Origin of the sequence: Streptomyces lydicamycinicus, from assembly GCF_000829715.2 — a bacterium.
In the GTDB taxonomy this organism is placed as follows: Bacteria; Actinomycetota; Actinomycetes; order Streptomycetales; family Streptomycetaceae; genus Streptomyces; species Streptomyces lydicamycinicus.
In genome coordinates, this window is the sequence record NZ_BBNO01000001.1 from 75,686 (window position 1) to 131,103 (window position 55,418).

At 72.5% G+C, this 55,418-nt stretch carries 52 protein-coding genes and 1 riboswitch (1 of these 53 cut by a window edge); of the genes, 27 read left to right on the forward strand and 25 right to left on the reverse strand.

The annotated features are described in order from the left end of the window. Positions 1 to 1,048 carry the 3' portion of a SpoIIE family protein phosphatase gene (locus TU31_RS00335; protein WP_042147090.1) on the forward strand. Its footprint begins 1,028 nt before the window's first position, so only the last 1,048 of its 2,076 coding nucleotides appear in the window; the start codon falls outside the window, past its left edge; the stop codon is at positions 1,046 to 1,048. Positions 1,049 to 1,238: 190 nt separating this feature from the next. On the opposite strand, the gene TU31_RS00340 is transcribed toward TU31_RS00335, so the two are convergent. After that, positions 1,239 to 2,672 carry a sensor histidine kinase gene (locus TU31_RS00340; protein WP_042147093.1) on the reverse strand — a complete coding sequence of 478 codons (1,434 nt, stop codon included), beginning with the start codon at positions 2,670 to 2,672 and terminating at the stop codon, positions 1,239 to 1,241. 1 nt (position 2,673) lies between these two features. Further along, entirely contained in the window at positions 2,674 to 3,402 is a 729-nt protein-coding gene (locus TU31_RS00345) for a response regulator transcription factor (RefSeq protein WP_042147099.1), read from the reverse strand. A gap of 207 nt (positions 3,403 to 3,609) precedes the next feature. Here TU31_RS00345 and TU31_RS35735 point away from each other — a divergent pair, with 207 nt between their 5' ends. The 5 genes from TU31_RS35735 to TU31_RS00370 all read left to right on the forward strand — a co-directional run bounded on the left by TU31_RS35735 (position 3,610) and on the right by TU31_RS00370 (position 8,318). After that, on the forward strand, positions 3,610 to 4,293 hold the full coding sequence (locus TU31_RS35735) for a DUF3159 domain-containing protein (RefSeq protein ID WP_052718789.1): 684 nt from the start codon (positions 3,610 to 3,612) through the stop codon (positions 4,291 to 4,293). A gap of 77 nt (positions 4,294 to 4,370) precedes the next feature. Then, on the forward strand, positions 4,371 to 5,561 hold the full coding sequence (locus tag TU31_RS00355; protein ID WP_052718814.1) for a cytochrome P450: 1,191 nt from the start codon (positions 4,371 to 4,373) through the stop codon (positions 5,559 to 5,561). A gap of 49 nt (positions 5,562 to 5,610) precedes the next feature. After that, complete coding sequence (locus TU31_RS00360) at positions 5,611 to 5,805, forward strand: ferredoxin (RefSeq protein WP_042147102.1); 195 nt, start codon at positions 5,611 to 5,613, stop codon at positions 5,803 to 5,805. An 8-nt stretch (positions 5,806 to 5,813) separates the two neighbouring features. Beyond that, positions 5,814 to 7,013, forward strand: a complete 1,200-nt coding sequence (locus TU31_RS00365) for an NAD(P)/FAD-dependent oxidoreductase (protein WP_042149660.1) — start codon at positions 5,814 to 5,816, stop codon at positions 7,011 to 7,013. Between the two features lie 201 nt (positions 7,014 to 7,214). After that, entirely contained in the window at positions 7,215 to 8,318 is a 1,104-nt protein-coding gene (locus TU31_RS00370; RefSeq protein WP_078885550.1) for an aminopeptidase P family protein, read from the forward strand. A gap of 107 nt (positions 8,319 to 8,425) precedes the next feature. On the opposite strand, the gene TU31_RS00375 is transcribed toward TU31_RS00370, so the two are convergent. After that, positions 8,426 to 9,439: a zinc-binding dehydrogenase gene (locus tag TU31_RS00375; RefSeq protein ID WP_042147108.1), complete on the reverse strand. Its 1,014-nt coding sequence runs from the start codon at positions 9,437 to 9,439 to the stop codon at positions 8,426 to 8,428. A 335-nt stretch (positions 9,440 to 9,774) separates the two neighbouring features. Here TU31_RS00375 and TU31_RS00380 point away from each other — a divergent pair, with 335 nt between their 5' ends. Then, positions 9,775 to 10,419: a pentapeptide repeat-containing protein gene (locus TU31_RS00380; RefSeq protein WP_042149664.1), complete on the forward strand. Its 645-nt coding sequence runs from the start codon at positions 9,775 to 9,777 to the stop codon at positions 10,417 to 10,419. A 147-nt stretch (positions 10,420 to 10,566) separates the two neighbouring features. On the opposite strand, the gene TU31_RS00385 is transcribed toward TU31_RS00380, so the two are convergent. From TU31_RS00385 to map, 3 genes are all read right to left on the reverse strand, one after another. After that, on the reverse strand, positions 10,567 to 11,064 hold the full coding sequence (locus TU31_RS00385) for a hypothetical protein (protein ID WP_042147111.1): 498 nt from the start codon (positions 11,062 to 11,064) through the stop codon (positions 10,567 to 10,569). A gap of 48 nt (positions 11,065 to 11,112) precedes the next feature. Beyond that, a complete protein-coding gene (locus TU31_RS00390; RefSeq protein WP_042147114.1) occupies positions 11,113 to 11,772 on the reverse strand; it encodes a response regulator in 660 nt (219 codons plus the stop codon). Between the two features lie 473 nt (positions 11,773 to 12,245). Continuing rightward, complete coding sequence (gene map / locus TU31_RS00395) at positions 12,246 to 13,013, reverse strand: type I methionyl aminopeptidase (RefSeq protein ID WP_042149666.1); 768 nt, start codon at positions 13,011 to 13,013, stop codon at positions 12,246 to 12,248. 101 nt (positions 13,014 to 13,114) lie between these two features. Here map and TU31_RS00400 point away from each other — a divergent pair, with 101 nt between their 5' ends. Then, complete coding sequence (locus TU31_RS00400) at positions 13,115 to 13,384, forward strand: helix-turn-helix domain-containing protein (RefSeq protein WP_042147117.1); 270 nt, start codon at positions 13,115 to 13,117, stop codon at positions 13,382 to 13,384. Between the two features lie 288 nt (positions 13,385 to 13,672). Here TU31_RS00400 and TU31_RS00405 read toward each other — a convergent pair whose 3' ends face one another. Beyond that, a complete protein-coding gene (locus TU31_RS00405) occupies positions 13,673 to 14,248 on the reverse strand; it encodes a TerD family protein (RefSeq protein ID WP_042147120.1) in 576 nt (191 codons plus the stop codon). A gap of 202 nt (positions 14,249 to 14,450) precedes the next feature. Here TU31_RS00405 and arfB point away from each other — a divergent pair, with 202 nt between their 5' ends. Continuing rightward, complete coding sequence (gene arfB / locus TU31_RS00410) at positions 14,451 to 14,879, forward strand: alternative ribosome rescue aminoacyl-tRNA hydrolase ArfB (RefSeq protein ID WP_042147123.1); 429 nt, start codon at positions 14,451 to 14,453, stop codon at positions 14,877 to 14,879. A 57-nt stretch (positions 14,880 to 14,936) separates the two neighbouring features. On the opposite strand, the gene TU31_RS00415 is transcribed toward arfB, so the two are convergent. Beyond that, on the reverse strand, positions 14,937 to 15,551 hold the full coding sequence (locus TU31_RS00415; RefSeq protein ID WP_181018501.1) for a flavin reductase family protein: 615 nt from the start codon (positions 15,549 to 15,551) through the stop codon (positions 14,937 to 14,939). 313 nt (positions 15,552 to 15,864) lie between these two features. On the opposite strand from TU31_RS00415, the gene cdgB reads away from it, so the two are divergent. Then, on the forward strand, positions 15,865 to 17,541 hold the full coding sequence (cdgB, locus tag TU31_RS00420) for a diguanylate cyclase CdgB (protein ID WP_042147127.1): 1,677 nt from the start codon (positions 15,865 to 15,867) through the stop codon (positions 17,539 to 17,541). Positions 17,542 to 17,801: 260 nt separating this feature from the next. Continuing rightward, positions 17,802 to 18,707 (forward strand): CBM35 domain-containing protein, encoded by a 906-nt coding sequence (locus TU31_RS00425; RefSeq protein ID WP_042147131.1) that lies wholly within the window; start codon positions 17,802 to 17,804, stop codon positions 18,705 to 18,707. Positions 18,708 to 18,732: 25 nt separating this feature from the next. On the opposite strand, the gene pfkB is transcribed toward TU31_RS00425, so the two are convergent. The 3 genes from pfkB to TU31_RS00440 all read right to left on the reverse strand — a co-directional run bounded on the left by pfkB (position 18,733) and on the right by TU31_RS00440 (position 22,020). Next, the gene (gene pfkB, locus TU31_RS00430; protein WP_042147133.1) at positions 18,733 to 19,659 is read right to left on the reverse strand and encodes a 1-phosphofructokinase; all 927 of its coding nucleotides are present in this window, start codon (positions 19,657 to 19,659) and stop codon (positions 18,733 to 18,735) included. Between the two features lie 193 nt (positions 19,660 to 19,852). Then, positions 19,853 to 21,064 carry an N-acetylglucosamine-6-phosphate deacetylase gene (gene nagA / locus TU31_RS00435; protein WP_042147136.1) on the reverse strand — a complete coding sequence of 404 codons (1,212 nt, stop codon included), beginning with the start codon at positions 21,062 to 21,064 and terminating at the stop codon, positions 19,853 to 19,855. After that, the gene (locus tag TU31_RS00440; protein WP_042147139.1) at positions 21,064 to 22,020 is read right to left on the reverse strand and encodes an ROK family protein; all 957 of its coding nucleotides are present in this window, start codon (positions 22,018 to 22,020) and stop codon (positions 21,064 to 21,066) included. Before TU31_RS00440 ends, nagA begins: the two co-directional genes overlap by 1 nt. A 225-nt stretch (positions 22,021 to 22,245) precedes the next feature. Between TU31_RS00440 and TU31_RS00445 the strand changes: the two genes are divergently transcribed. The 3 genes from TU31_RS00445 to otsB all read left to right on the forward strand — a co-directional run bounded on the left by TU31_RS00445 (position 22,246) and on the right by otsB (position 24,977). Continuing rightward, the gene (locus TU31_RS00445) at positions 22,246 to 23,511 is read left to right on the forward strand and encodes an ABC transporter substrate-binding protein (protein WP_042147142.1); all 1,266 of its coding nucleotides are present in this window, start codon (positions 22,246 to 22,248) and stop codon (positions 23,509 to 23,511) included. A 169-nt stretch (positions 23,512 to 23,680) separates the two neighbouring features. Then, complete coding sequence (locus TU31_RS00450) at positions 23,681 to 23,968, forward strand: DUF3263 domain-containing protein (RefSeq protein WP_042147145.1); 288 nt, start codon at positions 23,681 to 23,683, stop codon at positions 23,966 to 23,968. A gap of 97 nt (positions 23,969 to 24,065) precedes the next feature. Next, on the forward strand, positions 24,066 to 24,977 hold the full coding sequence (gene otsB, locus TU31_RS00455; RefSeq protein ID WP_042147147.1) for a trehalose-phosphatase: 912 nt from the start codon (positions 24,066 to 24,068) through the stop codon (positions 24,975 to 24,977). A 12-nt stretch (positions 24,978 to 24,989) separates the two neighbouring features. Here the strand turns inward: otsB and TU31_RS00460 are convergent, their stop codons facing one another. After that, positions 24,990 to 26,513, reverse strand: a complete 1,524-nt coding sequence (locus TU31_RS00460; protein ID WP_042147148.1) for an alpha,alpha-trehalose-phosphate synthase (UDP-forming) — start codon at positions 26,511 to 26,513, stop codon at positions 24,990 to 24,992. An 88-nt stretch (positions 26,514 to 26,601) separates the two neighbouring features. Continuing rightward, entirely contained in the window at positions 26,602 to 27,564 is a 963-nt protein-coding gene (locus TU31_RS00465) for a glucosyl-3-phosphoglycerate synthase (protein WP_042147150.1), read from the reverse strand. Between the two features lie 171 nt (positions 27,565 to 27,735). Next, a riboswitch (SAM riboswitch) is annotated at positions 27,736 to 27,896 on the forward strand. Between the two features lie 17 nt (positions 27,897 to 27,913). Here TU31_RS00465 and thrC point away from each other — a divergent pair. The 4 genes from thrC to groL all read left to right on the forward strand — a co-directional run bounded on the left by thrC (position 27,914) and on the right by groL (position 32,123). Continuing rightward, complete coding sequence (gene thrC / locus TU31_RS00470; protein ID WP_042147152.1) at positions 27,914 to 29,197, forward strand: threonine synthase; 1,284 nt, start codon at positions 27,914 to 27,916, stop codon at positions 29,195 to 29,197. A gap of 83 nt (positions 29,198 to 29,280) precedes the next feature. Further along, a complete protein-coding gene (locus tag TU31_RS00475; RefSeq protein ID WP_018089727.1) occupies positions 29,281 to 29,559 on the forward strand; it encodes a MoaD/ThiS family protein in 279 nt (92 codons plus the stop codon). Between the two features lie 423 nt (positions 29,560 to 29,982). Then, on the forward strand, positions 29,983 to 30,186 hold the full coding sequence (locus tag TU31_RS00480; RefSeq protein WP_003986833.1) for a cold-shock protein: 204 nt from the start codon (positions 29,983 to 29,985) through the stop codon (positions 30,184 to 30,186). A 311-nt stretch (positions 30,187 to 30,497) separates the two neighbouring features. After that, positions 30,498 to 32,123: a chaperonin GroEL gene (groL, locus tag TU31_RS00485; RefSeq protein ID WP_042147156.1), complete on the forward strand. Its 1,626-nt coding sequence runs from the start codon at positions 30,498 to 30,500 to the stop codon at positions 32,121 to 32,123. A 256-nt stretch (positions 32,124 to 32,379) separates the two neighbouring features. On the opposite strand, the gene TU31_RS00490 is transcribed toward groL, so the two are convergent. Next, positions 32,380 to 32,649, reverse strand: coding sequence for a hypothetical protein (locus TU31_RS00490; RefSeq protein ID WP_042147158.1), 270 nt, complete (start codon positions 32,647 to 32,649; stop codon positions 32,380 to 32,382). Then, positions 32,646 to 33,104, reverse strand: a complete 459-nt coding sequence (locus tag TU31_RS00495) for a hypothetical protein (protein ID WP_042147160.1) — start codon at positions 33,102 to 33,104, stop codon at positions 32,646 to 32,648. The genes TU31_RS00490 and TU31_RS00495 overlap by 4 nt, the downstream gene beginning before the upstream one ends. A 251-nt stretch (positions 33,105 to 33,355) precedes the next feature. Here TU31_RS00495 and TU31_RS00500 point away from each other — a divergent pair, with 251 nt between their 5' ends. Together TU31_RS00500 and TU31_RS00505 are read left to right on the forward strand one after the other, a co-directional pair. Beyond that, on the forward strand, positions 33,356 to 33,865 hold the full coding sequence (locus TU31_RS00500; protein ID WP_042147162.1) for a hypothetical protein: 510 nt from the start codon (positions 33,356 to 33,358) through the stop codon (positions 33,863 to 33,865). After that, on the forward strand, positions 33,862 to 34,053 hold the full coding sequence (locus TU31_RS00505; RefSeq protein WP_042147165.1) for a hypothetical protein: 192 nt from the start codon (positions 33,862 to 33,864) through the stop codon (positions 34,051 to 34,053). Before TU31_RS00500 ends, TU31_RS00505 begins: the two co-directional genes overlap by 4 nt. 25 nt (positions 34,054 to 34,078) lie before the next feature. Here TU31_RS00505 and TU31_RS00510 read toward each other — a convergent pair whose 3' ends face one another. From TU31_RS00510 to TU31_RS00530, 5 genes are all read right to left on the reverse strand, one after another. Then, positions 34,079 to 35,779 carry a sensor histidine kinase gene (locus TU31_RS00510; RefSeq protein ID WP_042147167.1) on the reverse strand — a complete coding sequence of 567 codons (1,701 nt, stop codon included), beginning with the start codon at positions 35,777 to 35,779 and terminating at the stop codon, positions 34,079 to 34,081. Beyond that, positions 35,776 to 36,486 (reverse strand): response regulator transcription factor, encoded by a 711-nt coding sequence (locus TU31_RS00515; protein WP_042147170.1) that lies wholly within the window; start codon positions 36,484 to 36,486, stop codon positions 35,776 to 35,778. Before TU31_RS00515 ends, TU31_RS00510 begins: the two co-directional genes overlap by 4 nt. Positions 36,487 to 36,852: 366 nt before the next feature. Further along, the gene (locus tag TU31_RS00520; protein ID WP_042147173.1) at positions 36,853 to 38,484 is read right to left on the reverse strand and encodes a PTS transporter subunit EIIC; all 1,632 of its coding nucleotides are present in this window, start codon (positions 38,482 to 38,484) and stop codon (positions 36,853 to 36,855) included. A gap of 72 nt (positions 38,485 to 38,556) precedes the next feature. Then, the gene (murQ, locus tag TU31_RS00525; protein ID WP_042147177.1) at positions 38,557 to 39,495 is read right to left on the reverse strand and encodes an N-acetylmuramic acid 6-phosphate etherase; all 939 of its coding nucleotides are present in this window, start codon (positions 39,493 to 39,495) and stop codon (positions 38,557 to 38,559) included. A gap of 130 nt (positions 39,496 to 39,625) precedes the next feature. Next, complete coding sequence (locus TU31_RS00530; protein WP_078885477.1) at positions 39,626 to 40,573, reverse strand: MurR/RpiR family transcriptional regulator; 948 nt, start codon at positions 40,571 to 40,573, stop codon at positions 39,626 to 39,628. 131 nt (positions 40,574 to 40,704) lie between these two features. Between TU31_RS00530 and TU31_RS00535 the strand changes: the two genes are divergently transcribed. From TU31_RS00535 to TU31_RS00545, 3 genes are all read left to right on the forward strand, one after another. Continuing rightward, positions 40,705 to 41,067: a DUF8819 family protein gene (locus TU31_RS00535; RefSeq protein ID WP_026169645.1), complete on the forward strand. Its 363-nt coding sequence runs from the start codon at positions 40,705 to 40,707 to the stop codon at positions 41,065 to 41,067. 51 nt (positions 41,068 to 41,118) lie between these two features. Beyond that, the gene (locus TU31_RS00540) at positions 41,119 to 41,412 is read left to right on the forward strand and encodes a DUF4031 domain-containing protein (protein ID WP_042147180.1); all 294 of its coding nucleotides are present in this window, start codon (positions 41,119 to 41,121) and stop codon (positions 41,410 to 41,412) included. Positions 41,413 to 41,478: 66 nt separating this feature from the next. Beyond that, positions 41,479 to 42,018: a pyridoxamine 5'-phosphate oxidase family protein gene (locus TU31_RS00545; RefSeq protein ID WP_042147183.1), complete on the forward strand. Its 540-nt coding sequence runs from the start codon at positions 41,479 to 41,481 to the stop codon at positions 42,016 to 42,018. A 30-nt stretch (positions 42,019 to 42,048) separates the two neighbouring features. Here the strand turns inward: TU31_RS00545 and TU31_RS00550 are convergent, their stop codons facing one another. Together TU31_RS00550 and TU31_RS00555 are read right to left on the reverse strand one after the other, a co-directional pair. Next, entirely contained in the window at positions 42,049 to 43,335 is a 1,287-nt protein-coding gene (locus TU31_RS00550; RefSeq protein WP_042147186.1) for a Cmx/CmrA family chloramphenicol efflux MFS transporter, read from the reverse strand. A 668-nt stretch (positions 43,336 to 44,003) separates the two neighbouring features. Then, complete coding sequence (locus TU31_RS00555; protein ID WP_042147189.1) at positions 44,004 to 44,687, reverse strand: HD domain-containing protein; 684 nt, start codon at positions 44,685 to 44,687, stop codon at positions 44,004 to 44,006. A gap of 275 nt (positions 44,688 to 44,962) precedes the next feature. On the opposite strand from TU31_RS00555, the gene TU31_RS00560 reads away from it, so the two are divergent. Together TU31_RS00560 and TU31_RS35740 are read left to right on the forward strand one after the other, a co-directional pair. Continuing rightward, positions 44,963 to 45,685: a copper homeostasis protein CutC gene (locus TU31_RS00560; RefSeq protein WP_042147192.1), complete on the forward strand. Its 723-nt coding sequence runs from the start codon at positions 44,963 to 44,965 to the stop codon at positions 45,683 to 45,685. A 214-nt stretch (positions 45,686 to 45,899) separates the two neighbouring features. Further along, complete coding sequence (locus tag TU31_RS35740; protein ID WP_078885478.1) at positions 45,900 to 48,017, forward strand: serine/threonine-protein kinase; 2,118 nt, start codon at positions 45,900 to 45,902, stop codon at positions 48,015 to 48,017. 43 nt (positions 48,018 to 48,060) lie between these two features. Here TU31_RS35740 and TU31_RS00570 read toward each other — a convergent pair whose 3' ends face one another. After that, entirely contained in the window at positions 48,061 to 50,169 is a 2,109-nt protein-coding gene (locus tag TU31_RS00570; protein WP_042147195.1) for a HelD family protein, read from the reverse strand. 357 nt (positions 50,170 to 50,526) lie between these two features. Between TU31_RS00570 and TU31_RS00575 the strand changes: the two genes are divergently transcribed. Together TU31_RS00575 and TU31_RS00580 are read left to right on the forward strand one after the other, a co-directional pair. Then, on the forward strand, positions 50,527 to 50,736 hold the full coding sequence (locus TU31_RS00575; RefSeq protein ID WP_042147198.1) for a hypothetical protein: 210 nt from the start codon (positions 50,527 to 50,529) through the stop codon (positions 50,734 to 50,736). A 263-nt stretch (positions 50,737 to 50,999) separates the two neighbouring features. Then, a complete protein-coding gene (locus TU31_RS00580) occupies positions 51,000 to 52,277 on the forward strand; it encodes a glycosyltransferase 87 family protein (RefSeq protein ID WP_052718791.1) in 1,278 nt (425 codons plus the stop codon). An 18-nt stretch (positions 52,278 to 52,295) separates the two neighbouring features. Here TU31_RS00580 and TU31_RS00585 read toward each other — a convergent pair whose 3' ends face one another. Then, entirely contained in the window at positions 52,296 to 53,948 is a 1,653-nt protein-coding gene (locus tag TU31_RS00585; protein ID WP_042149683.1) for a DNA repair helicase XPB, read from the reverse strand. A 129-nt stretch (positions 53,949 to 54,077) separates the two neighbouring features. Next, positions 54,078 to 55,091: a peptidoglycan-binding protein gene (locus TU31_RS40165; protein WP_052718792.1), complete on the reverse strand. Its 1,014-nt coding sequence runs from the start codon at positions 55,089 to 55,091 to the stop codon at positions 54,078 to 54,080. Between the last annotated feature and the right edge of the window lie 327 nt (positions 55,092 to 55,418).

Consider the following 55,418-nt stretch of genomic DNA (forward strand, 5'->3'; position numbering starts at 1 on the left):
CCGGTATCTGCCGGCGGCCGAGACCTCCCAGGTGGGCGGGGACTGGTACGACGCGATTCCGCTGCCCGGCAACCGGGTCGCGCTGGTGGTGGGCGATGTCATCGGCCACTCCATGACCTCCGCCGCGATGATGGGCCAGCTGCGCACCACGGTGCAGACCCTCGCCCGGCTCGACCTGCCGCCGGAGGAGGTCCTGTACCACCTCGACGAGCAGGCCCAGCGCCTCGGCAGCGAGCACATGGCGACCTGCCTGTACGCCATCTACGACCCGATATCGCAGCGGCTGCTGGTGGCCGACGCGGGGCATCCGCCCCCGGTGCTGCTGCACCCGGACGGCTCGGGCGAGGTGCTTCAGGTCCCGCCCGGCGCGCCGATAGGAGTGGGCGGCGTCCCCTTCGAGACCTGGGAGCTGCCCGCGCCGACCGGAGGGACGCTGCTCCTGTACACCGACGGCCTCGTCGAGTCGCGTCACAGGGATGTCTGGACGGGCGTGGAGCTGCTGCGTGGCCGCCTGGAGGAGGTGGCCGCGCGGGGCGCCCCGCCGCCGCTGGACATGCTCTGCGACGCGGTGCTGACCGTCCTGGATCCGGACGCCCGGGATGACGATGTGGCGCTGCTGGCCGCCCGGTTCGAGGGTTTCGCGCCGCTCAATGTCGCGTACTGGTTCCTCAGCCCGCAGCCGCAAACGGCCGGGCGGGCACGGCAGCTGACCCGCCGGGCGCTGCACCGCTGGGGCCTGAGCTCGATGCTCGACGCGACCGAGCTCATGGTCAGCGAGGTGGTGACGAACGCGGTGCGCTACGCCTCCCGGCCGATCGCCTTGCGACTGCTGCGCACCGATGTGCTCCGGTGCGAGGTGGGCGACGATTCGCCGCAGGTGCCCCGGATGCGGCGCGCTCAGGCGGGTGACGAGGGCGGACGGGGCCTGTTCCTGGTCGACCAGCTCGCCCGGCGCTGGGGAGCGACGCTGCTGAGCACCGGGAAGGTGGTCTGGTTCGAGCAGCAGATACCCGAGGAATACCGTCAACAGGGGCCGGATGCCGCGTAGTTCGCCGTCCGCGGGATGTTCGCCTTGCTTGCCCGTCTGCCCGTCTGCCCGTCTGCCCGTCTGCCCGTCTGCCCGTCTGCCCGTCTGCCCGTCTGCCCGCTTGCCTGCCTGCTTGCCCGCCTGTCGGCCCGCCTGCTTGCCCGTCTGCCCGCCTGTCTGCCCGCCTGCCGCGTCCGGCTCCGGCGCGTGGTCAGCGTGCGGCAGGCAGCGTGATCGTGAAGGTGCTGCCCTTGCCGGGGGCGGTGCGGACGGTGGCGGTGCCGCCGTGGGCCTCGGTGATGGAGCGGACGATGCTCAGGCCGAGGCCGGTGCCGCCGCTGGTCGGGCTGCGGGACTCGTCGCCGCGGTAGAAGCGCTCGAAGATCCGCTCGGCCGTCGCGGGGGGCATCCCGGGGCCCTGATCGGTGACCGTCAGCTGCGCGGTGCCGTCGGGCAGGGCGCGCGCCGTCACGGACACCGGGGTGTCCGGCGGGGTGTGGCGCAGTGCGTTGCTCAGGAGGTTCTGGAGCACCTGGCGCAGCCGGTCCTCGTCGCCGCGGGCGAACACCTCGCCGGGCACCTCGACGGTCAGGGGCCGGCCGGGGTCGACGACCCGGGCATCGGTGACCGCGTCGTCGGCGAGTGCGCCGAGGTTCACCGGTGCGTGCGCGATCGGGCGGCGCTGGTCGAGCCGGGCGAGCAGCAGCAGCTCCTCGACCATGGAGTGCATCCGGGCGGCCTCGCCCTCGATGCGCAGCATCGCGCGCTCGATGAGTGCGGGGTCCTGGGCCAGGCCGTGAAGATGGAGCTGGGCCCAGCCCCTGATGGTGGTCAGCGGAGTGCGCAGCTCATGGGAGGCGCTGGCCACGAACTGCCGGAGCTGCTCCTCGGACCGCTGCCGTTCGCCGAAGGCCCGGTTGAGGGCGGTGCCGACCTCTCCCACCTCGGAGTGGCGCTCGGTGACGTCGATGCGCTGGTCGAGGTCGCCGTCGGCGATCGCGGTCGCGGTGGCGGCCATGTTCCGCAGCGGTCGCAGGCCGACGTTCAGCACCCCGCGGCTGAGCAGCACGATGCCCCCGAGCACGGCCAGCGTGGCGGCGGAGTCGGCGCCGACCAGCCAGTACACGACGTCTTCGGCCGGCTGGAGGCTCTTGGCGACGACCACCCTGCTGAACTGCCGGGGCGGTGAGCCGGGGGTGCGCCGGACCGTGGCGGAGTGGCCGTAGGGGAAGCTCAGAGCGCGGTAGCGGGGGACGGGCGCCCCCTCGGCGGAGAGGGTGACGAGGTGCTCGGCGAAGCCGTCGGGGACCGGGTCGGGCAGCTCGGGGCGGGAGCCGGCCTGCCCGTCGGGGTCCCGGGCGGGGGTCTGGGCGACCACCCGGCCCCGGTCGTCGATCAGCGCGACGTAGGTGCCGTCGGGTATCAGGGAGTTGAGGTTGCCCCCGTCGATCGGGGTGTGCGGCCGGTGCACCCGGTGCTGCACGGTCTTCCGGGCGTTGGTGAGGGTGGCATCGGCGGCATCGACGAGGTTGAGCCGCAGCCCGATCAGCGACACCGCGTTGACGGCCACCATGCCCACGGTCGCCAGCAGGACGACGCCCACCATCAGGCGGGCCCGCAGGGAGCCGCGCCAGGCGCCGGCCATCTCACCCGCCTTCGGGGAGCCGCAGGCTGTAGCCGAAGCCGCGCATGGTGTGGATCAGGGCGGGAGGGTGGGTGTCCACCTTCGCGCGGAGGCGGGAGACCAGCTTCTCGACGACACCGTCGCCGAAGTGGTGCTGCCACACGTGGTCCATGATCTGTTCCTTCGACATCACCTGGTCGGCGTTGATCAGCAAGTAGCGCAGCAGCTTGTACTCGGTCGGCGACAGCGCGATCAGCCGGTCCCCGCGACGGACCCGCCGGCTGCGCTCGTCCACGGTCAGATCGGCGAAGCACAGCAGCGGGCCGGCCTCCGCGGACCGCCCGGCCCGCCGTAGCAACGCATGCACCCGGGCGAGGAGTTCGGGCAGGCTGAACGGCTTGGTGAGGTAGTCGTCCGCGCCCATCGCGAAGCCCGTCACCCGGTCCTCGACGGAGTCCCGCGCGGTCAGGAACAGCACCGGCAGCCGCGCCCCGTTGGCCACCAGCCGCCGGCAGACCGTGAATCCGTCCAGGTCGGGCAGCAGGACATCCAGCACCAGCAGATCCGGGGGCAGGTCCGCGTAGGCGCGCAGGGCCTCACCGCCGCAGCCGGCGGTCGCGACCTCGTACCCGGCGAGGCTCAGCGTGGTCTGGAGCAGCTCCGTCATCCGCGGGTCGTCATCCACGACGAGCAGCCGCTGCCCGCTTCCTCGGGGCAGCGGTGCGTCGCTCGTCGGCGAGGCGGAAAGCATGGCAGTCACCCATCACGTCATGGAGTCTGCGGGGACAACGTGCGCACCCGTCCGCCGGTTCCCCGGCGGTCCGAGCGGCGCGGGCGCACACCGGCTCCGGCTGTCAGGCAATGGTCAGGTTGCCGACCGGGACCGGTCAACGGGGCCCGTTTCTCTGGAGTCACGACACCGGACCGACCACCGTCCGCCGCGACGTCTGGAGACCCCGTGGCCCCTGCCGCAGACCTTGCACCCGGTGGTGCGGACGCCGTCCGTACCGCTGTCCGGAAACGGCTGCGCAGCACCCTGATCGACGTGACGCCCGTCTTCGGGTTCACCCTGACCTTCGCCCTCACCCACCAACTAGGGGTCGCGCTGACGCTCGCCCTCACCACCGGCGCCGGGGTCTTCCTGCTCCGGCTGGTGCGCAGGGAGCCCGTACGGCAGGCGCTCGTCTTCCTCGCGGTCGTCTGTGTCCAGGGCGTGTTGGCCGCGCGCACCGGGGACGCGGTCAACTTCTTCCTTCCGCACCTCGTGCTGCACGGAGTGATGACCGTGGTCACGCCGGTGCTGTTGTGGTTCGGCTGGCCGCCGCTGGGCGTGCTGGTGGGGCTGATCACGGGGGAGGGGACCAGTTGGCGCCGCTGCACGGTGCGCCGCCGGGCCTTCGTCAAAGGCCATCTGGTCGTCTACGCCGGCAATCTCCTGACGCTGTCGGTCCAGCTCCCGTTGTTCCTGTCCGGCCAGGCGGTCGCCCTGGGCACGGTCGATGTCTTCGGCCCGCTCGTCCTCGCGCTCGGCGCCCTCCTGGGGTGGCGCGTCCACCTGCGCGCCGTCGGTACGCACCGCTGCGACACCCCCGTTGACCCGGGCCTCGCTCTCTCGCCCCCTTTGGAAAGGACCGTTCGATGACCACTACGCAGCCCACCACCGGCCACGAGCCCGCCACCGGCCACGAGCCCACGACCGGCCCCGGGCCCCTCGCCGGTATGCAGCCCGCCGCCAGGCCCATGCCCATGGAACGGGCCTGCCCCTTCAGCGCCCCGGAGGAGTTCCGGACGCTGCGGGAGGAGGAGCCGGTCACGCCGGTGACCTTCCCGGACGGTGCGAAGGGCTGGCTGGTCAGCCGGTACGCGGACGTACGGGCGGTGCTCACCGACCCGCGGTTCGGCGCCAACCGCCGACTGCTCCGGGCCGGCGACCCCGCGCAGGACGGCGCTCCGCTGCCGCCGCCCCCGCCGGGCATGTTCATCATGATGGACCCCCCGGAGCACACCCGGTTCCGGCGGCTGCTCACCGGCCAGTTCACGGTGCGCCGGATGCAGAAGCTGGCCCCGGCGATCGAGCGGATCGTCGCCGAGCACCTCGACGCGATGGCGGCCGCCGAGGGGCCCGTCGACCTTCTCCGGGTCTTCGCGCTGCCCATTCCCTCGCTGGTGATCTGCGAGCTCCTCGGGGTGCCGTACGCGGACCGGGAGCAATTCCAGCAGAACGCCGGCCGGCTGCTCCGGATCGACGCGAGCCAGGAGGAAGCCCTTCAGGCCCATACGGCGATGAACCAGCACATCCACCAACTGGCCGTCGCCAAGCGCGCCCACCCCACCGACGACATCCTCAGCGGCCTGGTGCAGTCCGAACAGCTCACCGACGAAGAGGTGGCCGGCGTCGGCGCGTTGCTGCTGCTCGCCGGGCACGAGACCACCGCGAACATGATCGCGCTGGGAACCATGTGCCTGCTGCGCAACCCCGGGCAGCTGGCGGCGCTGCGCGCCGATCCCGCCCTCATGGACGGCGCCATCGAGGAGCTGCTGCGCTACCTGACGATCGTTCAGTACGGCCTGCGCCGGGTCGCTTTGGAGGACGTGGAGCTGGGCGGCCAACTGATTGAGGCAGGCGCCACCGTTGTCGCCTCCCTGACCTCGGGGAACCGGGACGCGACGCACTTCTCCGGCGACCCCGACGCGCTGGACGTCAGCCGGCCCTACAGCCCGCACCTCGCGTTCGGACACGGCGTCCACCAGTGCATCGGGCAGCAGCTGGCCCGGGTGGAGATGAAGGCCGCGCTGTCCGCCCTGATCGAGCGGTTCCCCACCCTGCGGCTGGCGGTACCGGCGGACCAGGTGCCGATGCGCGACGACATGCTCATCTACGGCGTCCACAAGCTGCCCGTGACCTGGTAGCCGGCCCGGCCGCCGAACGTCACCAAGCCACCGGAGAAAGGGAATTCCGATGAAGGTCATCATCGACGAGGACAAGTGCGTCGGCGCGGGGCAGTGCGTACTGTCCGCCGCCGAGGTCTTCGACCAGCGCGACGAGGACGGCATCGTCGTCCTGCTCGACGCCACCCCGCCGGACGCCCGGCGCGCCCCGGTCGAGGAAGCCGCCGCCCGCTGCCCCGCGCTGGCCATCGAGGTGCTGCCGTAGTGGCGGCCATGGACCGGATCGTCCTGGTGGGCGCGTCAGCCGCGGGGCTCACCGCGGCCGACGCCCTCCGGCGCGAGGGCTTCACCGGATCGCTGACGCTGGTCGGGGAGGAACTGTGGGCCCCGTACGACCGGCCCCCGCTGTCCAAACAGGTGCTGGCCGGTGCCTGGGAACCGGAACGGGCCGTGCTGCGCCAGGAGGCCGACATCCGGCGGCTGAACCTGGACCTCCGGCTGGGCTGCCGGGCAACCGGGCTGGACCCGGAGGCGCGCACCGTCACCTTGGCCGACGGCGACCGGCTGCGCTACGACGGCCTGCTGCTCGCCACCGGGCTGCGGCCCCGCCGGCTGCCCTTCGGCCACGATCTGGCCGGGGTGCATGTGCTGCGCACGCTCGACGACGCCCTGACACTGCGGACGCAACTGTGCGCCGGCCCCCGGGTCGTGGTGATCGGCGCCGGCTTCCTCGGCAGCGAGATCGCCGCCACCGCGCGGGGTCTCGGCCTGGACGTCGCCCTCGTCGACACCGAGCCCACTCCGCTGGCCCGGCAGGTCGGCACCTGGGTGGGCGGGCTGGTGGCGGACCTGCACCGGGACCACGGGGTCCGGCTGCACCTGGGGCGCGGGGTCACCGGCGTGACCGGGGCGCACGGCCGGGTCACCGCCGTGACCCTCGACGACGGCACCCGGCTCCCCGCCGATGTGGTGGTGGTCGCGATCGGTTCGGTGCCGGCCGTCGACTGGCTGGCCGGCTCCGGCCTCCCCCTGGGCGACGGGGTGCGCTGCGACAGCCACTGCCGGGCCGCGCCCGGGGTGTACGCGGCGGGCGACGTGGCCAACTGGCCGGACCCGGCCACCGGCGGCCGGGTCCGTCTCGAACAGCGCATGAACGCCACCGAGCAGGCCCACGCCGCCGTCCGGAACCTGCTCGCCGGCCCCGGGGGCTCCGTGCCCTACACGCCGGTCCCGTTCGGCTGGACCGATCAGTACGACGCCAAGATCCAGTTCCATGGCCGCTGCCCCGCCGACGCCCGGGTGGAATGCGTCGACGGCGACCCGCAGGCCCGCCGCTTCGTCGCGCTCTACCATCTCGGCGGCCGGGTGGTGGGCGCGCTCGGCTGGAACAGCGCCCGCGCCCTGCGCCCATACCGCGCCCACATCGGCACGGCCGGTGCGGTGACGGCCGGTCAGGGCGTCGGTTCGGCATGACCCGCCACGGGCGCGTGGGCGGCCGTCAGCCGAGCCGCTCCCCGCGGGGACGAGAGGGAGCCCCGGGCGCGCCCGGCGACAAGAACGGGAGGTGTGCACCGGGGCAGAGGTGAACTGGAGGAGTGAAGAGGCCCATGAGGGTGGGCATTCGGCGGGCCGAAGGGGCCGGAGCGGCGTAAGTTCGCCGCCATGGTGACTTCGATGACGCAGGTGGACTACGGGCGGCGGATGGCGCGTGCGGGCCGGGCCGCCGCCGATGCCGGGCTGGCCGGGCTGATCGTGACGCCGGGACCGGATCTGACGTGGCTGTGCGGCTACCGGCCGACCGCGGTCACCGAACGGCTGACCGCCCTGGTGATCGAGCCGGAGCGGCGCCCGCGGCTGCTGGTGCCCGTATTGGAGTACCCGGATGCGGAGTACTCCCCGGGGGCCTGGGCGATGGAGGTGTCGGGCTGGACCGATGGTTCGGACCCGTATGCCGAGGTCGCCAAGTGGATGGCTCCACAGGGCCGTTACGGGATGTCCGACTCGACCTGGGCGATGCATCTGCTGGGGCTCCAGCGCTCGGTGCCGGGGAGTGGGTACGCCGCGCTGTCCGAGGTGCTGCCGATGCTGCGCGCCGTCAAGGACGCCCACGAGGTGGAGCTGCTGGCCGCGGCCGGGGCCGCCGCCGATGCGGCCTACGAGGAGATCCTGGCCGTCCGCTTCGGCGGGCGGCGGGAGTCCGAGGTGGCGGCGGACCTGGTGCGGCTGCTGACCGAGCACGGCCACAGCCAGGTGGACTTCACGATCGTGGGGTCGGGCCCCAACGGCGCCAATCCGCACCATGAGGCGGGGGAGCGGGTCATCGAGGACGGCGACATGGTCGTGCTCGACTTCGGCGGCCTCAAGGACGGCTACGGGTCGGACACGACGCGCACCGTGCACGTCGGGGAGCCGGGCGCCGAGGAGCGCAAGGTGCACGACATCGTGCGGGAGGCGCAGCAGGCGGCCTTCGAGGCGGTGCGGCCCGGCGTCGCGTGCCAGGACGTCGACCGGGTGGCCAGGAAGGTGATCAAGGCCGCGGGCTACGGCGAGTACTTCATCCACCGGACCGGCCACGGCATCGGGGTGACCACCCATGAGCCGCCGTACCTGGTCGAGGGCGAGCATCTGCCGCTGGTACCCGGGATGTGCTTCTCGATCGAGCCGGGAATCTATCTGCCGGGCCGCTTCGGGGTGCGGATCGAGGACATCGTGACGTGCACGGAGTCCGGCGGGCGCCGGCTGAACCAGACGGCGCGGGAGATGGCGGTGGTGCGGTAGGCGGGGGTGGTCCGGTAGGTGGGGTGGTGCCGCCCCCCCCCGGGGAGCCGGCCCGCCCCGCCCCGGATGGCCGGGCCAACCCCGCCCGCCCCCTGAGGGGTTGACTCCTACGGCACCAGGACGACCTTGCCCATCGTGGCGCGGGACTCCAGCGCCCGGTGGGCGGCCGCGGCCTCCGCCAGGGGGAAGCGCTGGACCGCCGGCACCAGCCGGCCCGCCGCGGCCTCCGCCAGGGCCGCGGTCTCCAGGGTGCGGAGCGGGTCGTCGCCCCCGGCCCTGGCCAGCATCGGCGGGCCGAGGACCTGCTCCGACGTGATTCCGCGGGCCGCCGTCTCGCCCTCCGCGAACTCCAGCGGCCCGCCGGTGAGCAGGCCGCCGGAGGACCAGCCGAAGACCAGATGACGGCCCCCCTTGGCGAGCAGATCCACGGCCGCGCGTCCGGGGGCCCCGCCGACCGAGTCGAAGACGAGGGTGGCACCGGCCGCGCCCCGGCCGTCGAGGAACGCCCGTACCAGGGACGGCCAGTCGTCGCGGGTGTAGTCGACGGCGAGATCGGCGCCCAGTTCGCGGACGCGTGCCACCTTCGCGGCGCCGCCGGCCAGGCCGATGACCGTGGCGCCGGTGTTCCTGGCGTGCTGGACGAGCAGGGAGCCGATGCCGCCGGCGGCCGCGGGGACGAGCGCGATGTCGTCGGCGGTGAGGCCGGCGAAGAGCAGGATGCCCATGGTGGTGCGACCGGTGCCGATCATGGCGACGGCTTGGGCCGCGTCCAGGCCCTCAGGGATCGCGTGCAGCCGCCCGGCGGCGACGACGGCGCGTTCCGCGTAGCCGCCGGGGGCTGTGCCCAGGTGGGCGACGACGCGCCGGCCGAGCCAGTCGGGGTCGGTGCCCTCGCCGAGCGCCTCGACCGTGCCGGCGACTTCCCGTCCGGGTACGGTCGGCAGCTCGGGGAGCGGCACCGGCCCGCCCGGTCTGCCCTCGCGCAGGGCGGTGTCCAGGAGGTGGACACCGGCCGCCGCCACCGCGATCCGGACCTCACCGGGCCCGGGGAGCGGGTCCTCGACCGTCTCGTGGCGGAGGTTCTCGGCGGGGCCGAAGGTGTGCAGCCGTATCGCGTGCATGGCGGTATCTCCTTGAGGAGTGCGGGCCTCGGTGGGTGGGCAACCGCCCGCCACTCTCTTCCCTCAAGCTTGGTTGAGGTCAAGACGGTTCGTACGGCGCGGCCCGGCGGGGTTGTCCCGCGACGGCGGGACGTCCCGCGACGGCGGGGCGGGCGCCTGCCCGGGCGGGCGGGAGCGGGGCACGGCGGGAGCCCCCGCACGACGACCGGCAATCGGGTGTTTCCGCAGTTCAGAGCTCATTGTCAGTGGTGTGGTTCACGATGGGTGGGCAGGTGCGAGGGGGCACGAACGGCAGGGAAGGCGGTGATCGCGTGGCAGAGCGCGGCAAGGAGACGGTGCCGGCGGTGCGGCGGCCGCAGGTGCGGCTTCCGGAGCTGACGGCGTACGACGGCGGCGAGCTGGAGCCCGAAGGGGACTACGACGGGCTGGAGTTCGCGGACGCCGACTGGACCGGCCAGTCGGCGCGCGGCGCCCGCTTCATGGACTGCGCGGTACGACGCTGCGCGCTGGACGAGACCGCGCTCGGCCGGGCCCGGATCATCGACAGCGTGCTGAACGGAGTCCGCGGGGTCGGCACGGATCTGTCCCAGGCGTCCCTGCGCGACGTGGAGGTGTCCGACGCCCGGCTCGGCGGGACCCAGCTGCACGGGGCGGTCCTGGAGCGGGTCGTGGTGCGCGGCGGAAAGATCGACTTCCCGAATCTGCGGCAGGCGAAGCTGCGGGATGTCGCCTTCGAGGGGTGTGTCCTGGTCGAGGCGGACTTCGCGGGCGCGGTGCTGGAGCGGGTGACCTTCGACGACTGCACCCTGACCCGGGTGGACTTCTCCGAGGCACGGATGAAGGACGTCGATCTGCGGGGCGCGGCCGCGCTGGACATCGCCCGGGGGATCGACCGCCTGTCGGGCGCGGTGATCAGCTCGGCCCAACTGCTCGATCTGGCCCCGGTGTTCGCGGCACAGGTAGGGGTGCGGGTGGAGTGAGGGGGCCAGACGGGGCCATGGCGCGGAGCCGGGGCGGCGTATCGAGGGGGCGGCGTGGCGCCCGGCTCGTCGCCGGAGGGGGACGGTGTGACGCCCGGGCCCCGTCGGCGTACGGCCGGCGCGCGGTGCGGGCGTCGGCTCTGACGTTCAGACGCGGGGGAAACGGGCCTGGAGGTCCCAGATGGCGGGGTTGTCGCCGAGGCCGTCGTGCATATCGGTGAGGTCGGCGATCAGATCGTGCAGAAAGTCGCGGGCCTCGCGGCGCAGCGCGGAGTGGTTGAAGGTGAGCGGGGCCTCGTCGGCCGCCATCCAGTCGGCGTCGACGTCCACCCACCCGAAGCGGCGCTCGAAGAAGATCCGGTCGGCGGACTCGGTGAAGTCCAGCTCGGCGTGGACCGGGCGGGCGGAGCGATTGCCCCGGGGGTCGGTGTCGAGCTGCTCGACGATGTCGCACAGTGCCCAGGCGAAGTCGAGGACCGGCACCCAGCCCCAGGCCGTGGACAGCTCGCGGTCCGTCTTCGTGTCGGCGAGATAGACGTCACCGCAGAAGAGGTCATGGCGCAGCGTGCGCACGTCCGCGGTCCGGTAGTCCGTCTGCGGCGGATCCGGGAAGCGGCGGGAGAGGGAGTAGCCGAGGTCGATCACAGCTTGATGGTGTCACGCGGTCCGTGGCCGCCGTCCGGTGCCGTCCGGTCAGGGCAGCAGCCGCTGGTCCCTGGCCACGGAGACCGCGGCGGTCCGGCCGGCCACCCCGAGCTTGTCGTAGATCCGGGCCAGGTCCGCCTTGACCGTGACCTCGCTCGTCGACAGCGCACGGGCGATCTCGCGGATGCTCAGCCCACGGGCCAGCCGGCCGAGGATATGGAGCTCCCGTTCGGTGAGCGTGGGGCGCGGGCTGCGCATCTGGGCCAGGACGTGATGGGCGACCGGCGCGGCGAGCGTGCTCCGGCCCGCGGCCGCGGCCCGGATCGCGGCGAACAGCTCCTCCGGCGGCTCGGCCTTGAGCAGATGTCCGGCGGCCCCGGCCTCAAAGGCCCGGGCGATGTCGGTGTCGGTGTCATAGTCGGTCAGCACGAGGACCCGGGGGGAGCCGGGGGCGTCGGCGCGGGTGATGCGCCGGGTGGCCTCGACGCCGTCGATACCGGAGCCGAGCCGCAGATCCAGCAGGACGACATCGGGGCGGAGCGCGGCGGCCAGGGCCACGGCCTCCTCGCCGTTCCCGGCCTCGCCGATGACCTCGATGCCGGGGGCACTGCTGAGCAGGGCGAGCAACCCTGCGCGTACGACGTCATCGTCGTCGCAGAGCAGCACGCTCACGGTCGGGTGCGCGGATTCGGCGGCGGATCGGCTCATGGGCTGCGCTCCAGGAGGACAGCGACGGACGGGACGGTGCCCCGCGCCCGGCGCCGCTTCCATGGTGCCCTCACCCGGCCATTCCCGCAGACCGGCACCCCTACGACCACCTGGTCCCCGCCCCCTCGCGCGCTGTCTCACCCCGGCTCCTGCCCCCGGCCGCGGGCTCCGCGAAGGCCAGTTCTCGCCGTGATGCCCCGCCCACAGTTGCTCCGCCTCGGGCCCGCGGGCTCCGGAACCCCCCGGTCTCGCCGCGATGTCCCGCCCCCGGCTCCTCCGCCCCCGGCTCCACTGCCCCCGCGGGCTCCGCGAAGGCCAGGTCTCGCCACGATGCCCTGGCCGCGGCCTCCGCGAACGCCTGGCCCCACCACGGCGCCCGCTCACGCCCCCGCAGCCCCTCGCCCCCCGCGGCCTCCGCAAGCGCCCAGCTCGCCACGATCCCCCCGCGGCGCCTCCCCGGCCCCCCACGCCCCCTACGCCGTAGTCAGCACCCGCGGGCCCTCGTCCGTCACCGCCACCGTGTGCTCGAAGTGGGCGGCGCGGGAGCCGTCCGTGGTGCGCAGGGTCCAGCCGTCGCCGGCCGCGTAGTAGTCGTTCTTGCCGCCGGCCAGGAACATAGGCTCGATGGCGAGGACCAGGCCGTGGCGGAGGATCATGCCGCGGCGCGGGCGGCCGTCATTGGGGACCCCCGGGTCCTCGTGCATCTGTCGGCCGATGCCGTGTCCGCCGAAGTCCTCGGGGATGCCGTAGCCGGCGGCGCGTCCGATGCTGCCGATCGCATGGGAGATATCGCCGATCCGGGCGCCGACCACGGCCGCCGCGATGCCCGCCTCCAGGGCCCGCCGGGTGGTGTCCATGAGCCGCTGGTCCTCGGGGCGGGCGGTGCCGACCGTGAAGCTGAGGGCCGCGTCGCCGGCCCAGCCGTCCACCAGGGCGCCGCAGTCGATGCTCACCAGGTCGCCGTCGCGCAGCCGGGTCCCGTCCGGGATGCCGTGCACGATCGCGTCATTGACGGAGACGCAGAGGACGGCGGGGAACGGGGTGGGGGCGAAGCTCGGGCGGTAGCCGAGGAACGGCGAGTCGGCACCGGCCTCGCGCAGGACCGTACGGGCGACCTCGTCCAGGTCCCGCAGCCGCATGCCCGGTGCGGCCGCCGCCCGCACCGCCTCCAGCGCCTTGCCGACGACCTGCCCGGCCACCCGCATGGCGTCCACCGCCGCGTCCGTCTTGATCTCCACCATCTGCCCGACCTCCTGCTCACCGCCGCCCGGGCCGCGCCACGGCAGCGGCACGGGCGGTATTTCTTTACCGGTATTTGTTTACCGGTATTAGTATCACGGGCATGGTGCGAACTCCCCTGACCCCTCAGGAACGTGAACGTGGCGAGCGGCTCGGCGCCCTGCTGCGAGCGGCGCGCGGCGAGCGGAGCATGGTCGAGGTCGCGGCGGCGGCGGGGCTGTCCGCCGAGACGCTGCGGAAGATCGAGACCGGCCGGGCGCCGACCCCGGCGTTCTTCACGATCGCCGCGCTCTCCGGCGCCCTCGGCCTGTCACTGGACGACGTGGCGCAGCTGTCCGCGCCCCCCGAAACGGTCACGGACGCGGTCGCCTGAACGGGCCCCTCCCGGCACCCCACTCACCACCGGGACGGCCCCACCCCCGTACGCGCGCCACACCCCCAGCCGTCCCCCTGAAAGCTCCCCCGCCCCAAACACGCGAAGGGCCGGCCCCCCACTGGGGAACCGGCCCTCCATAACGCCACCCGCTCCAGGCTCAGACCCTGCCTCAGGCTCAGACCTGCCTCAGGCTCATCAGGCTCAGACCTGCATCAGGCTCAGACCTGCGCCGGGCTCGGACTCATCTGGCCCAGGCCTGGATCCGGATCCGGATCTGGATCCGGCTCAGACGTTGACGCCGAAGTCCTGCGCGATGCCGACGAGGCCCGAGGCGTAGCCCTGGCCGACCGCGCGGAACTTCCACTCGGCGCCGTTGCGGTACAGCTCGCCGAAGACCATGGCGGTCTCGGTGGCGGCGTCCTCGCTGAGGTCGTAGCGGGCGATCTCGGTGCCGCCGGCCTGGTTGACGATGCGGATGAAGGCGTTCCGCACCTGGCCGAAGTTCTGGCTGCGGTTCTCGGCGTCGTAGATCGAGACCGGGAAGACGATCTTGTCGATGTCGGCCGGCAGCGCCGCGAGGTTGACGTTGATCTGCTCGTCGTCGCCCTCGCCCTGGCCGGTCACGTTGTCACCGGTGTGCACGATCGACTGGTCGGGCGTCGCCTTGTTGTTGAAGAAGACGAAGTGCTGGTCGGAGAAGACCTTGCCGCTCGGGTTGACCGCGATCGCGCTGGCGTCGAGGTCGAAGTCCGTGCCGGTGGTGGTGCGGACGTCCCAGCCGAGGCCCACCGTGACGGCGGTCAGGCCCGGTGCCTCCTTGGTGAGGGAGACGTTGCCGCCCTTGGACAGGCTTACAGCCATGGGAAGTCCCTTTCCTTGTCGACTCGTCGAAGCGTCGGGCTCCGCACTGCGCACGAAGCTACCGTTACCCACCACAACGCCATGAGGGGACCGCCAGGTTCCAGGAGTCTTTACTCTCTTTGCCGAATTCTGATGTGAACGCTCTGCACGGGCCCCGAAAAGCGGGTGACGGGGCCGTGCGCGGCGCGGGATCATAGGACTCATGTCCGGGCCCTATGTCATCCGCGGTTCGGTCGTCCTTCCAGAGGCCGAGCTCGTCTGGCGTTTCTCGCGTTCCTCAGGTCCGGGCGGCCAGCACGTCAACACCAGCGACAGTCAGGTCGAGCTGCGTTTCGACCTCGGCAAAACGCAGGCACTGCCGCAGGTGTGGAAAGAGCGTGCCCTGGAGCGGCTGGCGGGCCGCCTGGCCGGCGGCGTGCTGTCCGTACGGGCCTCCGAGCACCGCTCGCAGTGGCGCAACCGCGAGACCGCCGCCGTCCGGCTGGCCGCGCTGCTCGCCGAGGCGACCGCCCCGCCGCCCAAGCAGCGCCGTAAGTCGCGGATCCCACGGGGCATCAATGAGCGGCGGCTGCGCGAGAAGAAGCAGCGCGGCGATACCAAGCGCGGCCGCTCAGGCCGCGGCTGGGACTGACCGCCCCGGCCGTCCTGACCGCCCCGGCCGTCCTGACCACCCCGGCCGTCCCCGGGCTCACCCCAACTGCCGGTACTTCCCGCGGAAGTACGTCAGCGGCCCGTCCTCCTCGTTCGGCAGCGTCGTGGCCAGGACACGTGCGATGACCAGCGTGTGATCGCCTGCCACGACCCGCTGCTCGGTACGGCACTCCAGGGTCGCCAGGGCGCCCCCGATGAGGGGCGCACCGGACGCTTCGCCCCGTACATGCGCAATGTCCTTGAAGAGCAGCCGGTCGCTGATGCGGCCCTTCATGGCGAATCGTCCGGCGACCTGACGCTGATGTCCCGACAGCACCGAGACGGCCCAGTAGGGCTGCACCTCCAGCAGGTCGTCCATGCGCGAGTCGTTGCGAACGCTCACCATCACCAGTGGCGGGTCGAGGGACACGGAGAGGAACGCCGTGGCGGTCATGCCGACGTCCTCGCCGTGCGGCCCGCCGTCCGGGTCGTGGGCGGTGATCAGCACCACGCCGGCGGCTAGGCGGGACAGGGCGGCACGGAACTCGTCGTCACTCACCCCAACAGAATGCGGGATCGGCGCGCCCCCCGGCACGGAGGCGAGGGCGACGGCGGGTGCGGGGTGGGCGGCGGGCCCGGAGGCCGCCGCATCGGCGGGAGTCTTCGTGAACACGCCATAAACGCTAACTTCGGGCGGCCGCGGCGCGCATCGGGCCTCCGGACCACTCGCGTCCTAGGTCTGACGGCGGAGTTCCCGAATCGCTCGGAATTTGCGTTCAGTAAGTGTAGAAAGAGTGAAGGCGCGCTCCCGTGGCGGTTTTATGGAAGATCGCCAACCGTCCTTCATTGTTTGTGACTTGAGTCACAGCAGGCGCTAATTGTTGACCCTGTGTACCGAGTGAACAGCTCACTGTGATTCAGTGAGCGGGGAATCGGACGACAAGAAATCGTGGAGTTTGCTGTCGAGGTCTCAGGGAGAGCGAGCGATGGAGACCGAGTCGGAGCCATACGTCCGTCTTGCGACCCTGCGGCAGCTGCACCAAGTGGTCGCCGAGCTGAATACCGCACGTAGCCTTGCGGACACCTTGCAGACCGTCGCCGACGGCGTGATCACCGGGCTCGGCTATGAGCTGTCCGCGGTCAATCTCGTGCGGCCCGACGGCGATCTCGTGGTCGCCGCGGTCGCCGGCAGCGCGGGCGCCGAGGCCCTGATGGCCGGACGGGTCGGCTCCCGCGCCTCCTGGGAGCGCCGGCTGTCCATGGGCGAGCGCTGGGGCGATCTGCACTTCATCTCGCACACCGAGGGCTGGGTGCTCGATGATGACGACGTACCGCAGTGGCACACGGCCGGTCCCGCGCCCCGGTTCCCCGACGAGTGGCATCCCATGGACCGCCTCTTCGCGCCCATGTACACCGCGGCCAACGGGGGCGGCGAGCTGCTCGGAGTGATCTCCGTCGACCGGCCGCGCAACGGCCGGCGACCCGGCCCCTGGGGCCAGGAAGCGCTCCAGATGTACGCCTTCCAGTCCGCGATCGCGATCAGCAACGCCCGGCTGCGGGCCAACATGCAGCGCGCCCTGGTCCGGCTGGAGCGCGAGCAGCAGGCGCTGCGCGCCAGCGAGGAGAGCTTCCGGCAGGCGTTCGAGTATGCGCCGAGCGGGATGGCCGTCGCCGAAATGGGCGGTGACCAGCACGGACGGCTGCTCCGCACCAACGATGCGCTGTGCCGGCTGCTGGGCCGCCCGGCCTCCGGGATGCGCCGCTACTCCTTCTCCGACCTCGTCCACCCCGAGGACATCGGCACGCTGCTGCGCACCTCCGCCGAGGGCGGCCGTGCCGAGCTGCGGCTGGCCCGCCGGGACGGCTCCTACGTGTGGGTCTCGCTGCGCAACTCCGTCGTCGCCGACACCGCCGACGGCCCCCGCTTCCTGCTCACCCACGTCGAGGACATCGAGGAGCGCAAGCGGCACGAGCTCCAGCTCGCCCACCGCGCCAGCCACGATTCGCTGACCGGGTTGCCCAACAGCGCCGAGCTGCGGGCCCGGCTCGGCGCCCGGCTGTGCTCCCGCCCGCCCGGCTCGATGGCGGACGCCTACGCCTCCTCGGCCACCCTCAGCACCGACCCCCGCCATCCGAACGGCTTCCGGCCGGACGCCAAGGAGCCCTTCGACGGGCTCGACGGCTTCGAGGGCGGCCCCCCGCCCCCGTTCGACCACCATGTGCATCTCGTCGCCCCCGCGGACGGGCCGGCCGACGACGGCTCCAAGGGGCTCGCGGTCCTCTTCTGTGACCTCGACGGCTTCAAGTCGATCAACGACCGCTTCGGGCACAACACCGGCGACGCCGTGTTGATAGAGGTCGCCCGCCGGCTGACCAGCGGCGTCCGGGACGGTGACACGGTCGCCCGGCTCGGCGGCGACGAGTTCGTGGTGCTCGCCGACGGCCTCGGCACCGCCGACGCCCAGGACCTGGCGGTCCGGCTGCGGAACGCGATCATCCCGCCGATCCGGGTGGAGGGCCGGGCGGTCCGGGTGGGCGCCAGCTTCGGTATCGGCTGGGCGAGCTGCGGGATGTCCGCCGAGGAGGTGCTGGAGTCGGCCGACCAGCGGATGTACGTCGAGAAGCGCTCCCGCTCGAAGGCGAACCGGCGGGCCGCGGGCTGAGCGGCCGGCGGGCCCGCCGCGACGGCCGGGCGCGATGCCGCGTATCTCACACCGGCCCCGCATCGGCCCGCACACCAGCCGTTCACCGTTCCGTAGCGATCTTGTGGCCCTCCGGGCACGGTGTGCGCGGGCCGTGACGGGGTAGGCTGCGCCGATGCGGCGCGGCGCCGCGGGGGCCCGAAAGACAGTTCGCGCAATGAAGCCTGCGGACGCGTAGAGACGCGTACAGACGCGCACAGATCGCTTGGGAGTGACACGGAATGACGGCCGGCAACAACGGCGCGGACACGCCGGAGAACGACGACCCGTTCGCCTATCTCTACCGCTCGGAAGGCGGCGAGGGTGGCGCCCAGGGCTCGGCGGGCGACGGTGCGGCGGCGCGGCAGCCGGGGGTTCCGCGGACGTCCTACAACCAGGTCCGCGCGGTCGGCCAGCGCCAGTACGGCCAGCAGGCCCCGCAGCAGGTGACGTACGGGCAGCAGAACGCCCACTACGCCGCCCCCGAGACCCTGCCCGGCGGCGACCGCACCCGCTCCACCCCGGTCAACGGCGGCCAGGAGCCGCGCCGCGGCCGCAACGGCCTGCTGATCGGCGCCGTCGCCGTGGTCGCGGTGGTCTGCATAGGCATCGGCGTCGCGATGCTCACCAACGCCAACGGCTCCAAGAACGACACCGGGAGCAAGCCGGGTCCGACGGCCGGGGACAAGGTGGACCCGACCGACAAGCCCACCTCCAAGCCCGCCCCCGGCAAGCTGCCCAAGCAGGACGCGGGCAGCCTGCGGCTCGAAGGCGGGGCGACCACGGCCAAGGACGTGCCGGGTGCGCGCTCGCCCGGCGGCGCCTATGTGGCAGGCATGAACACCCAGGGCGCGGCGGCCACTTGGTCGCTCGATGTCGAGGCTGCCGGCAAGTACAAGCTCTGGGTCGGTTACGGCGTGCCCGGCAAGGACGCCAACCTCACACTGAACGTGAACGGCGCGGCGGACGGCCGGCCGATCAACATGGAGAACTTCGCCCACGCCCCGGAGGGCGCCTGGGACAAGGGCTGGACCAGGACCTGGTCGTATGTGCAGCTCAACAAGGGCACCAACACCATCAAGCTGTCCTGCGAGAGCGGGAATCAGTGCGATGTGAACCTCGACAAGGTCTGGCTGGCCCGGAGCTGAGGGACCGCCCCCGCCTCCCCCCTTCTCACCCTGCCGCCGGATGGTCCCTCACCGTCACGCGCGGCAGCAGCTCCTCATACGTCGCCGTATCGAACTCGCCCGCTGCCGGGGCCCGTACGGTTGCCGCGGACAAGGCCACCGCGCGGGTCAGGCGGTCCGGCCAGGGCAGGCCCTCGACCAGGCCGGACAGCAGGCCGGCCACGGCTGAATCGCCGGCGCCGGTCGGATTGCCGGCGATCCGGCGGGGCGGGGCGGCCTGCCAGGTGCCGTCGGCGGTGACCGCGAGCATGCCGTCCGGGCCCAGGGAGGCGGCCACCGCGTGGGCGCCGCGGCGGCGGGCTTCGCGGGCGGCGCGCAGCGGTTCGGTGCTGCCGGTGAGGGCGGCGAGTTCATCGGCGTTGGGCTTGGCGAGGTCGGGGCGGGCGGCCAGCCCGCGGCGCAGCGGTTCGCCGCTGGTGTCCAGGAGGACCGGCACGCCGGCGCTGCGCGCGGCCCGGGTCAGCCGGGCGTAGACATCGACCGGGACACCCGGCGGCAGGCTGCCGCACAGGGCCACCGCCCGTGCCTCGCCGAGCAGTTCGCGGTAGGTGTCGAGGAAGGTGTCCCACTCGGCGGGGGAGACGACCGGGCCCGGCTCGTTGAGCTGAGTGGTGTCTCCGGTGGCCGCGTCGACGACGGCGACGGTGCGGCGGGTGGCGCCGCCGACCGGGACCAGCGCGTCGGTGACCTCGGTCTCCGCGAGCAGCGCGCGCAGGGCCTCGCCGGTGCCGCCGCCCGCGAAGCCGGTGGCGACCGTACGGTGGCCGAGCGCGGCCAGCACCCGGGCCACGTTCAGGCCCTTGCCCCCGGGGCGTTCGGACACCTCGGTGATCCGGTTCGTGGTGTGCGGCTGGAGCCGGGGGACGCGGTAGGTGATGTCCAGGGCGGCGTTCAGCGTGACCGTAAGGATCATGGTCGCCCCTCCGGGCAGTCATGGCCGGGCGGCCGGGCGTCGGGCAACCGCGTACGGCGGTGGCATGCGGACAAGTGCGCGAGCGATCATGCCATCGTCGGTGGTGGTTGGCCCAGACCCGGTCCGGCCGCCGTGGGGGCCACGGCCCGGAGGAGGGGCGCGCCGCGTGCCTGCCCGGTGCGCGGGCGGCGCCTCAGGCGCCCGGTGGGCGCACCAGCCACTCGCCCCGGCGCATGACCCCCACCACGTCGTATGCCGCGTCCAGCACCACCAGGTCGGCGTCCTTGCCGGTCTGCAAGGCGCCCGTCCGGTCGTCGATGCCCAAGAGGCGGGCCGGAGTGGCCGAAAGTGCCTGTACGGCCTGGTCGACCGTCAGGCCGTCGACGGTGACGGCGCGTTGGAAGGCGCGGTCCAGGGTGAGGGTGGAGCCGGCGATCGAACCGGCCGTGGGGCCTTCGCTGATGCGCGCGACACCGTCCTTGACCTCGACCTGCATCGGGCCGAGCGGGTACCTCCCGTCGTTCATACCGGCCGCGCCCATCGCGTCGGTGATGAACGCGACCCGCCCGTCCCCGGCCTCGCGGACCGCCAGTTGGAGGACCGCGGGGTGCAGATGGGTGCCGTCGTTGATGAGCTCGACGGTGATCCGCTCGTCCTCCAGGAGCGCGGCGACCGGGCCGGGCGCACGGTGGCCCAGTGCGGGCATCGCGTTGAAGAGGTGGGTGGCGACGGTGGCGCCCGCGTCGATGGCCTCGCGGGTGGCGTCGTAGGAGGAGTCGGTGTGGCCGATGGCGGCGATCACCCCGGCGTCGGCGAGCAGCCGCACGGACGCCAGGCCGCCGGGCAGTTCGGGCGCGACGGTCATCATCGACGCGGTGCCGTGCGCGGCGTCGAGGAGCTTGCGGACATCGGCCGGGTCCGGGTCGCGCAGCAGCCCCGGCTGGTGGGCGCCGCAGCGGTCCGGGGAGATGAACGGGCCCTCGAAGTGGATGCCGGCCAGCTCGCCCTGCTGCACCAACTCGGCGAGCACCGCGGCCTGCCGGGCGAGGTCGGTCAGCTCACCGGTGACGGTGGAGGCGAGCATCGACGTGGTGCCGTGCCGGCGGTGGGTCTCGACCACCGTCATGCACTCCTCGGGGTCGGCGGACGAGAACGAGCCACCGCCTCCGCCATGGACATGCATATCGATGAAGCCGGGGACGATGAGGTGGCCCGAGAGGTCCACGACGCTGCCGGCCGCCCCCTCGGCCAGATCGAGGTCCCGGCTGTGGACATCGCCGATCCGGCCGCCCTCGACGGCGATCCGGCCGCGTTCGACCACGCCGGACGGCCGGGCGATCCGGGCGCCGGCCAGGATGGTGCGCGGAGGGTCCGAGGGCCGCTGCGCGGACTGTTGCTGTGCCATCAGGCGGTTACCTCCGTGGAGAGAAGATCCCAGGCGAGCAGTCCTGCACCCAGGCACCCGGCGGCGTCCCCGAGGGCCGCCGGAACGATCGAGGGGAGCCGCTGGAACGTAACGCGCCGGCGGACCGCTTCCCGCAGAGGTGTGAAGAGCGTGTCGCCCGCCTCGGCGAGCCCGCCGCCGATGATCAGCGTCTGCGGGTCGAGCAGGGTGAGACCGGTGACCAGACCGTCGGCGAGGGCGTCCACGGCGCGCTGCCACACGGTGTGCGCCCGCGCGTCGCCGGACGCCACGGCCCGGGCCGCGTCCGCAGCGTTGGCCTGCGGATCGCCGCAGGCCGCGGCCCAGTCACGGCCGACCGCGGCGGCCGAGGCCAGCGTCTCCAGGCAGCCGCGCTGCCCGCAGCCGCACTCCCGCCCGCCGGGCCGTACGACGATGTGGCCGATCTCGCCCGCGCTGCCGTGCGCACCGGACTCGATCCGGCCGCCGATGCCGATGGCGCCCGCGATCCCGGTGCCCAGGGGGACGAACAGGAACCGGTCGGCGTCCCGGCCCGCGCCGATCCGGCCCTCGGCCAGGCCGCCGGTGCGCACGTCGTGGCCGAGGGCGACCGGCACCCCGCCCAGCCGCTCGGACAGCAGCGCCCGCATCGGTACGTCCCGCCAGCCGAGGTTCGCGGCGTAGACGGCGGTGCCGGACCACTCGTCGACGATGCCGGGGACCGCGACACCGGCCGCCGCGGCGGGGGCGCCGTAGCGGGCCGTGCCGAGCTCCCGGAGCTCCGCGGCGAAGCCGAGGATGGCCTCGACCACCGCCTCGGGGCCGCGCTCGCGGCCGGTGGGGCGCCGTGCCTCGTACAGCAGCACGGGGGGCGTGCCCCCGGAAGGCGCGGTGTCCACCCCCACGAGGGCGGCTTTCATGCCGGTGCCGCCCACATCCAGGGCGATGACGTGTCTCACGGGAACAGTTTCGCGCGATCCGGCGGGAAAGGTCTAGTCCACTCACCGTAGTGATGGGTCCGGACCGGGCGACGGAAGGCCGGTGCCGGTGTGAGAGGGGGGTGGTGTAGACCTTGTAAAGAACGCGGGGGAGACTTGCTGTTCATGCCGTTCGAGGGCGACCCCTGAGGCGGCCGGGTGAATGCCCGACAAGCACGGATTTCAGAACAAAGGGCGGGAACAGCAGTGCAGCGGCGGTACTTGAGCCTGGCGGCGGCAATCGCCACCACCATGACACTGACTCTTACCGGCTGCGGCAGCGGCTCCGGTAGCGACGACGTCACTCTCAAACTGATCGCGGCGGACTACGGCGACAGCCGTGCCAACGGCTCCCAGCACTACTGGGATGAGCTCGCCCGCGCCTTCGAGGAGAAGAACCCCGGTATCAAGGTCGATGTCGAGGTCTACAGCTGGACCGACGTCGACAAGAAGGTCGAGGACCTGGTCAAGGACGGCCACGCCCCGGACCTCGCCCAGATCGGCGCCTACGCCGACTACGCGGCCAAGGGCCAGCTCTACAGCGCCGACCAGCTGCTCTCCATCCCCACCCAGGCCGACTTCACCCCCTCCCTCGCGGAGGCCGGCGAATACAAGCGGGTCCAGTACGGCATGCCGTTCGGCGCCAGCACCCGGCGGCTCTTCTACAACAAGAAGCTGTTCAGCCAGGCCGGCATCACCAGCCCGCCGGCGAGCTGGGACGACATCGCCCACGACGCCCAGCTGCTGAAGGCACGGGGCGTCAAGATGCCGTTCGCGCTGCCGCTCGGCCCGGAGGAGACCCAGGCCGAGACGATGCAGTGGATGCTCAGCGGTGGCGGCGGCTACACCGACAGCATCGGCAAGTACACGATCGACTCGCCGGAGAACGTCAAGGCCTTCAAGTGGCTGAAGGAGGACCTCGTCGGCAAGGGCCTGACCGGGGTCGACCCCGCCAAGCTCAACCGCGAGGACGCCTTCGCGGGCTTCGTCGACGGCGAGGTCGGCATGCTCAACGGCCATCCCGCCCTGATGAAGCAGGCCGCCGCCAAGGGCATCGACTACGGCACCGTCGAGCTGCCCGGTGCCCACGGCAAGGCCAAGGCCACCATGGGCGTCGCCGACTGGATGATGGCCTTCAAGCAGGGTGGCCACCGCGCCCAGGTCGGCAAGTTCCTCGACTTCGTCTACAGCAAGAAGAACGTCGAGAAGTTCTCCGGTGAGTACGGCCTGCTGCCGGTCACCTCCTCCGCCTCCCAGGCGATGCTGGCCGACGACAAGTACGCCAAGTTCCACGGCTTCCTCAAGCAGCTCGCCGGCGCCGAGTTCTACCCGGCGAACAAGACCTCCTGGCCGCTGATCTCCAAGACCGTCAAGGCCAAGATGGGCGCCGCGGTCGGCCCGCGGGGCAACCCGTCCGGAGTGCTCACCGACATCCAGAACATCGCGGACGCCGCGGACAACGCCGCCGAATGACGCGGCGCGGGCGGGCGGTACGGGCGGGTGCCCCGGCGCGATGCGGGCGGGCACACGGGCAGGTGTGTCGGCGCGGGGCGGCCGGGGGCCGGGCGGGCGTCCCGGAGCCGGGCGCCCGCCGGGTGACGGGCCGGGCGTTGTCCGACCGTGCGCTTATCGTGGAAGCGTGATGACGGACGGGACGGCGGGTGCGGGCGGTCCGGGCGGCGAGCCCGGGGCCGTCGAGCGCGCCGCGGAGCTCTCCGCCCGGGACGAGGCGGTGCTCGCCGTCGAGCGCCGCTCCTGGCCGGGCCCCGGCCCCAAGGAGCGCGCCATCCGCGAACAGCTCGGCATCTCCCCGACCCGCTACTACCAACTCCTCAACGCCCTGCTGGACGACCCCCGCGCGCTCGCCCATGACCCCGTGACCGTCAACCGCCTGCGCCGCATACGGGACGCCCGCCGCGCCCGCCGCTGACCCGGCCGCCCCGGCCGCCGCCCCCGTGCGCCCGTACACCCCCGGCTGTCGCCGGAGCTGCCCCCGGCGCCCGCACCGCGCCGGTAGGGTCGGCGCCATGGGCAGCCCCGCGAACTCCGCGTCGCCGGACCGGCCGACACCCGGATCCGTGCCGACCCCGCACACCCCCGCCGGCCGCGACGGCCTCGCCGCACTGCTGGCACACCCGGAACGCGCCGTCGTCGCCCTCGACTTCGACGGCACCCTCGCCGAGATCGTCCCCGACCCGGAGAAGGCCCGCGCCCATGAGGGCGCCGTCGCCGCCCTCGGCCGCCTGGTGCCCCGGCTGCGCGCCGCCGCGGTCATCACCGGCCGCCCGGCCACCGTCGCGGTCCGCCTCGGCGGCTTCGCGGACGTACCCGGCCTGGACCACCTCACCGTCCTCGGCCACTACGGCGCCGAACGCTGGGAGGCCGCCACCGGCACCGTCCACGCGCCCGCCCCGCACCCCGGTGTCGCCGCCATACAGGCCGAACTCCCCGGCGTCCTGGACGCCTCCGGGGTCTGGCACGGCACCTGGATCGAGACCGCCATCGAGCGCAAGGGCGGGCGCGCCATCGCCGTGCACACCCGCCGCGCCACCGATCCCCAGGGCGCCTTCGACCAGCTGCGCGGCCCGCTCACCGCGCTCGCCGAACGCCACGGCCTGATCGTCGAACCGGGCCGCCTCGTCCTGGAACTCCGCCCGCCCGGCATGGACAAGGGCGTCGCCCTCGCCGAATGGGTCCGCGAGACCGGCGCCGCCACCGTCCTCTACGCCGGCGACGACCTCGGTGACCTGGCCGCCTTCGCCGCCGTCGAAAAACTCCGCTCCGACGGCCTGACCGGCCTCCTGGTATGCAGCGGCAGCGCCGAGGTCGCCGAACTGGCCGACCGCGCCGACCTGGTGGTCGACGGCCCGTCCGGGGTCGTCGGCCTGCTCGGCGCCCTGGCGGCCCGGCTGGACGAGAACGGGGCCCACGGGGCGTAGCCGGGAGGCGTCTCAGACGGGCCGCGAACCCTCCTGAGTCTCCTCCCCGTGCAGCTCCCGCAGCTGGTCCAGGAACCAGCGGGCGGGCGGCAGCGCGGTGGCCGCCGCGGCCAGCCGCTCGGTGCGTGCCGCGCGCTCGCCGTCGTCCATCGACAGCGCCTCGTGCAGCGCCTCGGCGGTGCCGACGACGTCGTACGGGTTGACGGTCAGGGCATGCTCACCGAGTTCCTCGTGGGCGCCCGCCTCCCGCGACAGCACCAGCGCGCAGCCGGCGTCCGACACCACCGGGATCTCCTTGGCGACCAGGTTCATACCGTCCCTGATCGGGTTGACGAGGGCCACGTCCGCGAGCCGGTAGGCGGCCAGCGAGCGGGCGAAATCGTCCTTGACGTGCAGCAGGACCGGCTGCCAACCCGCCGTTCCGTATTCGGCGTTGATGGCCTCGGCCACCCGCTGGACCTCCGCGGTGTAGTCGCGGTAGACGGCGAGGTCCTGGCGCGAGGGGTAGGCGAAGGCGAGGTGCACCACCCGCTCGCGCCACTCGGGGCGGTCGGCGAGGAGCTGCCGGTAGGCGAGCAGGCCCCGCACGATGTTCTTGGAGAGTTCGGTGCGGTCCACCCGGACGATGGTCCGGCGTCCCGGCCCGCCGATCTCGGTGCGCAGCGCCGCCATCCGCTCCTCGACGTCGGGGCGGTGCGCGCGCTCGCGCAGGAAATCGGCGTCGGCGCCGAGGCCGTGCACCCCGATCCAGGTCGTGCGTGCCTTGCGCTCCGGGACGAGCGCGACGACGCCGGGCGCCCCGTCCTCCGGCCATACGCGCTCGCACTGCCCGCCGAGCCCGGCCTCGGCGCAGGCCACGAAGTTCTCGGCCCACCTCCGGGTGAGGAAGTTCGCCCGGTCGGCACCGAGAATGCCCAGCGCCAGCTCCCGCTGGATGTCGTCGGGCAGCATCGCGAAGTACTCGGCGGGGGCCCACGGGGTGTGGGAGAAGTGCGCGATGCGCAGGTCGGGGCGGCGCTCGCGGAGCATGCCGGGCACCAGCGCCAGGTGGTAGTCCTGCACGAGGACGGCCGCGCCGGGCGCCGCCCCCTCGGCCAGCGCGTCGGCGAAGGCCGCGTTGTACGTCTCGTACGCCGCCCACTGCGCCCGGAACTCCGCGTCGAAGACCGGTTCCAGCGGTGTCTGGTAGAGCATGTGGTGGACGAACCACAGCACCGAATTCGCGACGCCGTTGTAGGCGGCGGCATACACCTCGGCCGGAATGTCCAGCATCCGGACACGCTGTCCACCCGTATCACCCGGCTCCAGCACACCACCCGTCCGCCGCACGGCCTCCCGGTCCCCGTCGCCGAGCGCGGCACACACCCACACCGCGTCGGTCTCGGGCCCAATAGCGGAAAGCCCCGACACCAGCCCGCCACCACCTCGCTTGGCAATCAGCGCCCCGTCCTCCGCCAGGCCATAGGACACCGGCCCGCGATTGGACGCGACAAGAACCTCAGCACCTGCTTGCACCGCACTGCGCTCGGAGACCATGTCGCGAAAGTAACCCGCCACAGATCCGCGCAAACGTACGGAAGCGGTCAAGGGGCGGCGCGGGCGGCGCGCCCGGCGCTCGGTGCGCTCACGCCGCCCGCCGCTCCGCGTACTCCGGGATTTCGGCCATCGGGGGGCGTTCCTCGGTGTCCACGTCCGTGGTGCGGGGGACGAAGCCCTCGTCGCCGCGGTCGAACTGGGTGAGGCGGGGGCGGACCAAGTGGCCGCGGGTCAGGCGTAGTTGGGCGGTGCGGTAGATCGCGGCGGCCATCCGGCCGAGGGCCTGGCCGTCCTGGTGGCGGTGTTTGCGCACGCCGACGTCGACCTGGGCGAGCGCGTCGAGGCCGACGGTGTGCAGGGAGTCGACGAGCAGGCCGAGCTCCACGCCGTAGCCGACCGGGAACGGCAGCCGTTCCAGGAGGGCGCGGCGGGCCGCGTACTCGCCGCCCAGGGGCTGGACGAAGCCGGCCAGCTGCGGCCAGTGGAGGTTGAGGAGCGGGCGGGCGACCAGCTCGGTGACCCGGCCGCCCTGGCCGGCCCCGGCACCCTCGTCGCCGGTCTCCAGCGGACGGTCGTACATCGCCTTCACGAACTGGATGTCCGGGTCCGTCAGCAGCGGGCCGACGATCCCGGAAACGAAGGCGGCGGAGAATTCGCGCAGGTCGGCGTCGATGAAGCAGATGATGTCGCCGGTGGTGGCCAGGAGGGAGCGCCAGAGCACCTCGCCCTTGCCGGGCAGCGCGGGCAGGCGGGGGAGGACGCTGTCGCGGGAGACGACCCGGGCGCCGGCCGCCGCCGCGACCTCGGCGGTGCGGTCGGTGGAGCCGGAGTCCAGCACCACCAGCTCGTCGACCAGGGGAACGGTCTCGGTCATCAGCTCGGCACGGATCACCGCCACGATCGCCCCGACCGTGGCCTCCTCGTCGAGCGCGGGCAGGACGACACTGACCGTACGGCCCGTCTGGCGCTTCGCCTCCAGCAGCTGCCCCAGCGGACGGTCAGCGGCGGACCAGGAGTGGCTGGTCAGCCAGCTCTCGACCTCTTCCAGCACGTTTACGACTCCTCGGTCGCCGCCCGATCAGCGGCCTGTGTGATCCATCTCGCGGTTCGGACGACTATCTCAACTGTCAGTGCCTTCGGTTACAGTCTTGAACAACGCGGATGACCGTCGCATGTCGGGGTCCCCGCGCCACAAACGCCTGGGTTCAGCCCAGCGCCATACCGCTCATCCAGAGGGGCAGAGGGATACGGCCCGTTGAAGCCCCGGCAACCCTCCAGCCGGTCTTGCCGCCAGGACGCTGACGTCCCGCGCGCGTGAGGCTCCCGGCTAGGGAAGGTGCCAAATCCGTCTCGTGGCGAGATTCGCCGCGAGGAAGATGAGGAGAAAGGGCCTCGCCTCCATGGCTGTGCAAGTCACCGAAAACACCCCCACCGTCGCTCTGGGCCCCGCCGCAGCTCTGTCCTGCCGCGAGTGCGGACAGCGCTTCCCGCTCGGCCCGATCTTCGCGTGCCAGGAATGTTTCGGGCCGCTCGAAGTCGCATACGACCTGCCGAGCGGCGACCCCGAGGGCCTGCGGAAGCAGATCGAGGCCGGCCCGAACAACATCTGGCGCTACGCCCCGCTGCTGCCCGTCCCCACCGACGTGGCCGACAAGCCCAATCTCAACCCGGGCTTCACCAAGCTCGTCAAGGCCGACAACCTCGCCCGTGAGCTGGGCGTCACCGGCGGTCTGTACGTCAAGGACGACTCCGGCAACCCGACGCACTCCTTCAAGGACCGCGTCGTGGCGATCGCCGTCGAGGCCGCCCGCGCCTTCGGCTTCACCACCCTCTCCTGCTCCTCCACCGGCAACCTCGCCGGTGCGGTCGGCGCCGCGGCGCGCCGCGCCGGATTCCAGTCCTGCGTGTTCATCCCGCACGACCTGGAGGCCGGCAAGGTCGTCATGGCCGCGGTCTACGGCGGTGACCTGGTCGGCATCGAGGGCAACTACGACGACGTCAACCGCTTCTGCTCCGAGCTCATCGGCGACCCGCTGGGCGAGGGCTGGGGCTTCGTCAACGTCAATCTGCGGCCGTACTACGGCGAGGGCTCCAAGACGCTCGCGTACGAGATCTGCGAGCAGCTCGGCTGGCGGCTCCCGGACCAGATCGTCATCCCGATCGCGTCCGGCTCGCAGCTCACCAAGATCGACAAGGGGCTCAAGGAGCTGATCGCCCTCGGCCTGGTCGAGGACAAGCCGTACAAGATCTTCGGCGCCCAGGCGGAGGGCTGCTCGCCGGTGTCGGCGGCCTTCAAGGCGGGCCACGACGTCGTACGGCCCCAAAAGCCGAACACCATCGCCAAGTCTCTCGCCATCGGCAACCCGGCCGACGGGCCGTACGTGCTCGACATCGCGCGCCGTACGGGCGGTGCCGTGGACGATGTCAACGACGAGCAGGTCGTGGACGCGATCAAGCTGCTGGCCAGGACGGAAGGCATCTTCGCGGAGACCGCGGGCGGTGTGACCGTCGGCGTGACCAAGAAGCTGATCGAGGACGGCGTGCTCGACCCGTCCCTGACCACCGTCGTCCTGAACACGGGTGACGGCCTCAAGACACTCGACGCGGTCGCCCCGACCTCCGGGCCCACGGCCACGATCCGTCCGAACCTGGACGCGTTCCGCGCGGCCGGCCTGGCCCGCTGAGTCCGCCGGCCCGTCCGGCATACGGCGGACGAGGCCGCGACCGGCCCACGAACTCGTACTCCGTACCCCTGGAAGGCAGAACCATGAGCGTCAAGGTCCGCATCCCCACCATCCTCCGCACGTACACCGGTGGCCAGGCCGAGGTCCCCGCCGAGGGCGCGACCCTCTCCGAGGTGATCGCCGACCTGGAGCAGAACCACCAGGGCATCGCGGCCCGTGTGCTGGACGACGCCGGCAAGCTGCGCCGCTTCGTGAACGTGTACGTCAACGACGACGATGTGCGCTTCGAGCAGGGCCTGGAGACGCCCACCCCGGACGGCGCGGGCATCTCGATCATTCCGGCGGTGGCCGGCGGCTGCTGATTTGCGCCAACTCTTCTCCTGCATGACCGGAATTGCCCCGTCCGCCAGAAAGCGGACGGGGCAATTCCATGTTGTGAAAGGAGATACCATTGGGGTGATCCCCCTCCGGATATCACCGTGCGCGTGCCGAACGCATATGTGTTCGCGATCAGTTGTGGCCAAAGTGTGGGCGGTATTTGTCGCCTAGGTGCCCTATGCCCGGCCCGACTTGCCCTGGAGAACTGGGATTTCGCCGCATATTGCCGATTCTTCGGCGCGGGAATTCTCGTCCGATTGACCTGTTGCTCTGGGCATCTGTGCAGATACATTCAGCGGCGGTCGACGCGTTCCGGCGCACACCCCACGGGCCTTTCGCGGGGTGAGGTCTGACCCGGGTCCGCGGAGTGCGGTCCTGCGCAAGGGCCAGTAATAGGGGAGTTAGGCATGGCTCAGGGCACCGTCAAGTGGTTCAACGCGGAGAAGGGGTACGGCTTCATCGCGGTCGACGGTGGTGCGGATGTTTTCGTCCACTACAGCGCGATCCAGATGGACGGCTACCGCACCCTTGAGGAGGGTCAGCGGGTCGAGTTCGAGATCTCGCAGGGCCAGAAGGGGCCGCAGGCGGACATGGTCCGGGTGGCCGGCTGAGGCGCCGACCGACTGCTGCGTGAGGAAGGCCCGTACCCCTGAGGGGGGTACGGGCCTTCGGCTGTGTGGCCCCGGCTGTCTGCTGTCTGCGCGTCAGCCGGGTGGGGGACGCCCTCCCGGCGCTTGCACTCGCACCCCACGAGTGCTAATCATTGGCGTTAGCACTCTCCCAGTGAGAGTGACAAAGAAGGACCGGGTCGGCGAGGCCCGCGGATCGGTGGGGCAAGGAACCACACAGGTCCGCAGGTCGTCCGTCGCGGGCGCCAGCGCGGTCCGGAGCAATCCACCCCAGTCCGGGAGGACCACTTCACATGGCCAAGATCATCGCGTTCGACGAGGAGGCACGGCGCGGTCTCGAGCGCGGGATGAACCAGCTCGCCGACGCCGTCAAGGTCACCCTCGGCCCCAAGGGCCGTAACGTCGTCCTCGAGAAGAAGTGGGGCGCCCCCACGATCACCAACGATGGTGTTTCCATCGCCAAGGAGATCGAGCTCGAGGACCCGTACGAGAAGATCGGCGCCGAGCTGGTCAAGGAGGTCGCGAAGAAGACGGACGACGTCGCCGGTGACGGCACGACGACCGCGACCGTCCTGGCCCAGGCCCTGGTCCGCGAGGGCCTGCGCAACGTCGCCGCCGGCGCCAACCCGATGGCCCTCAAGCGCGGTATCGAGAAGGCCGTCGAGGCCGTCTCCGCCGCCCTGCTGGAGCAGGCCAAGGACGTGGAGACCAAGGAGCAGATCGCTTCGACCGCCTCCATCTCCGCCGCTGACACCCAGATCGGCGAGCTGATCGCCGAGGCCATGGACAAGGTCGGCAAGGAAGGCGTCATCACCGTCGAGGAGTCCCAGACCTTCGGTCTGGAGCTGGAGCTCACCGAGGGTATGCGCTTCGACAAGGGCTACATCTCGGCGTACTTCGCCACCGACATGGAGCGTATGGAGGCGTCGCTCGACGACCCGTACATCCTCATCGTCAACTCCAAGATCGGCAGCGTGAAGGACCTGCTGCCGCTCCTGGAGAAGGTCATGCAGTCCGGCAAGCCGCTGCTGATCATCGCCGAGGACGTCGAGGGCGAGGCCCTGTCGACCCTGGTCGTCAACAAGATCCGTGGCACCTTCAAGTCCGTCGCCGTCAAGGCCCCGGGCTTCGGTGACCGCCGCAAGGCCATGCTCGGCGACATCGCCATCCTCACCGGTGGCACCGTCATCTCCGAGGAGGTCGGCCTCAAGCTGGAGAACGCCGGTCTCGAACTGCTCGGCCGCGCCCGCAAGGTCGTCATCACCAAGGACGAGACCACCATCGTCGACGGTGCCGGTGACAGCGAGCAGGTCCAGGGCCGCGTCAACCAGATCCGCGCCGAGATCGAGAACAGCGACTCGGACTACGACCGCGAGAAGCTCCAGGAGCGTCTGGCGAAGCTGGCCGGCGGCGTGGCCGTCATCAAGGCCGGTGCCGCCACCGAGGTCGAGCTCAAGGAGCGCAAGCACCGCATCGAGGACGCCGTTCGCAACGCGAAGGCGGCCGTCGAGGAGGGCATCGTCGCCGGCGGTGGCGTCGCCCTGCTCCAGGCCTCCCAGGTCTTCGAGAAGCTGGAGCTCGACGGTGACGAGGCGACCGGCGCCAACGCCGTGAAGCTCGCCCTGGAGGCCCCGCTCAAGCAGATCTCCGTCAACGGCGGCCTTGAGGGCGGCGTCGTGGTGGAGAAGGTGCGCAACCTGGCCGTCGGCCACGGTCTGAACGCCGCGACCGGTGAGTACGTCGACATGATCGCCGAGGGCATCATCGACCCGGCCAAGGTCACGCGCTCCGCGCTCCAGAACGCCGCCTCCATCGCGGCGCTCTTCCTCACCACCGAGGCCGTCATCGCCGACAAGCCGGAGAAGGCCGCCGCGGCGGGCGCTCCGGGCGGCATGCCGGGCGGTGACATGGACTTCTGATCCGCTGCGGATCGGAACGCTGATCCTCCCGGATCAACACGTCCACACGAACGCCGGGGCGGCACCCTCCTTCCAGGGGGTGCCGCCCCGGCGGCGTTGCTGCCGCGGCGGGAAGCCGGCGCCGTAGCGGCGATGCCGGTTCCTTGCCGGTTCTTGCCGTGGTCTCGCTGCGGATCGCTCGCTGCGGACCGCCTGCCGTGGGGGCCTCACCGCGGATTCCCCGACGCGGACCGCTTACCGTGGATCGCTTACTGCTTTACCGCGGATCGTTCGCCGCGTCGGAGTCGGCGGCGTCCGCCGCCTTCTCGGCCTCCTCGACCTTCTTCAGCATCTGCTTCTCCTCGCCGGCGGAGGTGCCGGAGGTGGCGGCGGAGGCCGGGTCCTGTGGTGCCGCGGAACCGCCGCCGGCCGAAGAGGACCCGGACGGCGACTGCCCGCCGGCCGGCCCCGAGCACCCGGTGACGGCCAGCACGGGCAGGGCGACCGCCGTCGTCAGCAGCAGCGCGGCGCGTCGGGAGCGCCTCATGAGCCGCTCTTCTCCGGGGCGTTGTCCTGCTTCTTCTCCTGGCCGTGGTCCTTCTGCTGCGCGCACCAGGCCGCGACATCCTTGAGCTCGGCGCGCTGCCGCACGAGGGCAGGCCGCCGCGCCTTGCGGGTGGTCAGCCGGTCCTGGAGGAACGTGGCGATCTCGTCGTGCTTCTTGGCGCGGGCGTTCTTCACCCGCTTCTCCAGACGCGCGAGGGAGCCACGGGTCTGCTCGTCGCCGTCGATCCGCTTGATCGCGCGCGCCAGGCGCTGGTCCACCTTGGAGACGCGGGAGCAGAGGCCGCCGCCGTGGTGGTTCCGGTCGGCGGAGGAGGACGAAGAGGCGGCCGGGGCATCGTTCCCGGCCGCATTGGCCGGTGCCGCCGTGGTCAGCAGGGATCCGGCGAGCGCGAGCCCGGCGAGGGCTCCGGTCAGGGCGGTCTTGGGACGCTGCATGGTGATGTTCCCTTTCTCACGACGATGGGCACGGCCGCGTCCGCACCAAGGGGCGTACGGCGGACCGGCCGTCTGCCGGAGAAGGTAGGAGCCGTCTTTGTGGAGACCTTGTGAGGCGGGAGGCAGGTCCGGCCGGGGGCGGCGGGACGGAGGCCACAGGGAAACCACAAAGAGGGCTCCTACGCTCGCGGCCGTACAGAACCGCACCGGTCGAACCCCCAGGAGACACAGTGGAATGCGGTGGTGTCCTCATGTCGGACGAGCGCTCGCATACGGGCCTTCCGTCGCCCTTCCCGGGCGGCCGCGGGCCGTGGGACGGGGCCGGCGGCGAGGGGCCGCTGCGCACCCTCGTACCCAATGAACTCCGGCTGCCGCTCAGCGGCTGGCTGCTGCGCATCGCCCGTGGGTCCGCGGGCCGGCCGGCCCTGGAGGTGCACAGCGCGGCCGGTCTGCTCGATGTGTCCGTCCCGAGCACGCTCAGTGTCTCCGCGCTGCGGGGTGCCCGGCACAGTGGCCCTGCGGCGGCGCCCTGGTCGTTGGCGTGGGGCCAACTGCCGCCCGGCGCCGACCTCGTCGAGGTCGATTTCCGCAGATGGCGTCGCGGGGTGCGGGTCCAGGCGTGCACGGTCGCCGAGGGTTTCTGGGTCGCCGAGGCCGGCGGCCGGTTCCGCTCGGTGACGTGCTCGGCGGGCGCGACCCGGGTGACGGCACGGGTGGCCAGGGCGCCTCGGGCGAGGGGCGGGGGACCGGGCGCGGCGTGAAGGGCGGCGGCGCGCTGCGGACGGTCGCGGCCGCAGTGGCTACGGCTACGGCTACGGCGGTCATGGTGTCCGCGGCGTTGGGGTCGGTCTCCGTGGCCGCGGTGCTGGGGTCGGTCTCCGTGCGCGCGGTGCTGGGGTCGGTGTCCGTGTCCGTGGCGCTGGGGCCGTCATGGTGGTGCGGCAACTAGGGCCGGCCATGGCGGGCCGTGGCAACTACGGCCGGTCCGGGCCTGGGAAGTCGCTCAACCAGTCGCGGCGCAGCGGGAGTTCCATGGTGCGGGTGTCGTCGGTGTCCGTGTCGCCGAGTCGGGGGAGCCGTATCTCGAAACGGGCGCCGGGCCCCTCCAAACGGTCCGATATCCGCACCGAACCGCGGTGCAGGGCTATCTGCTGGGCCACCAGCGTCAGCCCCAGCCCCGAACCGGGACTGTCCGCACGCCGGCGGAACCGCTCGAAGACCCGCTCGCGCTCCTGCGGCGCGATGCCCGGACCGTCATCGTCCACGGTCAGCACGGCGACCGGGGCCACCGGCCGGCCGCTCGGCCGCAACGCCACCCCGGCCCGTACGGGGGCGCCCGGCCGGCCCCCGTGCACCACCGCGTTGCGGAGCAGGTTGTCGACCGCCATCCGCAGGCCCGGTTCCCAGGCGTGCACCCGAAGGCCGGGGGTGAGGTGAGTGGTGAGCCGGGCTTCGGGATGGTGCCGCTGTATGTCGGCCGCCGCCAGAGCGACGACCTCGGAGAGGTCCACGACGGTGAAGGCGTCGGCCTCCACCAAGTCGCCCTGGGCGAGGGCCCGGAGCGCGATCAACAGCCCCATCAGCCGCGTGTGCCCGGTGTGCAGATCGTCGAGGATCTCCGTGCGGTCGGCCGGGGAGAGATCCGGATGATCGGTGAGGATGTCCAGATTGGTCTGCATGCCCATCAGGGGCGTGCGCAGTTCGTGCGAGGCCGTCGCGGCGAAGGACCGTGCCGTGGCCAGCGCCTCCTGGGTGCGGGTCGCCTGCTCGTCGTAGCGGGCGAGAACGGTTTGCAGCGTGTGGGCCAGATCGTCGACTTCGGTGACCCGCGAGCGGCTGTGGTCCAGCCGGACCGCGCTGGTCCCGGGGTCCAGACCGGCGGCCCGGCGCTGTAGCCGGCGCAGCGGCAGGGTGGCCCGCTCGGCGATGGCCAGCGAGAGCAGCCCGGCCAGCGGTGCCGCGATCAACACCACCAGGAGGATGCGGTTCCGTACGGTGTCGATCTCGGCGTTCCCGGCCGACCCCGGTGAGAACACCCACAGCCTGCCCTGCGGAGCGCTCGCCTTGGCGCTGCGGACTTGTACCGACAGCGCCCGCCAGGTGCGGTGCCCGGCCCGTACCGTCACCGGGTCGAACGAGGGGGGCGGCAGCGCCACCGCATCGTCCGGCTGTGGACCGGCCTCGGCCACCACCCGGCCCGGCTGCTGCGTCGTCGTGGCAGTACTGGCCGGGGCGTTGCCGGGACCGGATGTGCCCTGATCGGAGCTGCCGGGGCCGGAGGTTCCCTGATCGGAGGTGCCGGGTCCGGAGGTTCCCTGATCGGATGTGCCCTGATCGGAGGTGCCGGTCGCCGGGGCCGGGCCCGCGGCCTTGCCGCCATTGCCGCTGATGCCGCCGTTGCTGTTGCCGTCGGCGGTGAGCCGGACCCCCACGTCGAGACCCGCACCGAGCAGCCGCCGCTCGTGGTTCGCCGTCTTCCTGGGCCGGCCGGTGCCCTCGACCTGAAGCAGGCCTCTGGCCAGCGGCAGCAGGACCGCGGCCCGTTCCCGCAGATGGGCGTCCTGTTCGCGGTGCACGTCATGGGTGACCAGCCGCAGCAGCAGTGCTCCGGAACCCAGGACCAGCAGCGGAACGGCGATGCCCATGGCGATGGCGATCCGGGTCGAGAGCCTCATCGCGCTGCCGCCGGCCCGGGGGCGCGCAGGACGAAGCCGACGCCGCGGACCGTGTGCACGATCCGCGGTCGGCCACCGGCCTCCAGTTTGCGGCGCAGGTAGCTGACGAAGGTGTCGACCGCATCGGTGCGCACCGCGAAGTCATAGCCCCAGACCCGGTCCAGGAGCTGATCACGGGTCAGGACCACATCCACGTTGCGGACCAGCACCTCCAGCAGTTCGAACTCCCGCCGGGTCAGGCTGACCGGCGCACCCCCGTACGTCACCTCCCGCGCGGCCGGAGCCAGCTCCAGGTCACCGATGCGCACCGTGTCCGACGCGCCGGGCGGGCGGCGGCGCAGCAGCGCCTGGAGCCGCAGCACCAGCTCCTTGAGCGCGAACGGCTTGACCAGATAGTCGTCCGCACCGGCCTGAAGCCCCGCGACCCGGTCCTCCAGCTCGTCCAGCGCGGACAGCATCAGCACGGGCACCTCGTCACCGTCGGCCCGCAGCTTGCGGCAGATGTCGGTGCCGCTGAGCCCTGGAAGGGAGACGTCGAGGACGACCACATCGGGGGGCCTGGTGGCCAGTTCGGTGAGGGCGGCCGTGCCGTTCTCGGCGAGGGCGACATCGAAGCCGTTCAGCCGGAGGCCGCGGCCGAGCGACCGCAGGATCACCGGGTCGTCGTCGACGACCAGGACTCGTTCGAGGCGCTTCGCCGCGCACATTTCAAGGCTCCGCTTCTGGTCCGTGTCAGATGCCGACCGTATGGTCCCGGCCATACGGCGCCAGGGCCGGGTCCGGTTCCGGGAACGGCGTCGCACGGCCCGGGCCCGGCCGCGACCGCTCGCCGTTCATCCGCTCGCTCCGCAGTTGTTGCAGGACCATCGTCCGTGGGGCCCCTGGACGACGGGGCCGCCGCAGCGTGTGCAGTTCACTTCCGATGCCGTTCCGGTTCGGCGACAACGCGGGGCCGGTGCCCCGGCAGAGGCGCGGCCGCGCACCGACGATAGGCAGCGATCTTGTGGTTTCTCTGTGGTCGGGGTCGGGGTCGGGGGCGCGGGCGGGCGGTCGGGTCGGCGGGAGCCGGTGCCTCAGTGCGTTCCCACGCCGCCCGGTGCACCGAGTGTGGTGGGGCTGCTCGTGGTGGTCGGGCCGGGCGCTGTGGTGGTAGCGGGGGTGGGGGTGGAGGCGGGGGTGCCGTCAGGGTCCGCGTTCAGCTCCGTCCGCAGCTGCTTGCCGAAGCCGAAGAAGTAGGTGGCGAGGAAGCCGACGAGGTAGCCGACGGCCAGGCCCAGGGCGTAGACGACGAGGGTGGTGGCGAGCGGCTGGTTGCCCTTGACCAGGGGGAACAGGGCCCAGCCGGAAGGGCCGATGGCGGTGGAGCCGACGGCGTCGCCGAGTTGGTTGAAGAGGCCGACGAAGGCGCCACCGGCGCCGCCGCCCAGGCAGGCGGTGATGAAGGGGCGGCCCAGGGGGAGCGAGACGCCGTAGATCAGAGGTTCGCCGACGCCCAGGAACCCTGCGGGGAGGGCGGACTTGATGGTTCGGCGGATCGAGCGGTTGCGGGGCAGACGGAGGTAGACGGCGATCGCGGCGCCGACCTGGCCCGCGCCGGCCATGGCGAGGATCGGGAGCAGGACCGTGTAGCCCTGCTGTTCGATGAGGGTGGTGTGCAGGGGGATGAGGGCCTGGTGGAGGCCCAGCATGACGAGGGGGAGGAAGAGGCCGCCCAGGACGAGGCCGGCGAATGCGCCGCCGTGGGCCAGTAGCCAGTTGGCGCCCGTGCCGATCGCGGTGGCGACCTCGCCTGCGACGTACATCAGGCCGAAGAGCGTGACCAGGCCCGTGACCAGGACCGTAACGGTGGGGGTGACCAGGACGTCCAGCGCTTCGGGGACGGCCTTGCGGCACTGCTTCTCCACCTGGACGGCGAGCAGCGCCGCGGCCAGTGCGCCGAGCACGCCGCCCTGGCCGGGGGAGAGGTGCTGGCTGAAGGCGCTGATGTGGGTGACGCCGGGGAAGACGATGACGGCGGCGACAGCGCCGCCGAGAATCGGGGTGCCGCCGAATTCCTTGGCGGTGTTGTAGCCGACGAAGACGGCGATGAGGGACATGAAGCCGGAGGCCATGGCGGCGAGGGCGGGGACGACGGACGGCAGCTGACCGAGGTTGGTCAGCAGACCGTTGATGCCGGCGATGATGCCGCAGCCGATCAGGGCCGGGATCAGCGGGACGAAGATATTGGCGATCCGGCGGAGGAACAGCTTCACGGGGGTGGCGTTCCGCGATTTCTGCCGGGCCTTGAGGGCGGCGCCGTGGGCGGCCAGTTCGTCGGCGGTGGTGGAGGCGTCGGAGGCGGGGGCACCGGCGGTCGCGGGTGGTGTCGGGGCCGGGGGCGCCCCGGCAGGGGCCGTGGCCGGTGCGGGTGCGGCGGCCTCCGGTTCCGGGACCGGTGGGGTGCCGCGGGACTCTGCCACCAGGCGCTCGAATTCCGGGGTGACCCGGGCGACCGTTCCGGGGCCCAGCACGATTTGGTACGTGTCGTCCTCGACCACGCCCATGACCGCCGGCAGGGCCTTGAGGGCCTCGTCCTGGACCAGGGAGCGGTCCTGGATGCCGAGGCGGAGCCGGGTCATGCAGTGGGCGATGGAGGTGAGGTTTCCGGCGCCGCCGACGAGAGGGAGGAGCGCGGCAGCGATGGCGCGGTTCTTGTCTTCGGGCATGTGCGGTGCCTTGCTGTGCGGTCAAACGTGGCCAGGGGGTCGGGCCGTACGGGGCGTGGTGGGCAGTGGGGTTCAGTGGTCCTCGGCGGCCTGGAGGGCGGCGCGGAGGTGGCCGTTGGCGGCGTCGAGGAGGCGGGCGGCGGTGGGGGCGTCGACTCCGCCGAGGAGGATGAGGATGGCGTTCTTCACCTCGCCGTCCGTGCTGCGGAGCGCCGTTTCGATCTCCTGGTCGCAAGCGCCGGTGGCGAGCGCGACGATACGGCGCGAGCGGGCCCGCAGCTTCTCGTTGGACGCGCGGACATCGACCATCAGATTCCCGTAGGTCTTGCCCAGCCGGATCATGGTGATGGTCGAGAGCATATTGAGCACGAGCTTCTGGGCGGTGCCCGCCTTGAGCCGGGTGGAGCCGGTCAGCAGCTCGGGTCCGACCACGACCTCGATGCCGTGCTCCGCGGCCGCGGCCAGCGCCGAATCGGCGTTGCAGGACAGGCCGATGGTCAGCGCGCCCAGGGCGCGGGCATGCTCGACGGCCCCGATCGCGTAGGGAGTCCGGCCGGAGGCCGAGATGCCGACGACGGTGTCCAGGTCGGTCAGGCCGATCGCGCTCAGATCCTCGATCGCGAACTTCGTGCTGTCCTCGGCGCCCTCGACGGCGGTGACCATCGCGGACGGGCCGCCCGCGATCAGCCCGAGCACCTTGGACGGGTCGGTGTTGAAGGTCGGCGGGCATTCGCTGGCGTCCAGCACGCCGAGGCGGCCGGCCGTGCCGGCGCCGGCGTAGATCAGCCGGCCGCCGCGGGCCATTCGCGCGGCGGTGGCGTCGATGGCGGCGGCGATCTCCGGGAGCCGCCGGGCGACGGCGGCGGGGACCGTGGCGTCCTCGTCGTTCATCGTGCGGGCGATGTCCAGGGTGGACCGGCGGTCGATCTCGGCGAGCTCGGGCCGGTACGCCTCGGTGGTGAGGGTGTCCAACTGGGCGCGCAGAGGGGCGTGGTCGGCGGGGGAGGTCATGGCGTGGCGACTCTCTTCGGTCGGGCTCGTGGGGGGCCGTGGCTTTTCGGCTGTCCCGCCGCCGGGTGCCGTCGTGCCCACCCGTGCCGTCCCGGCGGCACGGGGCCCACAACGGTGGGGCGGTGTGAGGTCAGCGCTGGTTGTTGCGCGGCGAGTGGCGGTGGGCGAGGGCCTCGTACGAGGCGGACAGCGCGGGGGCCGCGGTCTCGTACGTACGCTGCGCGACGCCTATGAACAGGCAGTCCACGACCAGCAGCTGACTTGTCCGGGACGACATCGCGGCCGGGCGCAGCTCGCTCTCGCGGGCCGTGGACGTGGTCAGGATGTGGTCGGCGTACGAGGCGATGTCGCCGTCCGGGCGGCCGGTGATGGCGATCGTCGTCGCGCCGTGGTCGAAGGCCACCCGCAGGGGCTCTATGACATCGGTGGTCCGCCCGGAGTGCGTGATGGCGATGGCGACATCGCCGGTGCGCATCTGCACGGCGTTCGTCACGGCCAGATGCGGGTCCGCGTGCGCATGCGCGATCAGGCCGATGCGCAGCAGCTTCTGGACGAGGTCCTGGCCGACGAGGTTGGAGGCCCCTATGCCGTACACATCGATACGGCGGGCACCGGCGAGCGCGGCGACGGCGGCTTCGAGCTGGGTGACGTCCAGCGCGGCGGCGGTGTCGGCCAGGCACTGCTGCTCTTCCTGCGCCAGCTTCGCGACGACATCGACGAGGGAGTCGTCGACCGCTATGTCCGCGGTCACCGCGGGCGCGCCGCCGGCCGCCTGCTGCGCGGCGAGGGCGGCGAGCGCGAGGCGCAGATCGCGATAGCCCGGGTAGCCGAGCAGCCGGGAGGTCCGCACGACGGTGGCCTCGCTGGTGCCCGTGCGCTCCGCGAGGCCGGTGACGGTGAGGGCGGCGCAGCCGGCCGGGTCGCTCGCGACGGTCTCGGCGACCCGCTGCATGGAGCGGGTCATCGTCGGCGCGAGGGTGCGGACCTTGGCGGCCAGCGCCGCGGGGGCGGGTGGGGCCGGGGCCGGTCGGGTCTCGACGGGCACGTCCTTGAAAGTTTCCTTCACGCTGCTACTCACGCTTGAAAAGTAATTTCATCGACCGCTCGGCGTCAATACCCTCTGTGAGTGCTGTGGACAGAGCGAGAGGCCGCGGCGTGGGCTGTGGACAACTCCGCTCGGCGGCCGGCGGCCGGGAGACAATGGGGGGCATGGAGATGGAACAGGCATTGCACGCCGCGCGGGCGCTGGTGCTCGCCGACCTGATGGCGGACAAGGTGGCCGACGCCGACATCGTCTCGCTCGTGGAGGATGCGGTCGTCCACCGCCGGTGGTGGGTGGAGCAATGGCCTGAAGGCGCGGCATTCGTCGCAGGACTCATAGCGCAGGACGTCCAGGACGCCCTCCTGGACCGCTACGGCCGCTGGCCGCTGTGCCCCGTGTGCACGGAGTCGGGGGATCCCCATGCACTTGATGTCGAACCGGAGTTGGGGACCGATCCGCACTGGGTCTGCCCCAAGACAGCTGTCGCGGTGGCCCGGGTCGGCCGGCTCGGCGCCCCGATGGAAGGCTGAGGTGGTTGATGGTGCGGCGGGCTGACGTGGCGATCCGGCCGGAGCGCTGAGGTGACGATCTATATCGATCCGCCCACCTGGCCGGGCCACGGCCGGATGTGGTCGCATCTGGTCAGCGACCACTCCTTCGACGAACTGCACGCCTTCGCGGCGCGGCTCGGCGCGCCCCGGCGGGCGTTCGAACGCGACCACTACGACCTTCCGGCGGAGCGGTATGGCGACGCGGTGCGCGCCGGGGCCGTGGAGATCGGCTCCAAGGAGCTGGTACGCCGGCTGACCGCGGCCGGTCTGCGCCGCCCCAAGCACCGGCCGGCACCCCGTACGGCCCGCCGCGGCGCGTCGTAGCGGCGGTGCGGCGGCGGGCCCCCGCACGATGGCCCTGACCGTGCGCCGCACCGAAAGGGGACAGCTATGTCAGCCAGCGAAGGCGGACAACCGGCCACCGACCTCGACCCGAACTACAGCAGTGCGGACGCCACGGCGACCGCCTGGCCCGCGGCCGTCGGCGGAATGACCGAGGCAGAGATCTTCTGGCTCACCACCGTCCGGCCCGACGGCCGCCCGCATGTCACCCCGCTGCTCGCCGTCTGGTCGGACGGTGCGCTGCACTTCTGCACCGGCCCCGAGGAACGCAAGGCCAAGAACCTCGCCACCAACGCGCACTGCGTGCTGACGACATCGACGGCCGGCGGCAACGACCTGCACGCCGGGCTCGATGTGGTCGTCGAGGGCGAGGCGGTGCCGGTGCGCGATGAGCCCACGCTGCGCCGGCTGGCCGATCTGTACGGCGAGAAGTACGGCAGCGACTGGCATTTCGACGTCCGCGACGGAGCGTTCTACGGGGAGGGCAACCGGGCCGTGGTCTTCCGGGTCGAGCCGGTAACGGCCTTCGGGTTCGGCCGGGGTGAGACCTACAGCCAGACGCGGTGGACCTTCGACGGCGGGGCCTGAACGGCCGGTCGGGGCGCCCTCCCCACGGGGTCAGCGGTGCCCCGTCGCCTCCGTTGCCTTCGCGGTCTCCACCGGCTGCTCCGTCGCCCGCGCCGCGGGCGTGGCGGCGGCCGAGGAGGCGATCAGCCGGGACTGGTTCGTCGCGCGGTGCAGCCGGAACGCGAAGGCGGTGGTGACCACGGCTCCCGCCGCCAGCGCGGCCCCCGTCCAGGCCACGGACGGGTAGCCCCAGCCCGCGCCGATGGCCAGCCCGCCGAGCCAGGGGCCGAGGGTGTTGCCGATGTTGAACGCGGCGGTGGTGGTCGCTCCGGCCAGCGTCGGCGCGGCGTTCGCCACGTTGAACATCCGGGCGTTGAGGGCCGGGGCCGTGGTGAACGCGGTCACCCCGAGCATCAGGGAGAGCGCGATGGCGGCGACCGGGCTGTGCGCCGTCAGCGCCAGGACGGCCAGCACGGCAGTGGACGCGGCGATGCCGCCGAAGAGCGTCCCGAAGAGGTGTGCGTCGGCTATCCGGCCGCCGATGAACGTGCCCGTCAGCGCGCCGACGCCGAAGAGGGCGAGCACCGTCGGCACCCAGCTCTCGGCGAGGCCGGCGGTGTCGGTCAGCAGCGGCGAGAGGTACGAGAAGAGCGCGAAGACCGCGGCGCCGTTCAGGGCCGTCGCGGTCAGGGCCAGCCACACCTGCTTGTCCTTGTAGATGGTCAGCTCACGGCGCAGCCGCGGGCGGTCCTCGCCGGTGGGCACGGCCGTACGCGGCACCAGCGCGATCACGCCGAGCAGGCCGATCGCGGCCAGGCCGGCCACGGCCCAGAAGGCGGCGCGCCAGCCGGCGTGCTGGCCGAGCAGGGCGCCGGCCGGGACGCCGGCGATGTTGGCGATGCTCAGGCCGCCCACCATCACGGCCATCGCGCGGGCCCGCGCGGTCACCGGCACCAGCGAAACGGCTACCGCCGCGCCGACCGCCCAGAAGCCGGCGCAGGCCAGGGCGCTCACGATGCGCGAGACGAACAGCACGCCGTACGAGGGGGCCAGCGCGCCCGCCACCTGGCCGAGGCCGAACACCGCGAGCAGCGCGATCAGTGTCGTCCGCCGTGGGAGCCGGAGCGTTGCGGCGGCCAGTACCGGGGCGCCGACCACCATGCCGATCGCGAAGGCGGAGACCAGCAGCCCCGCCTGCGGAATGGAGACGTCAAGGTCGCGGGCCAGGGGCTGGAGGATGCCGGAGAGCATGAACTCGGAGGTACCGAGCGCAAAGACGGACAGGCCGAGGACGTACACGGCGATGGGCAGACGGGCGCGGTTGGGCTGAGCGGGCATGTCAGCTACTAACAGCGGTAGGAGGGCTTACATTCCCGGCTCGGGGCGGGTCTTTGTGCGGCGTTGTCGGTGGCTGGGCGGTTCGCCTACGGCGGGTGGGTGGCGGGTCGGAGGGGACGCCCGGTACCCCGTCCTCGGCGCGGGCGGCCCTGGTCCCAGAGGTTGGGAGCCCCGTTGTTCGCTCCGGTCCTGCGGGCGGGGCACCGGACATCCCCTCCGACCTCCGTGCGTGCGCGACTGACCCGCCGTACGGATGGCCGTTACGGCGATGCGGCGACACCTTTTGGCAGGCATCTGGTCCCCGCAGGCCGGGCGCGGGCCTTCGTGGGTGCTGTGACGGACGGTGCCACCGGCCGGCAGTCGGCAACGGGGGACGGTCGGAGGGGATGTACCGGGGCCCGCCCGCAGGACCGGAGCAAACGCCGGGGTAATCAAACGCGTGGACCCGCGTCGCCCGCGCCGAGGACGGGTCCCGGTGCGTCCCCTCCGGCCCCCGCGGCAACCACAGACCCCGCAACGGCGCCAGCCCCAACGGCGCCGCACCAAACAACGCACGGCGCCCCCTTAGGGGCGCGGGGAACGGCGCGCCCAGCCACAACCCACCCGCAGACAAACCCGCAGCCACACGAAACCCGCCAAGGCGAAAGCCCAAGCAAGCCCAAGCCCCCCTACGCCCCCCGCAACAGATCCAGCTCCGTGGCGAGGTTGCGGCGAGCAGTGTGTTCCCAGAGGTCGTACCCGCGGGGAGTGCGGAAGAGGCGGGGGAGGGAGAGGAGTTGGGTGAGAACGGCGGAACGGCCGGCGGTGAAGTCGGGGTCGGGAACGAAGGCGTACTCGGCGCGGACCGCGGCGGCGTAGGCGGCGTACTGGTCGGGGGACCCGGCGAGCACCGCGAGGTCCGCGTCGCAGAGCACCTCGCCGTCGGGGTCGTCGGGCGCCGGGTCATGGGTGACGGTGAGCCGCACCAGACGGGCGACCTCGGCCGTGCGGGCCGCGCCGATCCCCAGCTCGGGCAGCGCGCGCTCGGCGAGGGCCGCGCTGCGCTCCTCGTTCTCGGAGCGGTCCGGGCGGTAGACCGCGTCGTGGAACCAGGCCGCCAACTGGACGGTGGGCAAGTCATCCGCGTGCTCGGCCAGTTCGTCGATGCGCAGCAGGACCGCGGCCAGATGGTCGACGGTGTGGTAGCGGCGTTGCGGTTCGCGCCAGCGGGACAGGAGGTTGTCCGCGTACGGGGCCGGGTCAGGGGCCGTGGGGTTCTTGGTGCCGCGGGCCGCGGTGACGGTGTCGGCCCAGCGCTGCCGCAGCTCCGGCGCCGGGTCGGTGGTGTCTGCCGTACGGGGCACGGGGTTCATGCCAGCCATTGTGCCTCGCACCGGGGCGGAGGGTGAGGTCCGGTCAGGTTTGCGGACGGCCGCGGTGAGTGGGGAAGGGGACGGCGGTCGTCCCGAGGGCTTCCGGCGGTCGGCGGGCGGTCGCTCCGGTGGAGGCGGGTAAGGCGTACGGGCGGATTCCGGGCGTGCCGGTGCGGGGCTGGTGTCCGGAGGGCCGGGTGGCCCGTACTCTGGGATATTGGACTAGACCTGTCAGGGGTCCGTCCCGTCATGTCGTCAGCGGAGGATTGGGTCATATGAGCAAGCGCGCGCTGCTGGAGGTGATCGCGCTCGGCCCGCGGGACGCGGTTGCCGCCGAGGCCGGCGGGGCCGACCGGCTGGAGCTGGTGACGGACATGGCGGCCGACGGGCTCACCCCGCCCCGGGCCACGTTCGCGGCGGTCCGGGCGGCCGTGGGCCTTCCGCTGCGGGTGATGCTGCGGGCCGCCGACGGCTTCGCGGCGGGCGATGTGGCGGCGCTGTGCGAGGAGGCCGCGGCGCTGCGGGCGGAGGGCGCCGAGGAGTTCGTCCTCGGATTCCTCACGCCGGACGGGCGGCCGGATCTGGCGGCGGTGACGGCGCTGGCCGAGGTGATCGACGGCTGCCGGTGGACCTTCCACCGGGCCATCGACCGGGCCGCCGACCGGGACGCGCTGCGCAAGGAGCTGGCCGGGGCGGCCGGAGCCGCGGGGCTCGACACCTATCTGACGGCCGGGGCCGCGCAGGGCGTCGACCGCGGGCTGCCGACGCTGCTGGCCGAGCAGGCGCGTACGGCGGCGGGCGAGCCCGGGTACGCACCGCGGATCCTGGTGGGCGGCGGACTCGGGCTCGGCCATCTGCCGGCGTTGCGGGCGGCCGGTCTCGACGCGTTCCACATCGGGGGCGCCGCCCGGCCCGCCGGCTGGTCGGCCCCGGTGGAGGCGGCGGCGGTACGGGAGTGGCGGGAGGCACTGGATCTGCCCGTCGCCCAGCGGGTCTGAGGGGCCTGAGGCGGCCGAGACGGCTGAGGCAGCCGAGGATTCGGCGGGGCTGAGCGGGCCGGGCATTCGACGACGCGGAGAGGCGCGGCCTCCGTAGGGAAAGGGCCCCATCGGGCCCACCTGCGCCCCGCCCGGCCCGCTTCCTCAACTCCCTTTGGCGTGGCACTGTTTGACGAGTGTCACGGTGGGGGGACCAGGGGGAGGGTGACACGGCATGACGGGTATGGGAGTCAAGCCGCTCGGTGGTGACGACCCGCGGCGGCTCGGCGTTTACCGGATGCTGGGGCGGCTCGGCTCCGGCGGTATGGGGCGGATCTATCTGGCGCGCTCCACGGCCGACGGGTCGCTGGCCGCGGTCAAGACGCTGCTCGCCGAGGGCGTCGTCAGCGACACCGACCGGCGGCGGTTCGCCCGCGAGGTGACGCTGGCCCGGCGGATCGACAGCGTCTATACGGCCCGGGTGCGCGACGCCGATCCGGACGCCGAACTGCCCTGGATGGCCATCGAGTACATACCGGCGCCCGCGCTCTCCGAACTCGTCCGCAGCGCGGGACGGCTGCCCGGCTCCGCGGTGCGCTGGATCGCGGCGGGTACCGCGCAGGCCCTGGTGATCCTGCATGACGAGGGCATCGTCCACCGGGACGTCAAGCCCCAGAACATCCTGCTGCCGCTGGCCGGGCCCCGGCTCATCGACTTCGGCATCTCGCACGCCAACGACATCACGCGGACGACGCTGACGCTGGGCACCGTCGCCTTCACGTCGCCGGAGCAGGCCCGTGCCGAGCAGTCCACCACGGCGTCCGACGTGTACTCGCTGGGCGCGACGCTCTTCTATCTGGCCGTCGGCCGCCCGCCGTACCCCGAAACCGACGACACGATCCGGCTGCTGACGCTCGTACAGCGCGGTGCGCTCGATCTGACCGGGCTGCCCCGGGAGCTGACCGCGCTGATCCGCCCGTGTCTGGCCGCCGATCCGGCTGAGCGGCCCGAACCCGCCGATGTGCTGCGGCAGTTCCTGGAGGAACTCGACCGGATGCCGACCTCGCGGCGCGGTGAGCGCTGGCTGCCGCCGCGGTGGACCGCGCTGATCGAGAAGTACGAGGCGCATGGGCGGGCCCTGCGCAAGACCGCGGACGCGCAGCCGCCCGCCGCCGACGAGTGGACGCAACAGGTCCCGCCGCCCGGGCCCACCCGCGTCTACACCGAGGAGCGGGCCGCGCGCCGGAAGCAGGAGGAGCGGGCGGCGCGGCAGAAGCAGGAGGAGGAGCAGCGGGAGCGCGAGGCGCGCAAGGAGCGAGAGCGCAGGGAACGGGCGCGGAAGGCGGCGGAGGAGCGCAAGGCGGCGGAGGAGCGCAAGCGGGCGCAGGCCAGGGCGCGGGCGACCGCGCAGGCCGCGGAGAAACAGCGCCGGGAGCGGGCCGAGCGGGAGCGGCAGAAGCGCGCCCAGGAGGCGTTGCGGGAGAAGCGGGCCCGGGCCTCGGCGGCCCCGTCGAAGCCCGCCGCGTCCGCCTCGGCCAAGACGTCGCCCACCCCGCAGACCGCCAACTCCTCGTCCAGCAGTGGCTGTTTCTGGCCGGTGCTCCTGTGCATCGCGTTCGTGGTCTTCCTGTGGAAGCCCTGGCAAGCCGCGGACACCTCCGGCTCGTCGAGCGGTACATCCAGTGGTACGTACTCCAGCGGTGGGACCGGTTCGGGGTCGTCGAGCGGTACGTACTCAAGTGGCGGGACGAGCTCGGGGGCGTCGGGCAGTTCGTCCTCCAGTGGCGGGTCGAGCTCCGGGACGTCGAGTGGTACGTCCACCAGCGGCGGGGCCGGTTCGCGGCCGACGACTGCCGCGTCCCGTACCCCCAGCCCGGTCGATGCCGCCTTCGCGGCCGTACGGAGCGGCGACTGCCTCGATGCGTACCAGGACGGCTACGGCAACTGGAGCCGTTCGGCGCCGGTGCGGGTCGGCTGCGGTGCCGCCAGTGCGTATCTGCGGGTGCTGCGGGTGGCCGGGGCAGGGAGCTGTCCGTCCGGCGGCGGACGTGGCGGCTGGTGGCACAGCGGGACGGGCTCCTCGTCCACCAACCTGTGTGTGGAGCGGCAGTTCCGCAAGGGGCAGTGCTTCCTGGCCAAGGCCCGGGGCGGCCGCCCCGGGCCGGCGAACCTGCTCACCGCGTGGAACTGCAGCGCCGACCGGGTGCCCCGGGAGTTCGACTACATCATGCAGGTCACGGCCGTTATGCGGGCCTCGGCGGGCACCGGCGCCTGCCCGGGGGACCCGGGCCGCTACCGCTACTCCTGGAATGTCTACGACGGCACGACCATGATCTGCGCCAAGGTCGCCTGACGCCGTCGCGTCAGGCGACCGCGGCGGCTGCTCGCAGGGCCCCTCAGCGGTCGGCCAGTTGTTCCGGCAGTGCCGCCGCGTGGACCACCGTCAGACCGGAGACCGCCCGGGTCAGGCAGACGTACAGGCGGCGCAGGCCGGTCCGTTCGTCCGGTTCGCCGTCGACGATCGCGGCGGGCTCGTCCAGGACCACGTAGTCGTACTCCAGACCCTTGGCGAGCGTGGCGGGTACCAGCGTCAGCCGGGCCTCGGCCGAGGTCTCCTCGCCGGGGGCCAGGCAGGTCACACCCGCCGCCTCCAGGGCCGTGCGCAGCTCCGGAATCCGGGCCTCCGCGGCGATCAGGCCGATCGAGCCCTCCTTCGCCAGTGCGTCGTCGCAGGCCGTGAGGGTGGCGGCGGTCAGGGCGGCCGGGTCGACCGGACGGATCGCGAAGTCGCCCGCCGCCTCACGGATCGAGGTGGCCTCCGTCAGGTCGGGGGCGATGGCGGGCAGCAGCCGGGAGGCATAGGCGATGACCTCGCGCGGCACCCGGAAGCCCTGGGTGAGTTCCTCGACGGCCGAACCGGGCTTGCCGAGGTGGGTCAGCGCCTCCTCCCAGGTGTCGGTGGCCCAGGGGGTGGTGCCCTGGGCGATGTCGCCGAGGATGGTCGCGGAGCCGGTCGTGCAGCGGCGGCCGACCGCGCGGTACTGCATGGGGGAGAGGTCCTGGGCCTCGTCGAGGACCACATGGCCCAGCGACGGGGTGCGCGTGATCAGGTCCGTCGCCTCGTCGATCAACACCGCGTCCGCGGCGGACCACTTGGCGCTCTTCACGCTGCGGGCCGGTTTGGGCCACAGGATCGTCTTCTGCTCCTCGGGGGTCAGAATGCCCTCGGCCTGCTCGGCGAGGAAGTCCGCGTCACCCAGCAGCCGCAGCACCAGCTTCGCCGGGTCGACCGGCGGCCAGACCGCCTTGACCGCGGCCTTCACGGCGGCGTTACGGGCCACCGCGTCCTGCACCCGGTCGTCCGGCGCCTCGCCCGCCTGCTCCATCCGCACCAGCACGGCATGGGCGATCCGCTGCGGCAGGGCCTCCCGGGCCGCGCCGTAGCGGATCTCGCGGTCCCGCAACTCCTGGACGATCTCTTCGAGTTCATAGGCGGGTACGCGCCAGCGGCGGGAGCCGCGGACGACCACACAGGGCTCCTGCGGCAGCGTGATGTGCGAGCGGACCGCCCGCCGCAGCACCTCCGCCATCCGGGCGTCGCCCTTGACGGTCGCGGCGGCCGCCTCGTCCGTACCGCGTACCTCCACATGCCCGACCAGGTCGTCGACCGTGGCCTGCTTGACCTCCAGCTCGCCGAGGGCCGGCAGCACCTGCTCGATGTAGTGCAGGAAGGAGCGGTTCGGGCCGATGACGAGGGTGCCGGAGCGGGCCAGCCGCTCGCGGTGCGCATAGAGCAGATACGCGACCCGGTGCAGACCGACTGCCGTCTTTCCGGTGCCCGGCGCGCCCTGGACGCAGACCGAGCCGCCGATGCCGGCCCGCACGATCTCGTCCTGCTCCGGCTGGATGGTGGCGACGATGTCCCGCATGGGGCCGACGCGCGGACGCTCGATCTCCGACTGGAGCAGGGCGCTGGTCCGGGCGGCCTCGGCCGGGTCGGTGAGGTGCTCGTCCTCGTACGCGGTCAGTTCACCGCCCGTGTAGCCGAAGCGGCGGCGCAGCTTGAGGTCCATCGGGTCCTTCTTGGAGGCCCGGTAGAACGGCTGGGAGACGGGCGCGCGCCAGTCGATGACCATGGGGTCGCCGTCGGCGTCGTGGACGTGCCGCCGGCCGATGTAGAAGTTCTCTCCCTCGGACCCCTCGGCCAGTTCGAGGCCGGGCGCGTGGAGATAGTCGAGGCGGCCGAAGAAGAGCGGGGTGTGCGAGAGGTCGGCGAGCGCCTTGATCCGGGCGTCGACCTCGCCCTGGAGGACCTCGGCGTTGACCCAGTTCGCGGTGACATCGGCGATGTTCAGCGCCTCGGCGTCGGCCCGCATCGCGCGCAGGGCGGAGCGGGAGGCGGCGAGGTGGGCCTTTTCGCGCAGGAGCGGGTCGTCGGTGGCCGGCTGGGGGTGGGAGCTTTGGGTGCGCGGCTCCGTGGTCGGGCGGGGGGCGTGCGAGGGCACGGCGTTGCCTCCGGGGCGGGTACGTCGGCGGGCGCGCGCCGGTGAGCGCGGGCGCGGCGGGCCGGTGTCGGTGCACAGCGCGGGTCCTGCGTGTGCGGGTCAGCGGCGTGAAGCGAAGGGCCGGCCGGTTTCCGACCGGTCGGCGGCACTCCTCGACGGGAGGCAGGCAGACGCGCGATTGTAGTCAGCGGCTCATGAGGGCGCCAACGGATTTACGACGGGCCGCGGCGGTCTCCGGCGCGACGGCGGCATCGGTCTCCCGTAGGGGGCGGAGTGGGCCTGAAGACGGACATCCGGCCCACAGGGATGGACCTATGGACCGATGTGCTGCAATCGCGTGAAATTCATCATGGAGTCATGAGCAGCGCAGCGATTCCCCCAGGCCCTGTCCACCCCGTCTCCCTCCACCCGGCCAAGGGCGCCACCGCCCTCGGTGTCGACCCCGGGCGCGATCCGGCGGCGGCCCATGAGCACCGCTATGTCGTGGGCAACGCCCTCCGCGCGATCAAGGTCTTCGCCTCGGCCGCGTTCAGCGTCGTCGTCATGGGCGAGTACGCGGACGACTGATGCCGCGGCCCCGCCTCATGGAGCTGAGCGCGTGCCCCGGCCGCCCTTGTGCGCCCGCGCGGCGCACAATACGGGGCAAGAAGCGCATCACACGCGTGCCGCCCAGGCACGTACGGATCATGCACACCACACGCGCGATCGGGCGCGCGAAGCCGGCCCCCGCGTCGACATCCGGATGACCGGAAACCGTAACGGACGGCCGGCCTCGATCCACTAGCGTCACCGCGGTAGGCGCGCTCAAGGCAACGGGGAGGGGTCAGCGGGTGTCTGCCGCCGAGGGGACATGGACGTGGAGACGCACCTGGGCGCAGAGCACCGCCCATCCCGGCCGGCTGGCGCTCGCCACGGCGCTGCTCCTGGTGTCCTTCGCCGGACTCTGGGTGCTCTACCAGGTCCAGCCGCTGCCGATGTCCGATATAGCGGTCTACCGGGCCGAGGGTGAGGCTGCCGCCACCGGCGGTGATCTCTACGGCTTCACGGTCACCAAGTGGGCACTTCCGGCCACCTACCCGCCCTTCGCCGCCCTGCTCTTCATACCGACCACCTGGGTCTCGCTCGGCACGCTCAAGGTCGTCTGCGTGCTCGTCAACGCGGCGCTGCTCGCGCTGCTGATCCACCTCTCCTGCAAGGCCGCCGGCCTGCGCAGGGCCGCCCACACCGCGCCCGTCCTGCTGGCCGCCACCGCGCTCGGCCTCTGGCTGGAGCCGGTCTTCCAGACCTTCGTCTTCGGGCAGGTCAACCTCGCGCTGACCTGCCTGGTCCTGTGGGACCTCTCCCGTCCGGACGGCGCGCGCTTCAAGGGGTTCGCCACCGGCATCGCGGCCGGCATCAAACTCACCCCCGCGCTCTTCGCCGTCTACCTGCTCGTCACCGGCCGGGTGAAGGCCGCCTGCACGGCGCTCGCCGGATTCCTGTTCTCGGTGCTGGTGGGCTGGCTGGTGCTGCCCGAGGCCAGCATCGAGTTCTGGACCCGGCGGATGTTCGAGACCGGCCGGGTCGGCAAGGTCTGGATCGTCGACAACCAGTCCCTCCAGGGCCTGATCACCCGGGTGCTGCACCAGCCGGAGCCCGGCCTCCTGTGGATGGTGCCCGCGCTGCTCGCCGCGGCCGCCGGGCTCTGGGCCGCCCGCCGGGTCTGTCTGCGCCGCGGCCTGGACGGCTGGGGCGTGCTGTGTACGGCCGTCACGGCGCTGCTGGTCTCGCCGATCAGCTGGTCCCACCACTGGGTCTGGTGCGTGCCGCTGCTTGCCGCGCTCGCCGCCCGCACCCGCCGCGACCCGTGGCGCCGGGCGCTGCTGGCCGCCGTCACCCTGGCCTTCACCGCCCGCACGATGTGGATCGTCCCGCACACCGGCGACCTCGATCTGCGGATCCCCTGGTGGCAGCAGCCGTTCGCGTCCGCGTATCCCCTGCTCGGGCTGGCCCTGCTGGCGGCGGTGTTCTGGTGGACCCGGCGGCCGCCGGTGGCTCCGGGCGGCGGTGGCCTCCCGTCGCCGCGCACCGCACGGCAGCCGGCGGCCAGCCGGTCCCCGGCGGTCTGAGCCCGGCGGCCGTCGGACTCAGACGTCCTCGTCGGCCGCCAGCAGCTCGTCCGCGTCCACGATCCGGTACGCGTACCCCTGCTCGGCCAGGAAGCGCTGGCGGTGGGCCGCGAAGTCCTGGTCGATGGTGTCGCGCGCGACGACCGAGTAGAACCGCGCCTCGTGCCCGTCCGCCTTGGGGCGCAGCACCCGGCCCAGCCGCTGGGCCTCCTCCTGGCGGGAGCCGAAGGTGCCGGACACCTGGATCGCGACCGTCGCCTCCGGCAGGTCGACGGAGAAGTTCGCGACCTTGGAGACCACGAGCACCGAGATCTCGCCCTGACGGAAGGCCTCGAAGAGCTTCTCGCGCTGGGCGTTGGTGGTCTCGCCCTTGATCACCGGTGCGTCCAGATGCTCGCCCAGCTCGTCCAGCTGGTCGATGTACTGGCCGATGACCAGCGTCTGTTCGCCCTGGTGCCGGCGGACCAGCGCCTCGGTCACGTACTGCTTGCTGGCCGTGGTGGCACAGAAGCGGTATTTCTCCTCGGTCTCGGCCGTGGCATACGCCAGCCGCTCCGACTCGGTCAGATTGACCCGGACCTCGACACAGTCCGCGGGGGCGATATAGCCCTGTGCCTCGATCTCCTTCCACGGGGCGTCGAACCGCTTGGGCCCGATGAGGGAGAAGACATCCGACTCCCGGCCGTCCTCGCGGACCAGCGTCGCGGTCAGCCCCAGCCGCCGCCGGGCCTGAAGATCGGCGGTGAACTTGAAGACCGGGGCGGGCAGCAGATGCACCTCGTCGTAGACGATCAGGCCCCAGTCCCGGGAGTCGAAGAGCTCCAGATGCGGGTAGACGCCCTTCCGCTTGGTCGTGAGCACCTGGTACGTGGCGATGGTGACCGGCCGGATCTCCTTCCTCGTCCCGCTGTACTCGCCGATCTCGTCCTCGCTCAGCGAGGTCCGCTTGACCAGTTCGTGCTTCCACTGCCGGGCCGAGACCGTGTTCGTCACCAGGATCAGCGTGGTCGCCTTGGCCTGCGCCATCGCGCCCGCCCCGACCAGCGTCTTGCCCGCACCACAGGGCAGCACGACCACGCCCGAGCCGCCGTGCCAGAAGCCCTCCACGGCCTGCTGCTGGTACGGCCGCAGCGCCCAGCCGTCCTCGCGCAGCTCGATGGGGTGCGCCTCACCGTCGACGTAACCGGCCAGGTCCTCGGCCGGCCAGCCCAGCTTGAGCAGCGTCTGCTTGATCTGCCCGCGCTCCGACGGGTGCACCACGACCGAGTCCTGATCCAGCCGCGCCCCGACCAGCGGCTGCACCTTCTTCGACCGCAGGATCTCCTCCAGCACCGGGCGGTCGGTGCAGGTCAGCACCAGACCGTGCGCGGGGTGCTTGACCAGCGTCAGCCGCCCGTAGCGGGACATCGTCTCGGCGACGTCGACGAGCAGCGCATGCGGCACCGGATACCGCGAGAACTGCACCAGCGCGTCCACGACCTGCTCGGCGTCGTGCCCGGCGGCCCGCGCGTTCCACAGCCCCAGCGGCGTCACCCGGTACGTATGGATGTGCTCGGGCGCCCGCTCCAGCTCGGCAAAGGGCGCGATGGCCCGCCGGCAGGCGTCCGCCAGCTCGTGGTCCACCTCCAGGAGCAGCGTTTTGTCGCTCTGGACGATGAGGGGTCCGTTCACACGCCTCGCCTTTCGCTTCCGGCCGTCGGCCGCCGGGACCGGCCACGGCCCCCGGCCGATGATCACGGCCGCGGACATCGACCGCACATACGGCCAAACGTCCAGTGTGCCGCATCGCCGCGGCGGCCGTCAGCGATGGATGCCGGGCCCCTGTGCGGCGAGGAGGGCCCGCCAGGTGTCGCGGTCGGCGACGCCGGTCACCGGGAGGGCCCGGTCGTGCTGGAAGGCTTCCAGGGAGCGGGTGGTGGAGGGGGTGAAGAGGCCGGTGATGTCGGTGGCGGTGCCGCTGTTGTCGAGCAGGTACTGGAGGGCCACGACCGCCTGCTGCGGCGCATGCCGGGAATCGATCCGGATGATCAGATGCGACCAGGTCCGCGGGCCGACCTTGCCGTCCGCGAGCAGACCGTGGTCGGCCTGGAACTTCTTCACCGCGGCCGCCGTCCGGACCCCGAAATCGCCATCGGCCTCGACGGCATGACCGTGGGCCCGGAGCAGGTACTGGACGGCACGGGCCTTCCACAGCAGATCGCCCTTGCGGGCCAGCGGCCAGCCGGCGGCCGTGGGCCCCGCCGGGGCGGCCACGGCGGCGACCGGCGGACCGTCCTGGCCGGTGCGGTGGGCGAGCGCACCCCAGCCGAGGCCGATACCGCCGCCGAGGGTGAGCACGCCCAGGAACGCGAGGACGGCGCGGGTGGCGGCTGTGCGGCGGGTGACGGGGGCCGCCGGGACCGGAGCGGGAGGAGGGGCGGAGACCGGTACGGGGGACCGGGGTCCGGCGGACGGGTCCTGCGGGCCGGCGGCCGGGGCATCGGGAGCGTCCGCCGGGGCGGTGCCGGCCGGGCGGGGTGACTTACGGGCCGCTCCGGCCGCGGCCGCCTCGGCCAGGGCGCGGGCCCGGGGAAGGTCGGCGGCCGGTGCGCGCAGCACCGTGTGGAGGAGTTCGACGGTCCTGAGCGGCGCGGTGGAGGGGTGCCGGGGGTTGAGATAGCGGGAGAGGGTGGTCTGGTCGATGCCCAGACGTCCGGCCAGCGACTGCTGGGTGGGCTTCGGCCGGCCCTCCCGTGCCGACAACTCCCACCACGTCCTGAGCAGTTCCGCCAGCGCGCGGACCGCGTCCCGGTCCGGTGCGGTGGGTCCCGTCATGCTTCCCCCGGGGCGTTCGAATGTCCTCAGCTGTCGCGCTCGGCCGCTCACTGCTGCATAAGCGCAGGTCAGCAGGGTGCATCGGGGCGCTGCATCGATGCATGAGCCGGAGCCCGGCAGATCGTAGTGAAGTCCCCCGCCGGTGCTGCATCGTTGAGGGGCGCCGCCGACCGGGCCGCGCACCCCCCGCTCCGTTCCCACCCCTGGCCCAGGGGTGCGCCGGCCTGCGCGAATCCGGGAGCGGAGGGGCTCAATGCGCCGTTGCAGCAAGGAAAACGAGGGAGACGACCATGCCCCTGACATCACCCTTTCGGGGAGGTACCGCCC

What these genes read in the sequence shown, in the direction of transcription:
- arfB (WP_042147123.1), top strand. Translation starts at nt 14,451, where the DNA reads ATGTCCGGGCCCTATGTCATCCGCGGTTCGGTCGTCCTTCCAGAGGCC.
- TU31_RS00500 (WP_042147162.1), top strand. Translation starts at nt 33,356, where the DNA reads ATGTCGGACGAGCGCTCGCATACGGGCCTTCCGTCGCCCTTCCCGGGC.
- thrC (WP_042147152.1), top strand. Translation starts at nt 27,914, where the DNA reads ATGGCTGTGCAAGTCACCGAAAACACCCCCACCGTCGCTCTGGGCCCC.
- TU31_RS00475 (WP_018089727.1), top strand. Translation starts at nt 29,281, where the DNA reads ATGAGCGTCAAGGTCCGCATCCCCACCATCCTCCGCACGTACACCGGT.
- TU31_RS00365 (WP_042149660.1), top strand. Translation starts at nt 5,814, where the DNA reads ATGGACCGGATCGTCCTGGTGGGCGCGTCAGCCGCGGGGCTCACCGCG.
- TU31_RS35740 (WP_078885478.1), top strand. Translation starts at nt 45,900, where the DNA reads ATGACGGGTATGGGAGTCAAGCCGCTCGGTGGTGACGACCCGCGGCGG.
- TU31_RS00370 (WP_078885550.1), top strand. Translation starts at nt 7,215, where the DNA reads ATGACGCAGGTGGACTACGGGCGGCGGATGGCGCGTGCGGGCCGGGCC.
- map (WP_042149666.1), bottom strand. Translation starts at nt 13,013, where the DNA reads ATGGTGGAGATCAAGACGGACGCGGCGGTGGACGCCATGCGGGTGGCC.
- groL (WP_042147156.1), top strand. Translation starts at nt 30,498, where the DNA reads ATGGCCAAGATCATCGCGTTCGACGAGGAGGCACGGCGCGGTCTCGAG.
- murQ (WP_042147177.1), bottom strand. Translation starts at nt 39,495, where the DNA reads ATGACCTCCCCCGCCGACCACGCCCCTCTGCGCGCCCAGTTGGACACC.
- TU31_RS00405 (WP_042147120.1), bottom strand. Translation starts at nt 14,248, where the DNA reads ATGGCTGTAAGCCTGTCCAAGGGCGGCAACGTCTCCCTCACCAAGGAG.
- TU31_RS00535 (WP_026169645.1), top strand. Translation starts at nt 40,705, where the DNA reads ATGGAGATGGAACAGGCATTGCACGCCGCGCGGGCGCTGGTGCTCGCC.
- TU31_RS00560 (WP_042147192.1), top strand. Translation starts at nt 44,963, where the DNA reads ATGAGCAAGCGCGCGCTGCTGGAGGTGATCGCGCTCGGCCCGCGGGAC.
- TU31_RS00480 (WP_003986833.1), top strand. Translation starts at nt 29,983, where the DNA reads ATGGCTCAGGGCACCGTCAAGTGGTTCAACGCGGAGAAGGGGTACGGC.
- cdgB (WP_042147127.1), top strand. Translation starts at nt 15,865, where the DNA reads ATGGAGACCGAGTCGGAGCCATACGTCCGTCTTGCGACCCTGCGGCAG.
- TU31_RS40165 (WP_052718792.1), bottom strand. Translation starts at nt 55,091, where the DNA reads ATGACGGGACCCACCGCACCGGACCGGGACGCGGTCCGCGCGCTGGCG.
- TU31_RS00575 (WP_042147198.1), top strand. Translation starts at nt 50,527, where the DNA reads ATGAGCAGCGCAGCGATTCCCCCAGGCCCTGTCCACCCCGTCTCCCTC.
- TU31_RS00495 (WP_042147160.1), bottom strand. Translation starts at nt 33,104, where the DNA reads ATGCAGCGTCCCAAGACCGCCCTGACCGGAGCCCTCGCCGGGCTCGCG.
- TU31_RS00545 (WP_042147183.1), top strand. Translation starts at nt 41,479, where the DNA reads ATGTCAGCCAGCGAAGGCGGACAACCGGCCACCGACCTCGACCCGAAC.
- TU31_RS00555 (WP_042147189.1), bottom strand. Translation starts at nt 44,687, where the DNA reads ATGAACCCCGTGCCCCGTACGGCAGACACCACCGACCCGGCGCCGGAG.
- TU31_RS00345 (WP_042147099.1), bottom strand. Translation starts at nt 3,402, where the DNA reads ATGCTTTCCGCCTCGCCGACGAGCGACGCACCGCTGCCCCGAGGAAGC.
- pfkB (WP_042147133.1), bottom strand. Translation starts at nt 19,659, where the DNA reads ATGATCCTTACGGTCACGCTGAACGCCGCCCTGGACATCACCTACCGC.
- TU31_RS00400 (WP_042147117.1), top strand. Translation starts at nt 13,115, where the DNA reads ATGGTGCGAACTCCCCTGACCCCTCAGGAACGTGAACGTGGCGAGCGG.
- TU31_RS00360 (WP_042147102.1), top strand. Translation starts at nt 5,611, where the DNA reads ATGAAGGTCATCATCGACGAGGACAAGTGCGTCGGCGCGGGGCAGTGC.
- TU31_RS00490 (WP_042147158.1), bottom strand. Translation starts at nt 32,649, where the DNA reads ATGAGGCGCTCCCGACGCGCCGCGCTGCTGCTGACGACGGCGGTCGCC.
- TU31_RS00340 (WP_042147093.1), bottom strand. Translation starts at nt 2,672, where the DNA reads ATGGCCGGCGCCTGGCGCGGCTCCCTGCGGGCCCGCCTGATGGTGGGC.
- TU31_RS00355 (WP_052718814.1), top strand. Translation starts at nt 4,371, where the DNA reads ATGCAGCCCGCCGCCAGGCCCATGCCCATGGAACGGGCCTGCCCCTTC.
- TU31_RS00510 (WP_042147167.1), bottom strand. Translation starts at nt 35,779, where the DNA reads ATGAGGCTCTCGACCCGGATCGCCATCGCCATGGGCATCGCCGTTCCG.
- TU31_RS00515 (WP_042147170.1), bottom strand. Translation starts at nt 36,486, where the DNA reads ATGTGCGCGGCGAAGCGCCTCGAACGAGTCCTGGTCGTCGACGACGAC.
- TU31_RS00520 (WP_042147173.1), bottom strand. Translation starts at nt 38,484, where the DNA reads ATGCCCGAAGACAAGAACCGCGCCATCGCTGCCGCGCTCCTCCCTCTC.
- otsB (WP_042147147.1), top strand. Translation starts at nt 24,066, where the DNA reads ATGGGCAGCCCCGCGAACTCCGCGTCGCCGGACCGGCCGACACCCGGA.
- TU31_RS00375 (WP_042147108.1), bottom strand. Translation starts at nt 9,439, where the DNA reads ATGCACGCGATACGGCTGCACACCTTCGGCCCCGCCGAGAACCTCCGC.
- TU31_RS00450 (WP_042147145.1), top strand. Translation starts at nt 23,681, where the DNA reads ATGACGGACGGGACGGCGGGTGCGGGCGGTCCGGGCGGCGAGCCCGGG.
- TU31_RS00460 (WP_042147148.1), bottom strand. Translation starts at nt 26,513, where the DNA reads ATGGTCTCCGAGCGCAGTGCGGTGCAAGCAGGTGCTGAGGTTCTTGTC.
- TU31_RS00390 (WP_042147114.1), bottom strand. Translation starts at nt 11,772, where the DNA reads ATGAGCCGATCCGCCGCCGAATCCGCGCACCCGACCGTGAGCGTGCTG.
- nagA (WP_042147136.1), bottom strand. Translation starts at nt 21,064, where the DNA reads ATGGCACAGCAACAGTCCGCGCAGCGGCCCTCGGACCCTCCGCGCACC.
- TU31_RS00550 (WP_042147186.1), bottom strand. Translation starts at nt 43,335, where the DNA reads ATGCCCGCTCAGCCCAACCGCGCCCGTCTGCCCATCGCCGTGTACGTC.
- TU31_RS00425 (WP_042147131.1), top strand. Translation starts at nt 17,802, where the DNA reads ATGACGGCCGGCAACAACGGCGCGGACACGCCGGAGAACGACGACCCG.